Source organism: Acinetobacter dispersus (genome assembly GCF_009884975.1).
GTDB lineage: Bacteria > Pseudomonadota > Gammaproteobacteria > Pseudomonadales > Moraxellaceae > Acinetobacter > Acinetobacter dispersus.
Genome location: NZ_CP041970.1, coordinates 749,728 through 807,398, shown reverse-complemented (window position 1 = coordinate 807,398; position 57,671 = coordinate 749,728). Strand labels below are relative to the sequence as shown.

At 40.3% G+C, this 57,671-nt stretch carries 46 protein-coding genes, 1 tRNA gene, 2 pseudogenes and 1 riboswitch (2 of these 50 only partly in view); of the genes and pseudogenes, 22 read left to right on the top strand and 27 right to left on the bottom strand.

The features are described 5' to 3' along the window. The 3 genes in view from FPL17_RS03375 to FPL17_RS03365 are tightly spaced (at most 53 nt apart) and all read left to right on the top strand, a layout consistent with a single transcriptional unit that may run on beyond the window. Window positions 1–705: the 3' portion of an ABC transporter ATP-binding protein gene (locus FPL17_RS03375; protein WP_159883247.1), read on the top strand. 174 nt of this gene lie to the left of the window's left edge; the window shows 705 of its 879 coding nt (coding positions 175–879); its start codon lies off the left edge, out of view; its stop codon occupies window positions 703–705. A 53-nt stretch (window positions 706–758) separates the two neighbouring features. Beyond that, a complete protein-coding gene (locus tag FPL17_RS03370; RefSeq protein WP_159883245.1) occupies window positions 759–1,775 on the top strand; it encodes an isopenicillin N synthase family dioxygenase in 1,017 nt (338 codons plus the stop codon). Beyond that, window positions 1,772–2,647 carry a hypothetical protein gene (locus FPL17_RS03365; protein WP_159883243.1) on the top strand — a complete coding sequence of 292 codons (876 nt, stop codon included), beginning with the start codon at window positions 1,772–1,774 and terminating at the stop codon, window positions 2,645–2,647. The genes FPL17_RS03370 and FPL17_RS03365 overlap by 4 nt, the downstream gene beginning before the upstream one ends. Window positions 2,648–2,779: 132 nt before the next feature. On the opposite strand, the gene FPL17_RS03360 is transcribed toward FPL17_RS03365, so the two are convergent. The 7 genes and pseudogenes from FPL17_RS03360 to FPL17_RS03330 form a co-directional block, all read right to left on the bottom strand. Then, window positions 2,780–3,811 carry an ABC transporter substrate-binding protein gene (locus FPL17_RS03360; RefSeq protein ID WP_159883241.1) on the bottom strand — a complete coding sequence of 344 codons (1,032 nt, stop codon included), beginning with the start codon at window positions 3,809–3,811 and terminating at the stop codon, window positions 2,780–2,782. 72 nt (window positions 3,812–3,883) lie between these two features. Next, entirely contained in the window at window positions 3,884–4,321 is a 438-nt protein-coding gene (locus FPL17_RS03355; protein WP_005187690.1) for a CopG family ribbon-helix-helix protein, read from the bottom strand. Between the two features lie 301 nt (window positions 4,322–4,622). Further along, a pseudogene (gene uca / locus FPL17_RS03350) lies at window positions 4,623–8,227 on the bottom strand (urea carboxylase). Between the two features lie 9 nt (window positions 8,228–8,236). Next, window positions 8,237–8,881 carry an urea amidolyase associated protein UAAP2 gene (locus FPL17_RS03345; RefSeq protein ID WP_159883239.1) on the bottom strand — a complete coding sequence of 215 codons (645 nt, stop codon included), beginning with the start codon at window positions 8,879–8,881 and terminating at the stop codon, window positions 8,237–8,239. Window positions 8,882–8,897: 16 nt separating this feature from the next. Further along, complete coding sequence (locus FPL17_RS03340; RefSeq protein WP_159883237.1) at window positions 8,898–9,635, bottom strand: urea amidolyase associated protein UAAP1; 738 nt, start codon at window positions 9,633–9,635, stop codon at window positions 8,898–8,900. A 46-nt stretch (window positions 9,636–9,681) separates the two neighbouring features. Continuing rightward, window positions 9,682–9,783, bottom strand: a riboswitch (guanidine-I (ykkC/yxkD leader). Between the two features lie 207 nt (window positions 9,784–9,990). Then, window positions 9,991–11,244 carry a serine hydroxymethyltransferase gene (gene glyA, locus FPL17_RS03335; RefSeq protein WP_005187674.1) on the bottom strand — a complete coding sequence of 418 codons (1,254 nt, stop codon included), beginning with the start codon at window positions 11,242–11,244 and terminating at the stop codon, window positions 9,991–9,993. 240 nt (window positions 11,245–11,484) lie between these two features. Next, entirely contained in the window at window positions 11,485–12,738 is a 1,254-nt protein-coding gene (locus FPL17_RS03330) for an alpha/beta fold hydrolase (RefSeq protein ID WP_159883235.1), read from the bottom strand. Between the two features lie 243 nt (window positions 12,739–12,981). Here FPL17_RS03330 and FPL17_RS03325 point away from each other — a divergent pair, with 243 nt between their 5' ends. The 11 genes from FPL17_RS03325 (at window position 12,982) to FPL17_RS03275 (ending at window position 21,745) form a co-directional block, all read left to right on the top strand. Then, entirely contained in the window at window positions 12,982–13,680 is a 699-nt protein-coding gene (locus FPL17_RS03325; RefSeq protein WP_159883233.1) for a putative quorum-sensing-regulated virulence factor, read from the top strand. 132 nt (window positions 13,681–13,812) lie between these two features. Next, complete coding sequence (locus FPL17_RS03320) at window positions 13,813–14,400, top strand: hypothetical protein (protein WP_159883231.1); 588 nt, start codon at window positions 13,813–13,815, stop codon at window positions 14,398–14,400. Between the two features lie 121 nt (window positions 14,401–14,521). After that, a tRNA-Arg gene (locus FPL17_RS03315) sits at window positions 14,522–14,597 on the top strand. Window positions 14,598–14,727: 130 nt separating this feature from the next. Next, window positions 14,728–15,663, top strand: a complete 936-nt coding sequence (locus FPL17_RS03310; RefSeq protein WP_005187661.1) for an ABC transporter ATP-binding protein — start codon at window positions 14,728–14,730, stop codon at window positions 15,661–15,663. After that, window positions 15,660–16,433, top strand: coding sequence for an ABC transporter permease (locus FPL17_RS03305; RefSeq protein WP_005187658.1), 774 nt, complete (start codon window positions 15,660–15,662; stop codon window positions 16,431–16,433). Before FPL17_RS03310 ends, FPL17_RS03305 begins: the two co-directional genes overlap by 4 nt. Continuing rightward, a complete protein-coding gene (gene queF, locus FPL17_RS03300) occupies window positions 16,430–17,245 on the top strand; it encodes an NADPH-dependent 7-cyano-7-deazaguanine reductase QueF (RefSeq protein ID WP_151715303.1) in 816 nt (271 codons plus the stop codon). Before FPL17_RS03305 ends, queF begins: the two co-directional genes overlap by 4 nt. 33 nt (window positions 17,246–17,278) lie before the next feature. Next, window positions 17,279–17,938, top strand: a complete 660-nt coding sequence (locus FPL17_RS03295) for a hypothetical protein (RefSeq protein WP_005187652.1) — start codon at window positions 17,279–17,281, stop codon at window positions 17,936–17,938. 154 nt (window positions 17,939–18,092) lie between these two features. Further along, entirely contained in the window at window positions 18,093–19,235 is a 1,143-nt protein-coding gene (rodA, locus tag FPL17_RS03290) for a rod shape-determining protein RodA (protein WP_159883229.1), read from the top strand. 19 nt (window positions 19,236–19,254) lie between these two features. Continuing rightward, the gene (mltB, locus tag FPL17_RS03285) at window positions 19,255–20,256 is read left to right on the top strand and encodes a lytic murein transglycosylase B (RefSeq protein ID WP_005187650.1); all 1,002 of its coding nucleotides are present in this window, start codon (window positions 19,255–19,257) and stop codon (window positions 20,254–20,256) included. Window positions 20,257–20,545: 289 nt separating this feature from the next. Further along, window positions 20,546–21,157: a septal ring lytic transglycosylase RlpA family protein gene (locus tag FPL17_RS03280; RefSeq protein WP_005153835.1), complete on the top strand. Its 612-nt coding sequence runs from the start codon at window positions 20,546–20,548 to the stop codon at window positions 21,155–21,157. A 135-nt stretch (window positions 21,158–21,292) separates the two neighbouring features. Then, a complete protein-coding gene (locus FPL17_RS03275; protein WP_159883227.1) occupies window positions 21,293–21,745 on the top strand; it encodes an Mpo1 family 2-hydroxy fatty acid dioxygenase in 453 nt (150 codons plus the stop codon). A gap of 40 nt (window positions 21,746–21,785) precedes the next feature. On the opposite strand, the gene FPL17_RS03270 is transcribed toward FPL17_RS03275, so the two are convergent. Further along, the gene (locus tag FPL17_RS03270; RefSeq protein WP_159883225.1) at window positions 21,786–22,253 is read right to left on the bottom strand and encodes a DUF3465 domain-containing protein; all 468 of its coding nucleotides are present in this window, start codon (window positions 22,251–22,253) and stop codon (window positions 21,786–21,788) included. A 79-nt stretch (window positions 22,254–22,332) separates the two neighbouring features. Continuing rightward, window positions 22,333–23,748 carry a Si-specific NAD(P)(+) transhydrogenase gene (gene sthA / locus FPL17_RS03265; protein WP_159883223.1) on the bottom strand — a complete coding sequence of 472 codons (1,416 nt, stop codon included), beginning with the start codon at window positions 23,746–23,748 and terminating at the stop codon, window positions 22,333–22,335. Between the two features lie 189 nt (window positions 23,749–23,937). Between sthA and lipA the strand changes: the two genes are divergently transcribed. Next, window positions 23,938–24,951: a lipoyl synthase gene (gene lipA / locus FPL17_RS03260; protein ID WP_016539771.1), complete on the top strand. Its 1,014-nt coding sequence runs from the start codon at window positions 23,938–23,940 to the stop codon at window positions 24,949–24,951. 59 nt (window positions 24,952–25,010) lie between these two features. On the opposite strand, the gene FPL17_RS03255 is transcribed toward lipA, so the two are convergent. Together FPL17_RS03255 and hrpA are read right to left on the bottom strand one after the other, a co-directional pair. Beyond that, window positions 25,011–26,117, bottom strand: a complete 1,107-nt coding sequence (locus FPL17_RS03255; protein WP_159883220.1) for a beta-ketoacyl-ACP synthase III — start codon at window positions 26,115–26,117, stop codon at window positions 25,011–25,013. A 45-nt stretch (window positions 26,118–26,162) separates the two neighbouring features. Beyond that, window positions 26,163–30,017, bottom strand: coding sequence for an ATP-dependent RNA helicase HrpA (gene hrpA / locus FPL17_RS03250; RefSeq protein WP_159883217.1), 3,855 nt, complete (start codon window positions 30,015–30,017; stop codon window positions 26,163–26,165). A gap of 479 nt (window positions 30,018–30,496) precedes the next feature. Here hrpA and ahpC point away from each other — a divergent pair, with 479 nt between their 5' ends. Further along, window positions 30,497–31,060, top strand: coding sequence for an alkyl hydroperoxide reductase subunit C (gene ahpC / locus FPL17_RS03245; protein WP_004654049.1), 564 nt, complete (start codon window positions 30,497–30,499; stop codon window positions 31,058–31,060). A 253-nt stretch (window positions 31,061–31,313) separates the two neighbouring features. Further along, on the top strand, window positions 31,314–31,523 hold the full coding sequence (locus FPL17_RS03240; protein WP_005204416.1) for a KTSC domain-containing protein: 210 nt from the start codon (window positions 31,314–31,316) through the stop codon (window positions 31,521–31,523). 51 nt (window positions 31,524–31,574) lie between these two features. Here FPL17_RS03240 and FPL17_RS03235 read toward each other — a convergent pair whose 3' ends face one another. After that, a complete protein-coding gene (locus FPL17_RS03235) occupies window positions 31,575–32,768 on the bottom strand; it encodes an alkane 1-monooxygenase (protein ID WP_159883214.1) in 1,194 nt (397 codons plus the stop codon). Between the two features lie 122 nt (window positions 32,769–32,890). On the opposite strand from FPL17_RS03235, the gene FPL17_RS03230 reads away from it, so the two are divergent. After that, window positions 32,891–33,940 carry a helix-turn-helix domain-containing protein gene (locus tag FPL17_RS03230; RefSeq protein WP_159883211.1) on the top strand — a complete coding sequence of 350 codons (1,050 nt, stop codon included), beginning with the start codon at window positions 32,891–32,893 and terminating at the stop codon, window positions 33,938–33,940. On the opposite strand, the gene FPL17_RS03225 is transcribed toward FPL17_RS03230, so the two are convergent. Next, the gene (locus tag FPL17_RS03225) at window positions 33,917–34,504 is read right to left on the bottom strand and encodes an O-methyltransferase (RefSeq protein ID WP_159883208.1); all 588 of its coding nucleotides are present in this window, start codon (window positions 34,502–34,504) and stop codon (window positions 33,917–33,919) included. The genes FPL17_RS03230 and FPL17_RS03225 overlap by 24 nt on opposite strands. Window positions 34,505–34,544: 40 nt before the next feature. Continuing rightward, complete coding sequence (locus FPL17_RS03220; protein WP_159883205.1) at window positions 34,545–34,763, bottom strand: DUF1653 domain-containing protein; 219 nt, start codon at window positions 34,761–34,763, stop codon at window positions 34,545–34,547. 231 nt (window positions 34,764–34,994) lie between these two features. Here FPL17_RS03220 and ahpF point away from each other — a divergent pair, with 231 nt between their 5' ends. After that, window positions 34,995–36,560 carry an alkyl hydroperoxide reductase subunit F gene (ahpF, locus tag FPL17_RS03215; RefSeq protein WP_159883202.1) on the top strand — a complete coding sequence of 522 codons (1,566 nt, stop codon included), beginning with the start codon at window positions 34,995–34,997 and terminating at the stop codon, window positions 36,558–36,560. A 157-nt stretch (window positions 36,561–36,717) separates the two neighbouring features. Next, window positions 36,718–37,062: a hypothetical protein gene (locus FPL17_RS03210; RefSeq protein ID WP_005187627.1), complete on the top strand. Its 345-nt coding sequence runs from the start codon at window positions 36,718–36,720 to the stop codon at window positions 37,060–37,062. A gap of 55 nt (window positions 37,063–37,117) precedes the next feature. On the opposite strand, the gene FPL17_RS03205 is transcribed toward FPL17_RS03210, so the two are convergent. Next, a complete protein-coding gene (locus FPL17_RS03205) occupies window positions 37,118–37,729 on the bottom strand; it encodes a glutathione binding-like protein (RefSeq protein WP_005153867.1) in 612 nt (203 codons plus the stop codon). Between the two features lie 206 nt (window positions 37,730–37,935). After that, window positions 37,936–40,374, bottom strand: a complete 2,439-nt coding sequence (locus FPL17_RS03200; RefSeq protein WP_159883199.1) for an ExeM/NucH family extracellular endonuclease — start codon at window positions 40,372–40,374, stop codon at window positions 37,936–37,938. Window positions 40,375–40,556: 182 nt separating this feature from the next. Between FPL17_RS03200 and trmB the strand changes: the two genes are divergently transcribed. Beyond that, on the top strand, window positions 40,557–41,273 hold the full coding sequence (gene trmB / locus FPL17_RS03195; protein WP_159883196.1) for a tRNA (guanosine(46)-N7)-methyltransferase TrmB: 717 nt from the start codon (window positions 40,557–40,559) through the stop codon (window positions 41,271–41,273). 80 nt (window positions 41,274–41,353) lie between these two features. Here trmB and FPL17_RS03190 read toward each other — a convergent pair whose 3' ends face one another. The 11 genes and pseudogenes from FPL17_RS03190 to FPL17_RS03140 form a co-directional block, all read right to left on the bottom strand. Next, the gene (locus FPL17_RS03190; RefSeq protein ID WP_159883193.1) at window positions 41,354–42,085 is read right to left on the bottom strand and encodes a putative type VI secretion system effector; all 732 of its coding nucleotides are present in this window, start codon (window positions 42,083–42,085) and stop codon (window positions 41,354–41,356) included. Window positions 42,086–42,087: 2 nt separating this feature from the next. Then, window positions 42,088–44,880 (bottom strand): T6SS effector BTH_I2691 family protein, encoded by a 2,793-nt coding sequence (locus tag FPL17_RS03185; RefSeq protein ID WP_159883190.1) that lies wholly within the window; start codon window positions 44,878–44,880, stop codon window positions 42,088–42,090. Beyond that, window positions 44,873–45,799 (bottom strand): hypothetical protein, encoded by a 927-nt coding sequence (locus FPL17_RS03180; RefSeq protein ID WP_159883186.1) that lies wholly within the window; start codon window positions 45,797–45,799, stop codon window positions 44,873–44,875. Before FPL17_RS03180 ends, FPL17_RS03185 begins: the two co-directional genes overlap by 8 nt. Window position 45,800: 1 nt before the next feature. Beyond that, entirely contained in the window at window positions 45,801–48,407 is a 2,607-nt protein-coding gene (locus FPL17_RS03175; protein ID WP_159883183.1) for a type VI secretion system Vgr family protein, read from the bottom strand. An 87-nt stretch (window positions 48,408–48,494) separates the two neighbouring features. Further along, window positions 48,495–49,268: a Rossmann-like and DUF2520 domain-containing protein gene (locus FPL17_RS03170; RefSeq protein WP_159883180.1), complete on the bottom strand. Its 774-nt coding sequence runs from the start codon at window positions 49,266–49,268 to the stop codon at window positions 48,495–48,497. 82 nt (window positions 49,269–49,350) lie between these two features. Further along, window positions 49,351–50,403 carry a DUF1311 domain-containing protein gene (locus tag FPL17_RS03165; protein ID WP_159883177.1) on the bottom strand — a complete coding sequence of 351 codons (1,053 nt, stop codon included), beginning with the start codon at window positions 50,401–50,403 and terminating at the stop codon, window positions 49,351–49,353. Window positions 50,404–50,587: 184 nt separating this feature from the next. After that, window positions 50,588–51,994 carry an OmpA family protein gene (locus tag FPL17_RS03160; protein ID WP_159883174.1) on the bottom strand — a complete coding sequence of 469 codons (1,407 nt, stop codon included), beginning with the start codon at window positions 51,992–51,994 and terminating at the stop codon, window positions 50,588–50,590. A gap of 201 nt (window positions 51,995–52,195) precedes the next feature. Beyond that, window positions 52,196–52,767, bottom strand: a pseudogene (locus FPL17_RS03155) (hypothetical protein). A 198-nt stretch (window positions 52,768–52,965) separates the two neighbouring features. Beyond that, the gene (locus FPL17_RS03150) at window positions 52,966–54,198 is read right to left on the bottom strand and encodes a dihydroorotase (RefSeq protein ID WP_159883171.1); all 1,233 of its coding nucleotides are present in this window, start codon (window positions 54,196–54,198) and stop codon (window positions 52,966–52,968) included. A gap of 12 nt (window positions 54,199–54,210) precedes the next feature. Then, window positions 54,211–55,227, bottom strand: a complete 1,017-nt coding sequence (locus FPL17_RS03145; RefSeq protein WP_005187574.1) for an aspartate carbamoyltransferase catalytic subunit — start codon at window positions 55,225–55,227, stop codon at window positions 54,211–54,213. Window positions 55,228–55,367: 140 nt separating this feature from the next. Continuing rightward, window positions 55,368–55,739: a hypothetical protein gene (locus FPL17_RS03140; RefSeq protein WP_151715325.1), complete on the bottom strand. Its 372-nt coding sequence runs from the start codon at window positions 55,737–55,739 to the stop codon at window positions 55,368–55,370. Between the two features lie 286 nt (window positions 55,740–56,025). Here FPL17_RS03140 and rlmKL point away from each other — a divergent pair, with 286 nt between their 5' ends. Then, window positions 56,026–57,671, top strand: partial view of a bifunctional 23S rRNA (guanine(2069)-N(7))-methyltransferase RlmK/23S rRNA (guanine(2445)-N(2))-methyltransferase RlmL gene (gene rlmKL / locus FPL17_RS03135; protein WP_151715326.1) — the 5' portion only. It continues 559 nt past the right edge of the window; the window shows 1,646 of its 2,205 coding nt (coding positions 1–1,646); the start codon lies at window positions 56,026–56,028; the stop codon falls past the right edge of the window.

The window sequence follows — 57,671 nt, the reverse complement described above, 5'->3', positions numbered from 1 at the left end:
TCAGGATGTGGAAAATCAACCTTAAGCCGTGTGGTAGCAGGTCTAGATGACTACCATAGTGGTGAAGTTCTGGTTGAAGGGCAAAAGATTAAAGGCCCGAGTTCAGAACGTGGCATGGTGTTTCAAGGCTATACCTTATTTCCATGGAAAACCGTTAAAGAAAATGTGATGTTTGGCCCTTTGATGAAAGGCATCAGTCAAACCCGTGCCGAAGAAATGGCGCGTGAATGGATCAATATTATTGGCTTAGAAAAATATGAAAATCAGTTTCCACATGAACTTTCAGGGGGGATGAAACAGCGTGTCGCCATTGCCCGCGCCTTAGTCAATGAACCCAAGATTTTACTCATGGATGAACCTTTTGGGGCACTCGATCCCTACACCCGACAAAAAATGCAAAAGCATCTCATGGACTTATGGCAAAACATTGATATCACTATTTTATTTGTCACGCATGACATGGATGAAGCCATTTTACTGGCAGATCGTATTGTGGCTTTAAAAGCCAATCCGGGTGAAGTCAAAGAGATTATCGAAGTCGATTTACCACGTCCACGAAGCATGGAACTGATGCATTCACCTGAATTCAAACAGCTACGGCAGCGTGTTGATCTATTGGTGCATCACCAAGAGGAAGCCCTAGATCCCGCGTTGCAGGATTTACCTAAAATTCCACGTATGACCCAAATGAGTACACAGAAATAAAATAGCGTTTGGGACGACCCAATCTGCTTCATTTATTGCTGGACGACCAGCCAATGGTGAATCTCATGAACCATGATTATGTGTTGCCCTTAATTGATATTTCACTCCTCAACAGCGCGAGTTTAGAAGATCACAAACAAGTAGTGAAGCAACTTGATCAAGCCTGTAAAGACGTCGGCTTCTTATACATTCAGGGGGAGCAATTTCAACCTGAACTGTTCGATCAGTTAAAACAAACCGCGCAGCAATATTTTAACCAAGACCACACCACTAAAATGCAGCATTATATTGGCCTTTCAGAAAATCATAGTGGTTATGTGCCAATCGGTGAGGAACAATTTAAAGCCAATGTCTATGATCTAAAAGAGTCCTATGACATCAATTATGACTATCTCGGAGAGCTGCATCGTCGTCCTTTGCTTGGCCCAACGCTATGGCCTGAAGATGCCCACTTTAAACACACTGTCTTAAATTATTATCAACATATCAAAGCCATCGGCAATCAGCTATTTAAAGCTTTTGCTTTGGCACTTGATTTGAATGAGGACTTTTTTGAACCACATTCAAAGCATGCACCGAGCCAATTGAGGCTGATTCACTACCCTTACAATCCCGAGGCTGAAGATCAATCGGGTATTGGCGCACATACCGACTATGAATGTTTTACCCTTTTATTTCCAACGGCTGAAGGTTTACAAGTCCTTAACAAACAGGGTGAATGGATCGATATTCCCTTAATCGAAAACACCATGGTGATGAATATTGGTGACATGATGGAAATCTTATCCAATGGTCGTTATCTAGCCACCAAGCATCGTGTTCGACGAGTGCAGCAAGAACGTTTCTCTTTTCCGCTGTTCTTCTCCTGTGATTATGACTATATGATTCAACCACTGATTCAAAATGAAGCGCCGTTATATCCGCCAATGAAAGGTGGTGAGCATCTATTTAATCAAACCGCTCAAACTTTTATGTACCTCAAGCAACGCATTCAGTCGGGTGAGCTGGTACTTGAAAATGCCCGTCCGCTGTACTCTTTTGGTTTAAATGAGCAGGGAGCAAGCGAATGAATCTAATCAACTTATTAGCGCAACTTGAGCCAACAGTAATTGATGATCACTTCCCCTTACCACGCTATTTACTGGGATGCTTTAGACGTAAAAGTATCAGCTTCTTTAGTGGCATGACCGATGAAAAAACTATTGTGTATTGGTTTCAGTCCAAATCTTTTAGCATTGATCTACGACTGATCGATGCCAATCAAACTGCAGTGCATGAGCGACAAGGATGGATTGGCGATACTTTATGGGATTCAGAGCGCGAATTACTCTCTTGGCAGGTTCATCAGAACTATCAAAATCATATTCAATGGCCTGAACCCGCCAAGCTTTACCCGATCGGCAATAGCATTTTAGAGTTCTCACCTTCCCATGCCTACGTAGAGGATTGGCGACAACAGGCTCAGCATGGCTTATTGCTTGGTTTACGTCTATTTCAAATGCAACATGTGGCAACACAAAAGATTGTACCTATGGATGGGGGCTTGATGATCTGCGATCAACACATGGCTTATGCACAATCACGCCTTCCCCAACAACAAAATCAACTGAGGAATGGTCCAATTGATCATCCTGAAAATGATCTCAAAGCCATTGAAAGCTATGAAGTCTCGGTTGCATTAAATGGTTCTTCTATTGGTTTTAGTACAATCACCAGTCGTTTGCAGCAATCAATTTCACTGGATGATTTTGAAATAGAAGATGCCAAGACCCTGACTCAACTGAAACAGATTGAAAGTGAACTGTATCGGCTTTATTTTCATTTGGATATCTATCAGCCTAATTTTGTATTTCATACCACAACCGCAACCACCACGGATACACAACAATGGTTGGCTGCTGAACAAAAGCATTTATTAAAAAATGCCACACGGACTTACTAATCCTGTTTCTATCTGATTGATCTAGACAAGGACGATTGTGATAAAGGGTTCTATCACAATCGTCCTGTTGATTTAGAATCTGAGAATATAAAAAATCGCTCATTAAGAACGATTTTTTATACCAGAAAATATCTATTTCAACTCATCCACCAAAGCCGGATAGATCAAGCCATCTACATCCACTTCAGTTTTATAAATACCATTACTGACATTAAATTGATTGACGTGATAAGTCGAACCGTAAATTGAGTCAAAACCTGTTCCCTTCTGGAACACTTTCTTATTCGCAGCAATATTCAGTAAATGCGTCCCCTCAATAAATTGCTCATATTGTTGAGGATCAACACCAACACGATTGGCCATGATTTTTACGGCATCCGCGTGTGTGGCAGGGTCTTGGATATATTTCACCGTTTTATCCCACACCTGGATCAGCTTTTTCCAGTCTTCTCTATGCGCCGATAAATGAGTTGGATTTACCGCCAAGGTATCGTAAATCAAGCCTGGTTTATCTTTAGAACTATAAATAATCTTGGAACCTGCGACAGCTTTTAGAGCTTGATTGGCAACAGGTTGCCAAACTGCAATTGCAGCAACATCCTGACTGCCAAATACTTGAGGAAGTTCATTGGTCACCGAATTGACCAGTTTAATATCTGAAAAAGGAATCTTAGCGTCGGTTAAAGCCGTCGATAACAACAAGTGATCGACCAATCCTTTTTCTGTAGCAATGGATTTGCCTTTTAAATCCTGAAGACTATTGATGCCATTCTTGGCAATAATCACATCATTACCCGCAGAATAATCGGTCACCATAATGATCATACCCTTGCTTCCCCCGGAGGCATTGACCAAATTATCGCCATTGGTAATAAACACCGCATCCAGTTGATTGGCGGCAAAAGCAGAAATTGATGCTGAATAATCAAACCATTTAAATTCGACATTTAAGCCTGCGTCTTTTAACCAGCCTTTTTCAATCGCCACTTGCCAAGCCACCCAGCCCGGCCAATCACTATACCCAATCGTCATTGGAGTCGTTGATGTCGCATCTTTGGTGTCGGTTGCCTTCTCCGCCGTTGGTACCTTAGCCGAATTATCACACGCTGTAAGACCCAGTCCCAACAGTACAGAAACGGATAAAGTTACTATTGTTTGCTTCATAATCACCCCATATCTTTTTTGAAAATTTTGCCCACATCTAAATCATGTATTTAGCGACAATACTGACGCTTGCTAATCGTTTTGCTGTAAAGGTGGCATTACGGCATCCATGAGTTCCAGATGCCCTTTAATCACCCCTTTTAAGGCAGTAAATTGTTGGCTAATCTGTTTAAGGTCATTGCTACCACCTTGTAACAGCATGACTTCCAATATTTTTTGTTGATCCAGTTGAATATGTAATGAACTGATCACCTGTTCTAAAAACTTCTGCTGTAAGTCTAAGAGTTGCATACGCAGTGGCATACAACTGGCGTCATACAACAATGTTAGTGTGCCGACCATGACTGCATTTTGCTGTGCCTGTTCAGCAATGAGATGCTTGTTGATCATGTCGACAATAGCCTGAGAGCGACTTTCATAATGCTCTTCGACAATAGTTTGATCTAAGGCCTCAACCGTTTTTTCAGGGACGGTAATACTGATTCGAGTTAGTTTAGGACGAGCATTCATAATGATCAGACTACTGTTTAGGAAGCTGGGTTTGCTTTACATACAGACCTGCTCGGACGCTCAGTAAATTGGCAAAACAGCGCGCTGCAACTTTGAAATACTGAATTAGGATTGATTGCGTTTTCATAACCACCTCAGCCTTAGTAATACCAAATTTATAATTCGTAATATTTAATGCAGTATCTATGCCAGTTTTTTAGCCAATTAAAGTAGAAAAAACCGTGTGAATTGCTGAATAAATGCACATAAAAAAAGCCCTATGTTTCATCATAGGGCCTTTTCTGCATCATGAATTTAATCGTTATACAGCAGGTGCAAGCGTGAATAATGCCTGTCCTGTTTTTACCGTTTGCGCTTTATCAATCAAGATACTATCAACTTTCATTTTTGCAGGCGCAAGGATTGGGATTTCAATTTTCATTGCTTCAATCACTGCCAAAATTTCACCTTCTTCAATAATATCTCCCACGGTACATTCAATTTTCCAGACAGATCCTGGCATATGTGACTCCACGATCATGCCACCGTTTGGAACTGTGATCTCTGAATCATCTAGGACTGCATCTAGACTTTCAGAAACATATTCAGCTAAACCCGCTTCGTGCCATCGACGGCGTTCCTCTTCAAAATTGCTTTGCTGAACCTGTTTAAAAGCCTGAATACTACTCTCATTTTCTTTCAAAAAGGCATTATAATCCTTCAGATTAAGCACACCCTCTTCAATTCTTAATTGCAAACGACCTGCTTTAAAGTCTTCACGCATTTCCAATAATTCAGACTCAGATACTTCATAAAAACGGATTTGGTCAAAGAACCTAAGCAACCATGGCTTGTGCTGTTCAAAATTCGGATTTTGACGATAACGACTCCACACCTGTGTGGTACGTCCTACAAACTGATAGCCACCCGGCCCCTCCATACCATAAACACACATATAAGCCCCACCAATTCCGACCGCATTTTCAGGCGTCCATGTTCGTGCAGGATTATATTTAGTGGTGACTAAACGATGTCTTGGGTCAAGTGGTGTGGCAACAGGTGCACCCAGATAGACATCACCCAAACCCATCACCAAATAAGCGGTGTCATAAACCACATCTTTTACCGCTTGCTTCGATGCAAGACCATTGATACGGCGAATGAACTCGATGTTATCTGGACACCACGGTGCATCAGGACGAACCAATTGCGTATATTTTTCGGTTGCAAGCTGCGTTTGTGAATCTTCCCAAGCTAAGGGCAAATACACCGTTCTAGACGGTACCTGCATATTTTCAATATCAGGTAATTCACTTTCAGCCACCTGTAACAAGCGCAGTAAATCCAGTTGCTCTAGAATCATTGAATTATAATGAATCTGTAATGAACGAATACCTGGGGTTAGATCAATGATGCCCTGAATATTTTGTTGCTGTACCCATTGCATCAGGGCATGAATACGGAAACGTAAATTAAGATCCAGAACCAGTTCACCATATTCGACTAACAGATATTGGTTTCCAGCGGGGCGATAGCTCACTTTGGGTTTATCAGCACCCTGATCCAAAGTCGCCAACACCGCATTTTTTAAAGTAACAGGATCAGCTTTGAACACAGGTGAAAAATTAACCTTCGATATCGTTTCATCCTGTAAAGCCGATTGATAGCGTTGTTCTAACTGTTGCGCCTGCGCATAGCTAACAGGAATAAATCTGACTTTATCGCCTGCTTTCAGTTGCCCCAACTTCCACAACTCTGAGTTAATCACCACCGCAGGACAAACGAAGCCGCCTAAACTCGGGCCATCAGGTCCTAAAATAATCGGCATATCCCCAGTGAAATCAATTGCACCGATGGCATAGGCATTGTCATGGATATTCGATGGGTGTAAACCAGCCTCGCCTCCATCAATCCGCGCCCACTCAGGTTTAGGACCAATCAAACGAATGCCGGTACGACTCGAGTTAAAATGAATCTCCCAGTCTTGATCAAAAAACATGGCAACGTCATTCGGCGTAAAGAAATCTGGTGCACCATGCGGGCCATACATGACCGCGATTTCCCATTCGGTTTTAAAACGTGGGATTTGTTCAGGCTTTAATGCAACTGTTTGCTCGATTTTCGCTTCAGTGATTGGCAATATATCACCAATCAGTAAGTTACGCCCTGCATGACCACCAAATTTCCCCAAGGTAAAGGTGGCTAAACTGCCTAAATACGCAGGCAGATTAAATCCATGTTTAATCCCAATATAACTGCGACAACCTGTACTGATACGACCACATTTTAACACCTGCCCTTTACGCACATTGATCGTTGACCACATCGCGACAGGTTGACCATCTAGGCTAGCCTCCATCTCACCGCCAGTAATGGCAATTTGACTATCACAATGAAATTTTAAAGTTGGCCCGAGTAAAGTACATTCTAGCCCCGAACTATTAAACGTGTTGCCTAATAATTGATTGGCTACATTCAGGCTCAATGCATCCATCGCACCTGAAGGCGGAACACCAACATCCCAATAGCCCAAGCGACCTGTGACGTCTTGCACTGCAGTTTGAATCCCTGCCTGCAACACCTCTACTTTTTGAGTTTTCCATTCAAAATGATTCAAGAAACGCGTGGTCTGTGTGCCTTGCTGAAACACCTCACCCGCGATAATTTCCTGTAAATACTCGAGATTGGTTTCAATCCCTGCAATTTCGGTATTGCTTAGGCTATTTTGCATGGCAGCAATGGCCTGTTCACGATCTGCTGCTGTGACAATAATTTTTGCAATCATCGGGTCATAGAATGAAGAAACATTTGAGCCTGTTTCCACCCAAGTTTCCACCCGTGACTGAGGGTCAAATTTGACACTGGTCAATAAGCCTGCGCTGGGTTGAAAGTTTTTGATCGGATCTTCGGCATATAAACGCACTTGAATCGAATGAGCTTTGGGTGGCGCAATCTGTTGCGGTGCTTGCCAATCCCCACTGGCCAAATTCACCATCCATTCAACCAGATCAACGTCATAAACCTGTTCCGTCACCCCATGTTCCACTTGCAAGCGTGTATTCACTTCTAAAAAGTAGAACTGTTGTGTATCGGTATCCATCACAAATTCCACCGTACCCGCGGAACGATATTGCACCGACTGCATCAATTGAATCGCAACTTTTTGAATATAATTACGTTGCTCATCATTCAAATGCGGTGCAGGTGTTTCCTCAATCACCTTTTGATTACGGCGTTGCACTGAACAATCACGCTCACCAAGCGCAATGACATGGCCTTGACCATCACCGAAAATCTGTACCTCAATATGGCGCGCATTTTCGACAAACTTTTCCAGATACAGTCCTGCATCTTTAAAATTCGCTTGTGCCAGATAGGAAACGGTTTGATAGGCTTCTTTTAATTCCTGTTCATTCCAAACCAAACGCATACCAATCCCACCACCACCCGCGGTGCTTTTCAGCATCACTGGATAGCCAATCTGATCGGCCTGAAACAAGGCATCATCCAAGTCGATGAGCAACTGACTACCTGGAAGTAAAGGTACATTGTTTTGAATTGCCAATTCACGTGCGGTATGTTTTAGACCAAAATCACGCATTTGCTGTGAGGTTGGGCCAATGAAAGCTATACCGTGTTGCTCACAGAGATCACAAAATGCGGCATTTTCCGATAAAAAACCATAACCAGGATGAATCGCTTCAGCCCTGTGTGCTGTGCTGCAGCAAGGATTTTTTCAATATTTAAATAGCTTTGCTGTGCAGCTGAATCACCGATAAAAATCGCTTCATCTGCCAAACTGACATGTAAGGAATCTCGGTCTGCTTCGGAATAGACCGCAACCGATTGAATCCCAAGTTTCTTTAAACTACGAATGACGCGGCAGGCAATCGCCCCCCGATTAGCAATCAGTACTTTTTTAAACATTATGCCACCTCACGCGTCACGTATAACAAGCTGGATTTTGGTCGGATTGTAGGCATTGCACGGATTATTCAATTGCGGACAATTTGAAATCAGCACGATCAAATCCATTTCGGCTTTGATCTCGACATATTTACCCGGTGCAGACACCCCATCTTCAAACTTTAAATGGCCTTCAGCTGTCACGGGTACATTCATAAAAAAGTTAATATTGGGTCCAATATGACGGACATTGAGCTGATGCTTTTTGGCAATTGGGTGCTGTGCCAAGGCGTACATAAAATTATTGCGGCAACTGTGCATCGGATATTTATCGTGTGCATAACGTACCATATTGCTTTCACATGAACATGCGCCGCCTAAGGTGTCATGTCTGCCGCAATTGTCATCGATAATAGTGGCAATTGGACGGGCAAAATTACTAAATAAGGTCGTGCCTTTTTCCAGATAAAGCTGCTGATTTTGCGCCAAGGTATCGGTTGCGCTATAACGCTCTTCGACATTGTTGGCACTGATAAATAAGGTATCAACGGCTTGGTTGCCTTCCAGATCAATAATGCGGAAGTACTGACCTTGCTTCACCTCACCCATCCATGCTTCGCCTGCAAGGCAAATTTCGTCTAAAACAATCTGTTCAATCTTTGCTGATGCTGTCATTTTCTCGCTCCCCACCTTAATTCGACAATGCGTAATAGCGTGCGTTATTGGCAAAACCACGCTGATTTTGCGCGCATGAATCCCGACAAACGTCCTGTTCAGTTAAGGTATTGGCTTTGAATAGGCGAAGTTGGATATCGGCGGGTTGATAAGGTGTAGATGAGTCGAGTGGATGTGGTGCTGCAGATAGAAAAACCAGACAATCCATTTCAAAGCGCAGTTCAATCTTTTGCTGTTGATTATCGTCTGTTACGTAGCTTAATCGGCCATGATCATCAGGCTGGACTTTTGAAAATAAATTTACCGTCGCACTCAAATCCGCTTGGCCTAGACCAAATTTGGTCAATTCCACCAATAAACTATCTAGACCATTTTGATGCATGTCATTACGAGCATCCTGAAAGTTTTTCTGGCCAAAATGTTGTGCAATTTGCTGTGCGGTACTCGGACCACAAAACACATCATTCCAGCCATGTTGATCTTGAACAATGGAAGCCATTACACGGCCCAGATCAGAATACAGAACATGCCCTGTCGAGAGAAAAGCCGTGTGTTGGGCTTTCAGACTATCCGGCATATTAAAGCGCTCCAACTTGTCATCGGCATTGACACAGAACAAAGACACATTGGCACGATGTTCTAGTGCTTCCAGTTGTAAAACTGCACCACGTTGAATGCGACCAGACCAATGATGACCACCGGGTAATGTTTCTTGCCACAGTATTTTATTGTCGTGATAGAACGATTGATTCATAACAAACCCCTTGCGGATGCTTAACCTCGTTATGGCAATATGCCTGTCCTCCCGGGCTTTTATCCCTCCGTGTAGTTCTATCGAACCGTTATCTCTCGGACCAGTCATGTCTCCATACGGACACATCGGAACCCTAGACAACTTTATCTGTATTGTCATGAAGCAAAAGACATGCCAGTTTAGTAATACGATTTTTCATATTCGTAATACCAGAATGATCATTTTTAGAGTGTTCAGAGTGCACTTTTAAAAACAAAGCACCAATTTGATGCTGTGGGGATTAGAATAATTGATATTTTTAGATTTTCTTTATCCATAAAAAAAGCGCCTTACGGCGCTTTTTTAGATATACAAATTAGTTTGCATACACAGGGAATTTTGCACAAACAGCTTCAACTTTAGCTTTTACGTCAGCGATAACTTTCTCATCACCTTTGCTGTCGATCACGTCAGCGATCCAACCTGCAAGTTCACGTACTTCAGCTTCACCGAAACCACGAGTCGTCACTGCTGGCGTACCAATACGGATACCAGAAGTTACGAACGGAGAACGTGGGTCATTTGGAACCGCGTTTTTGTTTACTGTAATGTGAGCTGCACCTAACCAAGCATCAACTTCTTTACCCGTTACGTCTTGTTTAATCAAAGACAATAAGAATAAATGGTTTTCTGTACCACCAGAAACAACATCAAAACCACGTGAAATTAATACTTCAGCCATAGCTTGAGCATTTTTCACCACTTGTTGTTGGTAAGTTTTAAACTCATCAGACATTGCTTCTTTGAAACAGATTGCTTTAGCAGCAATTGCATGCATCAAAGGACCACCTTGATTGCCTGGGAATACAGCTGATTGAAGTTTCTTTTCGATTTCTTCGTTTGCTTTTGCAAGAATTAAACCAGAACGTGGACCACGAAGTGTTTTATGTGTCGTTGTTGTAGTAACGTCTGCAATTTGCACTGGGTTAGGATAAACACCCGCAGCAACTAAACCTGCAACATGCGCCATATCAACAAAAAGGTATGCACCTACTTTATCTGCGATGTCACGGAAACGCTGCCAATCAACGATTTGACTATATGCAGAAAAACCAGCAACGATCATGCGTGGCTTATGTTCCAACGCTAGACGTTCTACTTCTTCATAATCAATTTCGCCAGTTTCAGTATTTAAACCATACTGAACAGCGTTATACGTTTTACCAGAGAAGCTTACTTTAGCACCGTGAGTCAAGTGACCACCGTGAGCCAAACTCATACCAAGAACAGTATCACCTGGGTTAAGAAGCGCTAGATAAACCGCAGAGTTTGCTTGCGAACCCGCATGTGGTTGAACGTTTGCATAGTCAGCACCGAACAACTCTTTTGCACGATCAATTGCAAGTTGTTCAATCACATCCACATATTCACAACCGCCGTAGTAGCGTTTGCCAGGATAGCCTTCTGCATATTTATTCGTAAGTTTTGATCCCTGTGCTTCCATTACAGCTGGTGAGCAATAGTTTTCAGATGCGATTAACTCAATATGCGCTTCTTGGCGTACGCCTTCAGAAGCAATCGCTTGAGCTAATTCTGGATCAAATTCAGCAATAGAAATATTGGCAAACATTAGCGGAGGGTCCTATATATTAGGGCTTTTAAGCCGTGCTAAAGATTGGCACATATTGTAGCATGAAGTTTATGGTTTCAGAGATTGATATTTATTTAATTATTCGTGAATTTTATTCATCACTGCATTGGCTTTCATGGACTAAAATCAATAAGCTATTTTTTATACATTTTAATTTTACCCTACCACCGATGGAGTCTAATTCTTTATTAATAAGAGAATTAGACTCCATAAAATTTACTATTTCACTGGCATTAAAATATTCACATCTTGCACAATTTTTGCAAGATTTGTCGTATAAGCCGTTGTATGGTCCCAAGCACCAACACGATAGTTGGCATCAGGAATTAATGTTCCCACTGTTCTTGCCGATGACACAAGAATATCCGTTACCTGTTTAGGTACAGTTTCATCTCCTGTCCCTTGATAGATGATCACAGGCATAGTTACTTTTTTCTGTAAAGGCTGTGAGTCAGTTGTCAAGAAAGTATTTATACTTGGTGTTGCCATAAAGTTGGTTTTGGTTCTTGGGTATCCATTAAGCGTTTTATTATCACCTAGATATTTGAACATAGCTCCTCCTAAAGCCTGGCCCAAACCATCATAACAAACAGAATTTGGAGAGGAAGTTTCTGCTGTTGCTGCAATTAGATCTGTCGGTGAGTTAAACACATCACTAAATCTTAGATTTGGATACTGATTTCTTAGCCCTGCTGTAATTAATGCTGTAAACGTATCAAGAGGAGCTAAAATGCTTATTTTCTTATTTGGATCTGGTTCATTATTAGCTTTATTCTCTCCTCCAGCCAAAATTAACGCCAGATTAGATGCAGGCGCAATTGCAATAGTACCTTTATAATCCAACTTTGCTCGGCTTTGATATTGTGCAGCACCAAGAACAGCTTGTCCGCCTTGTGAATGACCGACTGCAAGCCATTGTCCATTGGTTTTCTTACCTAAACTTGTTAAATAAGCACGGGCTGCAACCACGGCATCGGTAATTGAGTATGCTTCACTTTTAACATTTAAAAACGGATGGGCTTCTTGACCACTTGGCTCACCCAATCCTTCATAATCTGGTGCCACAACGACATAGCCCGAAGCCAAAAGTGCTTTTAGGAGATATTCATTGCCTTTTAAACCCTGTTTACTTGGTGCACATTGATCTGCTACCCCTGTCGTACCATGGGCCCAAACAACAATTGGCCAACCATTTGCGGGTGCTGGTGATTGTGGCGTAAAGACAAGAGCTGTGGCCTGTACTTCTTTACCATTCACCCCGAGCATTTTATACGTCATGACAACACTATCTGCTGATACAGCAGCCATTCCGTCTAATGTATAATTAACCGGAATACCAACCACAGGATCTTTGATATTGTTCTCTGGAACCTCTGGTTTAAAGGTATAAGTTGTATCACCATCACCGCCGCCACAGGCAGTTAATAACAGGCTAGAGCCTAACATCGCAATTGTTAGTAATTTCATATTCATTTAGTTTTTCCTTAACTATATTTCTTGTCATTTTAATGCTTAGCATTTCTTTTACTAAGGCAATTACTTACATAAGAATGCGCTTAATATCAAATTGTTCAAGTATTTTTTTACTTTGCTGCTTATTTATTCAAAGTCCGTTCCAAATTTCTAAAAAATAAAATTGATACGACCTCATTCAACACAGCTTGCGATAAATTTCTTGTAAGATATTCAAACTCTCAACCAAGCTAGGCCAACTTTATGCAAGCAATCATCTTAGACACTGAAACACATACGCTGAATGGTTTGCCAATTGAAATTGCTTATGCTCCGATTGAAATTGAAAATGGAAAACTCAGTCTCGATAAAAAACAAATTTTTGATCAGCTTTATCAGGTTGGCCAGCCTATTTCCTTCGCCGCAATGGCGGTACATCATATTTTAGAATCAGATCTCATTGATCAACCTTTTTATAATGAGTTTAAGCTTCCTGCTCAGACCACTTATATCATTGGGCATAATGTTGATTATGATGTTGCCGCAATTGCACGTTGTGGTGTTGACACCTCAAAATTGAAACCAATTTGTACCTTAGCTTTAGCACGTCATGTTTGGGAGGATGCCGAAGCACATAACATTTCAGCCTTAATTTACTTGATCTCAAAAGGCAGTGACAAAGCACGCGAAATGTTAAAAGGTGCACATCGTGCCGATGCTGACATTATCTTAACCGCCAACATCTTGATGCATATTATTCATCAACTCAATATTCAAAATATCGAGCAACTTTATCTTGCCTCAGAAGAAGCGCGTATTCCCAAAACGATTACCTTTGGCAAGCACAAAGGTACAGCCATTCAAGACCTCCCTGCTGACTATATTCAATGGCTGATGCGTCAAGAAGATCTTGACCCGTATTTACGCAAAGCATTAGAAGCAAAATTAATTAAAAAAGGATAAAGTTCTCAGTTTGTAAGTTATTTGCCAGTTACTTTAAACAAGGCAATGATATTTAATAAATTGTTAACATTATTGTCATTTTTTAACCTTATCTTAATCTCCGTCTAGATCTTGATTGGGGGAGATTAAGAGATGTCACATTTTTTTAAAACACAGCTTGGGCAAACTGCCCTACAAGAACGTAGTATTGCATTAACTGCACGCCAACGTCGTCTATTGCTTTTAATTGATCATGAAGATTTCAAAGAATTAGATCAAGACTATAAGGAAAGAATTGCACCAACCGAACTTGTTCAACAACTGATTGATATGGGGCTACTGGCTGAACAAGCAACACCTATTATCCAAAAAGAAAATTTAGCGTCAGAATTAAAAGCTAATGATCTAAAAATGACATCAGAGCCCGTTACAGCACTAGAAGTAATAGCAGTTGTACAACAGCCTATTGAAGCTGAAGCAAAACTAGAAATAGAACCTGAAATTATTGAATTAGAAAAATTGCCTTTTGTTGAAATCCAACAAGTCATGATTCAGACACTAACCACTTATTGTGGTCTTATGGCTAGACCTTTGGTACAAAAAATTCAATCGATTAACTCGCTACAACAACTTAAAGCCTGCCAAATGCAATGGATTACCTCACTGCAAGAATCACGGATTCCACCTGCTCAACTGAATCAAACTTTAAAATTGATCAATTATTCAGTGCAGCATTTATAGTTAGATATGTAGCTTCGCGATAAGTCGAGAATAAAATTGATGTTTTAATAAACAAGAAGTAGCTTTATTGAGAGGTATATATTTACCTGCCTGTATTTTTTGCCTATGATGTGGCACGCATGCGCTCATAGCTCAACTGGATAGAGTACAGGTCTCCGAAGCCTGTGGCGTGGGTTCGAGTCCCGCTGAGCGCACCACTTTCCTTCTTGCAACACCTCTTACTCTATAATCGTTCTGTTTTTAACACGCCATAAACCTATTTTTCTACTTGGTTTATTTTTTCATATCGCTCAAAATACCCGTTCTATTTAACAACGTGAGACGTTTATGACTGATGCTTTGGTGTTGAGCGATTTGTCCAAAACCTATCGTAATGGTTTTCAAGCGTTAAAAGGGATTGACCTTACCGTTCCGGAAGGCGAATTTTATGCATTATTAGGACCTAATGGTGCAGGCAAATCAACCACAATCAGTATCATTAGCTCTTTAACCAAAAAAACATCTGGTTCAGTTGAAATTTTTGGGCATAACTTAGATACCCATCCTTCACATGCAAAACAATGTCTTGGCGTTGTTCCTCAAGAATTTAACTTTGGTCAATTCGAAAAAACTTTCGATATTTTAGTGACCCAAGCGGGTTATTACGGCATTCCGAAGAAATTGGCCGAACAACGTGCTGAACATTATTTAGAAAAGCTCGGTTTATGGGAAAAACGTAATATTCAATCGCGTATGCTCTCAGGTGGTATGAAACGCCGTTTAATGATTGCACGCGCAATGATGCATGAACCCAAACTACTGATCCTTGATGAACCGACTGCTGGCGTTGATATTGAGTTACGTCGTTCGATGTGGGACTTCCTCACCGAAATGAATGAAAATGGCACTTCAATTATTCTCACCACACACTATTTAGAAGAAGCAGAAATGTTGTGTCGTCGGATTGCGATTATCGACCGCGGTGTGATTAAAGAAGATACATCAATGAAAGGTTTCCTCAATCAACTGAATGAAGAATCATTCATTTGTGACTTAGCTGAGCCAATCGAATCTTTTGACCTAAATATTATTGGTTTTAAATTTAACCTGATTGATTCAGTGACCTTAGAAGTGACAATGGATAAGGCTCACAGCATGAATGACCTATTCTTGTTATTACAGTCGCAAAATATCCAAGTTAGCAGTATGCGTAACAAATCGAATCGCTTGGAAGAACTGTTCGTGAAAATGGTTGAGAAAAATCTTGCAGGAGCAGATCAATGAACTTTAATCAATTAAAAACTGCGCTGTGGACTTTAGTTGTTAAAGAAATTCGTCGTTTTATGCGTATTTGGCCACAAACCTTACTTCCACCAGCAATTACCATGAGTTTGTACTTCGTAATTTTTGGCAACTTGGTGGGTTCACGTATTGGTGAAATGGGTGGCTTTAGTTACATGCAGTTCATTGTGCCAGGCTTGATTATGATGGCCGTGATCACTAACAGTTACGCCAACGTTTCTTCAAGTTTTTTTAGTGCCAAATTCCAGAAAAGTATCGAAGAACTGATTATGAGTCCTGTGCCATTACACTTAATCCTGTGGGGTTATGTGATTGGTGGTGTCAGTCGTGGTGTATTGGTCGGCTTGATCGTAACCATAATGAGCTTATTCTTTACTCATCTAGAAATTTATAATGTGTTTGTGACTATATATACAGTCATTATTACTTCATTATTATTTTCATTGGGCGGTTTTATCAATGCGGTTTATGCCAAGTCGTTCGATGATATTTCAATTATCCCGACTTTCGTATTGACGCCACTCACCTATTTAGGTGGTGTGTTCTATGCCATTAGTGCACTCAGCCCATTTTGGCAAAATGTCTCTTTAGTCAATCCAATTGTATATATGGTCAATGCCTTCCGTTACGGTATCTTAGGCCATAGTGATGTCAATGTATCCTTCTCGTTAGGCATCGTGACGCTGTGTTGTGTTGTCCTCTATGCAATTGCATATCATTTATTAGCTCGTGGTTCAGGAATGCGTGAATGAGTGTTGAACATTCTTTATTGGGTAAAGACACCCAATACCCAACTCAATATCAGCCAGAGGTTTTATTTCCAATTGCCCGCGCTGAATCCCGTCAGCAGTATTTACATATTGAAGGGATTACACAAGGTAAAGACTGGTGGCATGTTTTTGAAATCTCATGGTTGAATCAACTTGGCTTACCTCAAGTTGCGATTGGTCGTTTGACATTACCAGCCAGTTCGCCCAATTTAATTGAATCAAAGTCACTTAAACTTTATTTCAATGGTATGAATTTCACCCAATTTGAGTCTCAGCAAGCTTTTGTTGAAACCGTTGAACGTGATTTATCTAATGCTGCTGGCTCAAAAGTTGAACTACAACTGTTCCAAGTCGATGATTTAGAGATTTCTAAACCTAAAGGGATTTGTATCGACGATCTAATTCCTGAGCGTTTATCAGAACATCCTGATTCTACTTTATTGCAGCTAGATACAATCTCAGAAGATGATGTTGAAATTGAGTTGTACTCGCATTTATTAAGAAGTAATTGCCCTGTGACGGGTCAACCAGACTGGGGTACTGTTTTTATTCGTTTGCAAGGTAAAAAACCTTGTTATCGCAGCGTTTTAGCTTATATTATCTCGTACCGTCAGCATAATGGTTTCCATGAACAATGTGTTGAGCAAATATTTGCAGATATTTGGCAACTTCTAAAACCAGAAAAACTGATGGTCTATGCAACTTATACTCGTCGTGGGGGCTTGGATATTAACCCGTGCCGAGTATCCGATTTGTCATGGATGCCCGAGCCAATTCGCTTGGCACGACAATAAAACGAATAAATTTGATATAGAGGACGTTCTTCAATGACCAGTTATTTCGGTATTCTTCCGTCAGCAAGTTTGAGTCAGGACATTCAACTTGCACAAGCCAATCGTGATAGTAAAGAGCCACAATACCCTTTACGTGACAAAATTTCTCTACAGCTTACCGATGAGTTAATTGACACCATGTTGGTTCACTTGGTTCAACAATTTCCACCAAGTGACAAACGAGATACTACCGAAGGACTTGCGATTAAAATTCGCGGCATTGTTGAAACCTTAATGAAACAGCTTCTTGGTAAGGCATCAAATGAACAAGTGCTTGAATCATTAGCATTCATGGAAAAGAGCTTGTTCATTGATAATGAAGGTAAACAACGTATCGGCACAGTATTACCAGATAGCCTTGTAACTGAAATGAAGAAAAGCTTTGCTGAAGTTGCAGCTGGAAATGGCAAAGAACAACGTGATGCTTTAACAAAACAGTTTAAAACTTTTGCTGATGCCCTAATCCATCACTTTATGACTGAATTCAACAAAACCCTTGGTCTAGGCATGGTAAAACGTGGTGTTGCCAGCGTTGCAACCAGTGGCGTTGAAACAGCAGTCCATATCGTGATTAAAAAGCTTATCCCAAGCTTGAGCCAAGTTGAACTCGAAGTATTTACCAAGCACTTCGATCAGTTATTGGTACAAAAATAAGTTCTAAATAATGAGAAAGCGACGATTGTAAAATCGTCGCTTTTTTTATGCCAAATTAATCCCTTATAAATGTCACAATTTCTAAATTTGCATTGTCTAAATCAGCGTTTATGTTAGCATTCGCGAAGCGTTGATTTACCTGATTTAGAATCGCATGTCTCCAAGCCCACAATACAAATTTTTACGTCAAGCACCTCGTGATGGCTTAAGCACAGCCAACCAGCCTTCTCGTTGGCAACAACTGCACATTGATCCATGGCTTTGCTTATTTTTAGTGCTCAATGCAGCACTTGGTTTAACTGTTTTATATAGTGCTTCAGCACAAGATGTCGGACTTGTCACCAAACAGGCAATGAGTTTCGGGATCGGCTTTGCAGTTATGTTTGGTTTGGCCCAGATTCCACCAAAAGTCTATCAGGCATTCTCTCCTTACTTTTATGTATTTGGAGTATTGTGCCTGATTGCTGTGATGGTATTTGGTGAAGTCCGTATGGGAGCACAACGCTGGATTGATATTCCTGGTTTCGGGAGTGTGCAGCCGAGTGAGTTTATGAAAATCGGCATGCCGATGATGGTGGCATGGTTCTTGTCACGCAAAGCCCTACCTCCAAGCTTCTCACAAGTGATTCTGTCTTTAATGCTGATTGTGGTGCCTTTTCTACTCATTGCAGAACAACCAGACTTAGGTACCTCCTTATTGGTACTTGCCAGCGGTATTTTTGTGCTATTCCTTAGTGGATTGTCTTGGAAGTTGATTGCGGGTGCTGCAGGTGTCGCAGGTATTATTATTCCAATTGCTTGGGAATTCTTGCTACATGATTATCAACGCCAACGCGTTTTAACTTTATTTAATCCAGAGGCCGATGCTCTAGGTACAGGTTGGAACATTATTCAATCTAAAACTGCAATCGGTTCTGGCGGCTTTTCAGGTAAAGGCTTTTTAGAGGGAACTCAATCCCACTTACACTTTTTACCCGAAGGTCATACTGACTTTATTATTGCAGCCTATTCGGAAGAATTTGGCTTGATTGGCGTTACCCTGCTGATCTTGCTTTATTGTGCAATTATTTTCAGAACATTCCAGATTGGCCTACAAAGCTTCCATAACTATGGTCGTTTGGTTGCAGGTGCATTTGGTTTGTCATTTTTTGTTTATGTATTTGTAAATGCAGGCATGGTCAGTGGTATTTTACCTGTGGTAGGTGTGCCTTTGCCGTTCATGAGTTATGGTGGAACTGCAATTATTACTCTTATGTCAACTTTTGGACTGGTTATGTCTATTCATACACATCGATAATGAGGAATTTTATAAACTTATGTTTCTTCCTACTTTGAATAAAACTTTTAAATTTTTAACTTTAAGCGCTGGTTTATTCTTGAGCAGTAATTGGGCACAAGCCAATGAATTTTATAACCATCCTAATTACTTTGCGTTTAAACAAAAAGCAATGACGACCTATGGCTTAAGCAGCGAACAAATCGATGCTGCCATGAGTGGTGCGCGCAATTTACCCAACATTTTAAACATCATGACCCGCCCTGGTGAAAGTAAACCTTGGTATCAATATCGCTCTATGTTTTTAGTCGAAGGTACCATTCAACGTGGTGCGCGTTTTAAAAGCCAATATGAAGACGTACTGAATCGTGCTGAACAGCAGTATGGTGTACCTAAATCAGTGATTCTCGGTATTTTAGGTGTAGAGACTGGCTACGGTGCCAATAAAGGCTCTTTCATCACCAGAGATGCCTTAGCAACGCTTGCCTTTGGTTATCCGCGTCGAGCTGAATACTTTAGTGATGAATTGGCTGCATTAATTTCATGGACATATAAAGAAGGCTATCCAACCAACAGTATCGTGGGTTCCTATGCAGGTGCGATTGGTTACCCGCAATTCATGCCAAGCAATATTCAAAAATTAGGTGTGGACTACGACGGTAATGGTCATATCGATTTAAGAAACTCTGCTGCGGATGCAATTGGGTCAATTGCTAACTATTTAGCTCAACATGGTTGGGAGCGAGACCGTCCAATTGGCTTCCCTGCTCGTTACCTTGGTAACAACCCTGATAGCGTGATCGCTAAAGATTTGACCCAGCCAGTTCCTTATGGTGAATTGAAAAAATTGGGGGTGGCGCCAATTGACCCATTGGTAAAAATTGATGATCTTGATTTAGTCAATGTTATTCAATTACAAGACCAATTTGGTCCGATTTACTATATCACTTATCCAAATTTCCAAGTCATTACGACTTACAACAAGAGCCGTATGTATGCGACAGCAGTATGGTTATTAGGTACGGAAGTAGCTAGCCGATAGGCTAGCTTTTTTTACAACATTATGAAAAGTCAATAAATTTTTTATTTAAAAAGTACATATATTCGGCAAAATTCATAAAATGTTACAATATTGATTATTTATTAACCAGAAACTGTAAGTTTTTGCCCTTTTTGTAACTATTTATCGTTAAAGACTAGACACACTTCGTAAGCGATGAATATTATCGCCCCAAGTTAAAAGTAATTGCAAAAGTGAATAATTAGACATGTGCACTATATTTCAAGGTTTTTATTGAAATAGAAAAGCATGTTCTCTAGGAGTTTATACAATGCAGTTTTCGCTAAAATATATTCTAGCGCTGACGGCAGGCTTAAGTTTAAGCCCGTTACATGCTGAAATGGTACAGTCTTCATCATTAACCAATGATGTGGAAGGTTCTAATTTGGCTGCCCGCGTACTAAGCAAAGATTCTCAAAATTTTAATTCTCGTTTTTCAAACGTTAATAGTCTTTCAATCACTGAGAGTTCTGGTGACAAAGTACGTCGCCAAACGATCGCTGCTAAGATCGATATCCCAGCAGAAGAGCCTTCAGTGATTGAAAAACTGAATACTGTTGCTTCGAACACCGTTCGTAAATTCAGCCAAAATGGCGTTGCATCATGGTATGGTCGTCAATTCCATGGTCGCAAAACAGCAAGCGGTGAAACATTCGATATGAATGCAATGACTGCTGCACATCGTAGCCTTCCTTTGAACTGTTATATTCGTGTGACAAACAAAGACAACGGCAAAAGTGTTGTTGTAAAAGTTAACGATCGTGGTCCTTTCCATGGTAACCGTGTATTAGACTTATCTTATGGTGCTGCAAAGCAACTTGGTATGTCTAGCTCAGGTACAGGTAATGTGAGCATTGAACGTGTTGATGGTCCTAATTCTTAATCATTAAGACCATCACTAAAAAGCCGCTTATTGCGGCTTTTTTATTTTTATCTATTACATTTGTTAATGCTTTACGCCTTATCCTATTCTTCGGTATATTGAATAAATAAAAATGAATACTGCAAGGAGAGCAATGTGAAATCGATAGACGAATGGTTTGATGAATATAGTGACAGCCACCAAAACCAAACCAACAAGAAAATTCACTGGGTCTGTGTCCCTGCCATTCTATTTTCTATTATTGGTATTCTGGCGCACTTTAGTACGCTGCTCACCGCGCTATTGCTGGTTTTAACTTTAGTCTTCTATGCACGCTTGGATATTGTTTTAGCAGTGGCGATGGCTGCTTTATTAGCCGTCATGGCGTGGCTAATCGTGATCTTACCTGTGGGTGTTGGGTTCTATATCGGTGTTTTTGTGATTGCTTGGATCGGACAATTTTACGGGCACAAAGTTGAAGGTAAGAAGCCTTCATTCTTTAAAGACTTACAATTCCTTCTGATTGGCCCTGTATGGTGCATGGACGCTTATTTAGCTAAAGTCCTACCTAAATGGAAAATTCGTCAAAAATCAGCGATTACAAGCTAATTTAGCGCACATCTTGCAAGCAACCAGCCAAGGGAAACTGTTATTGATAGATTTTCCCTTGGTATTTCAACCAACCATCGATGTGTTTTCCACGCGGATCATGATGGGTCCAGTGAATCACTCCACCTTTTTGGCTGTATTCATATTCACCATAAAACTCCACCGTAGCGCCCTTTTTCAGCCCTTCGATTCTTGGTGCTAAATCAATGTTGTGTGCGATCAATACGGTTAAACCATTCTCCAGTTTAAGAATTATTTTCTGATGTCTTGAACCTTCATTGTCATCCGGCAAAATCGCCTTTACAACACCTTGTGCTTGAACTTGCACATTACTTCGCTGCTGCTGATAGGCTTGCATGATCTTATGCTGATCATCCACAGACACATTGCTATTTGTAGTCGGTGATTGACTGCTTGTATTTTGTTTTTGCTTTAAGTCAAAGCCGAAATAAGCTGCAATCAACACAATGATCGCAATAATGATCAGATTATTTTTTTGAGTTTTCATACTTACCTTTTATCAGACACAAAATAGCAAAATGCCAATCGAATTGATTGGCATTTTGATCATACAACGTCTATCACATTTAGAATAGTCGATTCATACCATTCAAAGCCGCAACACGATAAGCTTCAGCCATGGTTGGATAGTTGAATGTCGTTTCTACGAAATACTTCAAGGTATTGTTTGGACTGTGCATCACCACCTGCCCAATGTGAATAATTTCTGCTGCATTGTTACCAAAACAGTGAATACCCAATACTTCTAAAGTATCACGATGGAACAGAATCTTTAATTCACCAACAGTATCACCGGTAATCTGTGCGCGCGCCAAATGACGGAAAGAAGCTTGCCCTACTTCATAAGGTACTTTCTCTTCAGTCAGTTCTTGCTCAGTCTTACCAATTGAAGAAATCTCTGGAATGGTATAAATGCCTGTTGGCACATCACGGATTGGCTTCACATTCTTCTCGCCTACCATGTTTGCGCCTGCGCAACGACCTTGGTCATACGCAGCAGAAGCAAGTGAAGGCCAACCAATCACATCACCTGCAGCATAAATATTTTCTGCTTCAGTTTGATATTGATCATTGACCATCAACTGGCCACGACCATTCGGTACTAGACCCACATTTTCCAAGCCTAAGCCATCAGTATTACCTGAACGGCCATTACACCATAAGATCGCATCTGCCTTGATCTTCTTACCACTGAGTAAATGTAAGACCACATGATCATCAAAAGTTTCTAAACGATCAATTTGCTCATTGTGACGAATCAATACACCTTGTTCACGTAAGTGATATGACAATGCATCGGCAATTTCATCATCAAGGTAGCTTAAAAGCTTTTGCTGGGTGTTGATCAAATCAACTTTATGATCAAGTCCGATGAAAATAGAAGCGTATTCACAACCAATTACGCCTGCACCATAAATGATGATTTTCTGGATTGAATAATCAAGATCAAGAATCTTGTCCGAATCAAATACGCGCGGATGATTGAAATCTAAACCTTTCGGTTGGTATGGACGGCTACCTGTTGCAATCACGATTTGCTTGCAAATAATGGTGTCTTTAATGCCATCCTGACCAAAAATCAGTACGGTGTTTTTATCTTGGATATATGCACGACCATGGAAAACTTCGATTTTATTGCGATCATAAAAACGTGTATGCGTATCAACTTGCTGTTGAATGACTTTATGCGCATTGCGGAGTACCTGTTTCATGGTGAATTGTTTCCACTCACCTACTTTTTGAAACATTGGATCACGTTGATAACGAATAATACTTGAAACTGTTTGACGTAAAGCTTTACTTGGAATTGTGCCTACGTGTGCGCAGTTACCACCGAGTTGATCACGAACATCAACGATTGCAACACGTTTACCTGCTTTTGCAAGCTTCATTGCCGCGCCTTCGCCAGCTGGGCCAGAACCGAGAATTACTGCATCATATTTAACAATATTCCCACCAACGACCTCTTTCTTACGTGGCATTCAAAGCTCCTTTGTCTCTTAACCGTTTTGCTATATATATGATAACCAATATGCAGCCAGATGATGTATTTCACAACTATATATTTTTATATATTTACATTTTCAAAATGAATACCACTTTTCATGCTTTATTACGGTAAATTTGACTATAATAACAGGATATCTCAAGTCAAAGGCTGTAGAAATTATATGTCTGAACACCGTAAACCTGAACAGGGTATAAAACTTCGTGGCGCGGAAAAAGTCGCGAGAATTCCTGTAAAAGTTATCCCTACGGTTGAAGTACCTCGCAAACCTGACTGGATTCGAGTCAAGATGACCGCTCCAGAAGAAGTTCAGCGTATCAAAACAACCTTGCGCTCGCAAAAGCTACATACCGTATGTGAAGAGGCGGCTTGCCCCAACCTACCAGAATGTTTCGGTGGTGGTACAGCAACTTTCATGATCATGGGTGATATCTGTACCCGTCGTTGTCCATTCTGTGACGTTGCACATGGTCGTCCAAATGCACTAGATCCAGATGAACCACGCCACATGGCAGAAACAATTTCCAATCTCGGCCTCAAATATGCCGTGATTACCTCGGTTGACCGTGACGACCTTTTGGATGGTGGTGCGCAACACTTCGTTGATTGTATCAAAGAAGCCCGTGCATTAAGCCCAAAAACCTTATTGGAAATTCTAGTACCTGACTTCCGTGGTCGTATGGATATTGCCTTACGCATCATGACAGAATGTCCACCAGACGTTTTCAACCACAACATTGAAACTGTGCCACGTTTATATAAAGCGATGCGTCCAGGTTCTGATTATCAGCACTCTTTAACGCTGTTAAAAATGTTTAAAGAATACTGCCCTGATGTCCCAACTAAATGTGGTTTGATGGTCGGTATCGGTGAAACTGAAGAAGAAGTGATTGCCCTACTCGATGATCTTAGAGCACATGATGTTGACTACATTACCATTGGTCAATATCTACAGCCATCTAAGCAACATGCACCAATTGACCGCTTTGTAACGCCAGAAGAGTTTGAGCGTTATGCTGAGCATGGTCGTAAACTTGGTTTTAGAAATATCTGGTCTGCGCCAATGGTTCGCTCAAGCTACTTTGCTGATCGCCAATACCATGGTGAACCTGTTCCAGCGGTACGCCGTAAAGTCGATCCTGCCAAGAAAATTGCAGTTCAGGCGATTGAAGCTTAGTCTTAATAAGCAATAAAAAACACCACAATTGTGGTGTTTTTTATTATAACTTTTAACGTTTAAGCAATATGCTTCTGCACTACAATCGAACCGACAGAATAACCAGCACCGAATGAAGAGATCACAGCATATTCACCGTCATTGACCTGCTCACCAGTACGGTGCATCGCAATAATCACACCTGCAGACGAGGTATTAGCAAACTCATCCAGAATGATCGGTGCACGCTCTAAATCAGCCTCTTTACCGACCACCAATTTCAAAATCAGTTCATTCATATTGGCATTGGCTTGATGTAACCAGAAACGTTTGATTTGTTCAGCGCTTAATTCAAGTTTTTCCAATTGTGCGGTAATGATTTTCGCAACCAGTGGACAAACTTCTTTAAAGACTTTACGACCGTCTTGACGGAATAGCTTGTCATCAACAACTGCATCTTCACTACGATTTAAGAAACCAAAATTGTTACGGATATTATTTGAGAACTGCGTAAACAAATGAATATCTAAGATTTCATAACCCGACTTAGTTTCAGTTTCTTCAATAATTGATGCCGTCGCAACATCACCAAAAATAAAGTGTGCATCACGAGTACGATAGTCTAAATGACCTGATGTAATTTCAACATTGAGCAATAACACACGACGTGCACCACATTTCACTGCATCGTAGGCTTGTTTCAAACCAAACGTTGCAGCAGAACATGCCACATTCATGTCATAGGCATAGCCTTGAATGCCCAATGTAGACTGGATTTCAATCGCAACTGCTGGGTAGGCACGTTGCATATTTGAACATGCCAAAATTACAACATCGATATCTTCTGCGGTAACACCTGCATTTTCCATTGCTTGCTTAGCAGCAATAACGCCCCACTCCGCTTGAAGTGACAGTTCATCATTACCTCGCTCTTGCAAACGTGGGCGCAAACGAGTTGGATCAAGAATACCTGATTTTTCGACCACATAGCGGCGTTGAATACCTGATGCTTTCTCGATAAATTCAGGGCTTGAACCACGAAGTGCTTCAATTTCGCCAGCTTCAATTTGCGCTGCGTTATCTTGGTTATACTGTTCTACATAAGCATTTAAACTTTCAACCAATTCTTCATTGGAAATAGATTCGGTTGGGTGGAATAAACCTGTACCTGTTATACGGATGCCCATGTAAAACTCCTGTAAAGAATGCTTCTAACTTTCATATTTCTCAGTTTAACCGATTGCTAATCGATCCCATAGTTTTTGTAATCTAGTTGGTGAAATAGGCAGCTTTGTTTTCATCGGCTGAGAAAACAAAGAAATTCTGAATTCTTCCAACATCAAATACAGTTCTTTGATTTTAGGATCATTTTTAAATTTAAATACTTTGTCCATCCATGGATCGACATCATCAATTGCAGCAAGGTCTCGTTGTAGATTATTGGGCAAACGATCTAAACGCAATAGCAGCGCTTTTAAATAACGCGGGTATTCCTGCCAAATTTCAGCAGGACGGCTATAAACAAAGTTTGCTAATGACATTAAATCAAGTTGATCTTCAATATCATCTACACTTCGACCAAAGATAGTCTGATCCAACACCAATAACTCACGGCGGATCTGCTGCCATTGAGTAAATATTTCAGTTAAATCATTTAATGTCTGTTGACCATTTGCTAAAAATTGCTTTTTAGTTTCGGTCAGTAACTGCTGAAACTCAGCCGCATTTTTTGGTAGATCTTGAATTGAAACCTGCAAGGTTGCATAGATCAGCATTTGTTCCAGTTTTGCTCGATCACCTAATGGTGAATAAGCCAAAGCCAAGGGCTTGGAAATCTGTTTTTTCAATTGACGGATTAAATCCCCCAACTGCATATGCACCAAGCGAATCACCCCTTCTCGATGTTGCTTAATCGCTTCATCTTGGTCATTAAAGGTTTGAATCACCACGCCAGATTCATCTTTGGCTTCAAGCTCAGCAAATAGTTTAGTTGGAACCAAAGCCTGATATTGCTTGATCACAACACCTGTTACTTTTTGCGATGCTTCGAATACAAAATTTTCAGGGAAGGTTTGGAACTCACCTTGTTGCTGTTTGACTGGACGATGGGTTTCAACATGGCAACGTGCTTTCAACTCATCCAGATCACGACCTTGTGCGATTAACTTACCTTTTTCATCTACCACCTTGATAAACGGAATCAGATACTGATCAATGCGCTCAAAAGAAAAATCTTTTTCCGTAATCTGCTCACCGCGTAAAGCAAACGCCAAGTAGCTAAATAAATGTTCACGCAGATGAACCGCATCAATCCCCTGCATGAGCTTTTTAGCAGTATCTGGGATCGGCACCAAATTGCGACGCTTGTCTTTTGGTAGTGCTTTTAATAAAGCTTCGATTAAATCCTGACGCCACCCTGGAATGCCCCATGACCACTGCTTTTCATCCACTTGCGGTAAAGCCTGCACAGGAATTTTAACTGTCGCACCATCTTCATCATGGCTAGGGTCAAAACGATAGCTGGCAGCAAGTCGCAGTTGTCCATTATGCAAATAATCTGGGAATTGATGCGTCGTTGGACGATCATTCATCCATAACGCATCATCATCTACAAATAAATAACGCGGATGCTCTGACTCAATGGTTGCACGCCAATCTTCAAAACTGCTGCGACTGGCAATTTCTTCTGGCACTTTCGCTGCATAGAACTGGTAAATAGTCTCTTCATCCACCACCAAATCACGGCGACGTAATTTATCTTCAACTCTTTCAACTTCTTCAAGTTTGAGTAAGTTATGTTTTAAGAATGGCGGCGTAATACCTAAATGACCTGTCGTTAAGGCATCACGTAAAAAGATTTCATGTGCCGCAGGTTGGTCCACTTTTTCAAAATTGATTAATCTTTTCGGTTCAATAATCAAACCAAACAGAGAAATCTGCGCATAAGCATTAACAATACCCGCTTTTTTCGACCAATGTGGTTCAAAATAGTGATATTTCAATAAATCACGCGCAGCCAATAGAATCCATTCAGGATCAATTTTTGCCAAAGCCCGTAAATACACCTGAGAGGTTTCCACCATCTCAAATGCCATGACCCAAGCGGTATTGGTCTTGTGTAAGGTACTCGCAGGAAAAACTTTAGCCTTCTGCTGGCGCACCGCCATAAAGGTATTTCGTTCGTCTGTTTTATTCGCAATAAATGAAAGCAAACCAGTTAACAGCGCACGGTGTAAGTTTTCATAATTGGCTGATTTTTCATTAAAACTGAGCTTTAAACCTTCTGCCAATTCAACCAATTGCTGATGGGTTTGTTTCCATTCACGAAGACGTAACCAACTTAAAAAGTGCTGACGTGCAAATTGACGGCGCTTATTTTCAGTTTGTGTTTCAGGACTGGTTTGCAGCGTATTCCAAAGTTTTAAATAGAATAAAAAGTCTGAGTCAGCTTCTTTAAACAGTGCATGCTTTTGATCTGCCTGCATTTGCTTGTCCGCAGGACGCTCACGTGGATCTTGAATGGCTAAGGCACTGACAATAATCAGAGTTTCTTTGAGCACACCAAAATGAGCCCCGCCAACCAACATACGTGCTAAACGTGGGTCAATTGGCATACGCGCCATCATTTGACCAACTTTGGTTAAATCATTCTTACGTTCGTTTAATGCACCTAACTCAACCAATAGCTTACGTCCGTCATTCACCAAACGGAAATCAGGTGGCTCAATAAAATCAAAATCTTCTAGATTACCTAAACCTAAGCTTTGCATTTGCAAAATAACAGAAGCCAAGTTTGTCCGTTTAATTTCAGGTTCAGTAAACTCAGGACGACTTAAAAAGTCTTCTTCACTGTATAGACGAATACATACACCCGCAGCTATACGACCACAGCGGCCTTTACGCTGGTTGGCTGCAGCTTGTGAAATCGCTTCAATCGGTAAGCGCTGTACCCGCGAACGGTAGTTATAACGCGAGATACGAGCAAAACCACTGTCAATCACATAGCGAATATTCGGAACCGTCAATGCAGTTTCAGCCACGTTGGTCGCAATAATAATGCGTCGACCTTTACCGCCTGGACTAAAAATCTTTTGCTGTTCTGCTAGAGCCAAACGCGCATATAAAGGCAATACCTCAGTATGGCGAGGGCCATATTTTTGCAGCGTTTCCTGCAATTCACGGATTTCCTGCTCTGTACTGGCAAAAATTAAAATATCCGCATATTCAGGATGACCTTTTGCTTCAGCATCGGCAAAACACTCTTCTACTGCTTGTACTACAGCGCGCGGTAAATTTTCTTCAAAATCATCAAACTCGTCGTCATCACTGCCGACAATACTCAGCTCAGAGATAGGACGATAACGCAGCTCGACAGGAAAACTACGGCCTTCTACTTCAAAAATTGGTGCGTCATAAAAATACTGGCTAAAACGGTTTACATCTAGCGTAGCCGAGGTCACGATGACTTTTAAATCAGGACGTTTTGGCAAAAGCTGCTTGAGATAGCCCATGATGAAGTCAATATTGAGTGAACGTTCATGCGCTTCATCAATAATGATCGTATCGTATTTTGATAAAAAACGGTCATTGGTCAATTCAGCCAACAAAATACCATCTGTCATCAAACGGACGATTGAATCTTGCGAGCCTTGTTCATTAAAACGAATCTTAAAGCCAATTGATTCGCCAAGCTTCTCGCCCACTTCTTCCGCAATACGTTGTGAGACACTTCGAGCCGCCAATCGACGTGGCTGAGTATGACCAATCATCCCAGTGAGTCCACGACCTGCCAGCATGGCAATTTGTGGAAGCTGTGTGGTTTTACCAGAACCCGTTTCACCAGCAACAATGATGACCTGATGCTTTTGAATCGCCTCAATTAAACGGTCTGCGTATTGGGTAACAGGCAGGTCTTGATTCAGCTTGATCTTTGGAACACGTGCTAGCCGTTGTTTTACCTTATGATTCGATTGCTGAATCAGTTTTTCAATTTCCGCTGTTTCTGTTTTTTTATCTTTGCGCAGTCGATTTAAACGGTGACGGTCACGAGCCATAACCAATTGATCTACATTTAAATGACTCTGCACTGAACAGCTTTCCTGAAAAATTAAATAATCGGCTATTTTACGCCTTAAGCCCTTGCTATGCAAAGAAACCTTTTCAAACTGTTTGAGATAAAATCTAAAACCACACTTATTCGCCCAATTATACTTTTTTATTCCCCGATCATTTTACATATTCATCTGATGTAGAATATTTAATCGTATATCTTGGTTTTTTATATATTTTTATCTTTTTTCAATTTTACCCTTGAATTTTGCTGGCGTAGACTTCATGTTGTTATGCACGTTAGTTTTCAGATATTTTGTCATTTTTACTTCATCTGCATGGAGTCAAATAGAGAAAATATCTTTGGGTGAAAGTCGTTTTTGATTGAGTTATTCAATTTTCCGATTTTAGTAATGTAAAAATACTATTTCCCCAATAACTAAAAATTATTTATTCTTTATCTCGTAAACAAGTAAGGCGTTAGCCTCTCAATAAAACCTCAATCATGGAGACAATGATGAGCTTAATTAATACTGAAGTTAAACCATTTAAAGCAACTGCGTACCACAACGGTCAATTTGTTGACGTATCTGAAGCTGATCTTAAAGGCAAATGGTCTGTTGTATTCTTCTACCCAGCTGACTTCACTTTCGTATGTCCAACTGAGTTAGGCGACCTTGCTGACAACTATGCTGAATTCCAAAAATTAGGCGTTGAAATCTATGGCGTGTCTACTGACACTCACTTCACGCACAAAGCTTGGCACGACACTTCAGAAGTTATTGGTAAAATCCAATACCCATTGATCGGTGACCCAACTTGGACACTTTCAAAAAACTTCGACGTATTAATCGAAGCTGCTGGTCTTGCTGACCGTGGTACTTTCGTAATCGATCCAGAAGGCAAAATCCAAATCGTTGAAATCAACGCTGGTGGTATCGGCCGTGATGCATCTGAACTTCTTCGTAAAGTTAAAGCTGCTCAATATGTTCACGCTCACCCAGGTGAAGTATGCCCAGCTAAATGGAAAGAAGGCGAAGCTACGCTTGCTCCATCTATCGACTTAGTTGGTAAAATCTAATTATTTAGATTAGACCGATAGGTTTGAAACCACCCTTTTTAGGGTGGTTTTTTTATTGATTATTTTTATCAATCCAAGCCCTATTCCACACCGAAATTTTTTAGCTAATTTTTTACAATTCTTATACTTATAAGTTTATAGCAACATTCATTTATGAATTGTCAGACGGTTTCAGTTGGAGTACTGTCAAAGAATAGAACACCAGAGTTATTAACCATGTACTAAAAGATCAAATCAAAATGGGGACGAATATATGGAAAAACCAGTTGTTGTAACCTCTTGGAAATACGATGTTTCTTCACGCTATTTAAAAATTTTCTATAGCAATGGCTCAGGTGAGCTTTATCATCCCGTTCCAGAGTTTATCTACAATAATTTACTTCGCACCAATGATAAAACAGCCTTTGTGCATAAATATCTTGAGTTTGATCTACATTTTAAACGACTCTGTATTTCAGCCTAATTATAAAAAATCAGCCCGTTGGGGCTGATCTGTTTTATACCTTTCGCTTATTTAAGCCGCATCATTTTGCTCAATATATTTCTCGAGCATTTCTTCCTTCACATCAGCATGCATATTAATTCTACTGAGGTCACCTTTATAATGCGCTACAACACGGTCATCCATGATTTTTGACCACCAAGATGGAATAAACGCTGGCAGAATCATGGCGCCATAACCTGCGGGTAATTGCGGTGCATCTTGAAAATGACGTAAGGTTTGAAAGCTTCGGCTCGGATTGGCGTGATGATCTGAATGGCGTTGTAATTGATACAAGAACAAATTGGTCACGACATTATTATTGTTCCAGCTATGCTCTGGCAAAGTACGCTCATATTGGCCATTTTCTTTCTTTGCACGCTTTAAACCATAATGTTCAATATAATTCACAGACTCAAACAAGGTAATTGCATAAGCAGCTTGCGTGACTTGGAATGGTACTGAACGCATACCAAACTTGCTAAACATGGCAGCATGATATACAGCTGACATTGCCCAACCATGAATTAACTCATTTTCCTTACAGAAGAAAGGCAGTTTTTTACGTTCTAAACGGTTTTTCTCAATTTCGATCGCCGATTTGAAGCTACCAATCACAGTACGCGGTAAAAATTTCCAAAAGCTTTCGCCAAATTGGGACGATGCTGGATCTTCAGGTGTTGCAACGCGACGATGATGTCCATAAGGATGTTCAATTCGGAAATGGTTATAACCTGATGGTACTAAAGCCAAATGCGAAAGATAATGCTCTAAACGTCCACTTTTATGGCTCAGTTCATGTGCAGTATTAATGGCAATTCCATTGACCATGCCCACCAAAGTTCCCAATAAGACTTGATCTGCTACTGGCGTATCTTTACGACTGGCTAAATAGGTTCCATAAATATTGGTTGCATATTGTAATGGAATAAAAAGTTTAACAATTCGAGCGTAATACGGATCGGCTTCTAAATCAGCGATTGCATCTAATGGTGGGTTTTCGGTGTCTTCACCAATCAATTTATCCAATGTCGGAATAACGCCATGAATAAATAATGGCCCAAATGAAGCAAAGAACTTTTTCGTTTTTTTAGGGCCAAACTGATAGCCCGCCAAACCACCCATCGCAATGGTCGGTACAGCCAAACCCAATAGCCATAAATGACGTTTTTTATCCTTAAATGTTGTTGTCGCTTGCTCGACATCCAGTTGAGTATACATATTCATTAGAAACCCCTCAATCAAACACAAAATGTTTTGCTTGAGTTGATTGTGTCTCTTCACCGGCCCTCTATATTATCATTTTAAGACTTGCTATTATCATTTTAAGACTTTACTGAGTTTTTCTTGTGCAAAAGCAACAGATCCCTGTTATTCCATCACGTTATTATTTACGACTGATTGAAATTTTAATCGGTACGCATCAATACGATAATGATTTGTTGATGGCTGTGCAGCAAGAACTGGCAAAAACAGAATTATTATCGATTCAGCAAATTGAACAATTCATTGAGATTGGTTTAAGTCTGCCCAATACCCAAGACTTGGCCTTTGAACTGGGCAAAAATATCAAGCTCAGCTCACATAGTCTCGTTGGCTATGCACTCATGACCAGTCCGAATCTGGAACATGCACTTAGGCTGATTGCACAATATTTTAGACTGATTATGCCAAGTTTTAAGCTCAGCATTCAGTTTCCAACAGGCTCACAAAAAGTTGAACTGTTATTTGAACCAATTTTGCAGATGAATAAGCAATGTTTGGCCTTTCATATTGAAGCGATTGCGGTGGCGTTTTACTACAGCCTGTTAGAATTGGCAGGCCAGCAATTACAACGCTACCAAGTATATTTGAGTGTTCCAGAGCCAAGTTATCAAGAACGTTACTTAGCTTTAGTGAAAGCTAATTTCCACTTTAACTATACTTGGCTTTCAGGTATCCGCGTGGTGATTGATCAGCAGCAATTAGCACTACCCTTGCCTTTGGCAGATGCACACAGTTTAAAAATAGTTGAGCAACGCTGCCAGGAGCAAATCCAGAAGATTTATCATCAAGGTGAAATTGTTGAATGGGTTAGCATGATGTTGCGACAAGCCAATCAAGTCCCAACCCTCATGGAATGTGCCAAAGTTTTAAACATTTCGACAAAAACCTTGCAGCGCTATTTACAGCAACAAGGTGTTGAATTTCAAGCTTTAAAGCAGCAGATCAGTACTGAGCGAGCCATTGAGTTATTAGAAAATTCTAGCTTTACCATTACCCATATTGCCTATGAGCTGGGTTATTCTAATCCTGCCAATTTCACCCGTGCATTTAATAAAGTGATTGGCTGTAGCCCTCAAGCATATCGACTACACCATCAAAGTAAAATAAATTCACTTCAACACCACCATACATAAACCTGCACCAATCGGCAGAATGGTACTCATGTAATCTTCATCATCTTTAATCAGTTCGAGGAATTCCTTCACTTCTGCTGCATGAGAAATCACATTATCAACAATTAAGGTACTTCCCGAAGACTGCAATAAACGCTTTAAGTCTTGCCAGTAGCTCACATAACTACCACGCTCGGCGTCCAATAGAATCAGATCATAAGGTTTAGTCGCTTGGTCCAGATAATCAGCAGCATCCCCCACCCAAAAATCAATAAAAGATTCCAAGCCAAATTCTTCCGCATATTTTTTTGCTTGCGCACTGCGAAATGCATTGATTTCTAGAGTATGTACCTTCGCTCCCACGACTTTCGCAGCTTCCGCCAGCCAAAGCGTCGAATAGCCTGTAGAGGTACCTATTTCTAAAATCCGTTTTGATTGTTGAGTACGAACCAACATCGCAAGTAGCTTTGCGGATTCCGCTTCAATATTTCGGTAGCGCCTTAAGCGATCAGACTGTCGAGCATCATGTTGTTTAAACTCATCATATAAATCAGAGATACGTTGTAAAAATACTGTGCTGGTCATGTCTGATCCCTCAAGTGCTTAAATTAACAGCGCATTGAATTTAGGTCGTTTGTATCAGTTTAAAACGTGGCAAAATTTGACCATCGTCAAGTTGAACGGTTTCGATAAACATCGTCAATGGACGTAGCCACATCGAATAATCACCGTATAAACATTGATAGACCACCAGCTCTTCTTCAGTTTCACTATGTCTTGCAACATTAAACACTTGATATAGCTGTCCTTTATAGTGCTGATAGATACCACGTTGTAACGTCATATTACTTACCCTTTATTTATGCCACGAAATGATTGCAGTTATATAACAACTTTGATTGTACTCAAATTTTTTATGAAAGATATGTTTATAAAACTACCAACACAATTAAAAATTCAAAAAACCGATCAAACTCATAAAAACATACTGTTTTACCTATTCAGTACTTTTGCGTACTATAGCTTCATTGAATGAATTTAGCCGATTTGAACGTCTTAGAATTTGGAGTAATACATGTTAGATCAAAATATTAAAACTCAATTAAAAGCTTACTTAGAACGTTTAGAAAGTCCAATCGAGTTGGTTGCTGCTTTAGATGACTCCGACAAAGCTGCAAAAATCAAAGAACTCGTGACTGAAATTGCAGAACTTTCTGACCAAGTTACGGCGCGTTTTGACGGTTCAAACGCTCGCCGTCCTAGTTTTGGTGTGGCCAAAGCAGGTGAACAACCACGTGTGTTCTTTGCTGGCTTGCCGATGGGACATGAGTTTACTTCTTTGATCTTGGCATTATTACAAGTGTCGGGTTATGCCCCTAAAGTGTCTGATGAAGTACTCACTCAGATCAAAGGCCTCAATTTAACTGCAAACTTTGATGTATTTGTCTCATTGAGCTGCCATAACTGCCCAGATGTGGTTCAAGCTTTGAACTTGATTGCGATTAACAATCCAAATACCACGGCAACCATGATTGATGGTGCTTTCTTCCAAGACGAAGTTGAAGAACGCAAAATCTTAGCCGTGCCAATGGTGTTCCAAGACAACCAACACATTGGTCAAGGTCGTATGACTTTGGAAGAAATCGTAGCCAAGTTGGATAGCAACTCGGCTGAGAAAGATGCAGCAGCAATCAATGCCAAAGATGCATTTGATGTATTGGTGATTGGCGGTGGGCCTGCGGGTGGTACAGCAGCGATCTATGCGGCACGTAAAGGCATCAAAACGGGTATCGTGGCTGAACGCTTTGGTGGTCAGGTAATGGATACCATGGACATTGAGAACTTTACCACTGTTCAAAAAACTGTAGGTCCTCAGTTCGCTCAAGACATGGAAGCCCATGTCCGTGAATACGGTGTCGATATCATGAACTTGCAACGTGTCAGCAAGATCACTGGTGCAGATCAAACGGCCAATGGTCTAGTTGAGGTTGAACTAGAGAATGGTGCCAAGCTTGAATCGAAAACCATTATCCTGTCTACAGGTGCACGTTGGAGAGAAATGAATGTACCAGGTGAAGCTGAATACCGTACCCGTGGTGTAGCTTACTGCCCACACTGTGATGGTCCATTATTCAAAGGCAAACGTGTTGCGGTGATTGGTGGTGGTAACTCAGGTGTCGAAGCAGCGATTGACCTTGCAGGGATTGTAGAGCATGTGACTTTGGTTGAGTTTGATACCAAGCTTCGTGCAGACCAAGTGTTGCAGGACAAGTTAAACAGCTTGCCAAACACGACAGTGATTTTGAATGCACTCAGTACTGAAGTGGTGGGTGATGGCTCACAAGTAACGGCATTGAAATACAAAGATCGTGCTACTGATGTAGAGCATAGTGTTGAACTTGCAGGGATCTTCGTACAGATTGGTTTATTACCAAACACGGATTTCTTAAAGAACAGTGCGGTTGAATTGAGTAATCGTGGTGAGATCGTGATTAATGATCGCAACGAAACCAATGTCAAAGGTGTATTTGCTGCGGGTGACTGTACGACTGTGCCTTATAAGCAAATCATCATTGCCACAGGTGAAGGTGCCAAAGCATCGCTGTCTGCCTTTGATTATATGATCCGTTCTGGCGTTTAAACTGAGCTAAAACATGTGCACGCCCTTACATTTTCCGATGTAAGTGCGTGTTTTTACAAGTTATCAACAAATTTTCAACTTTATTATTCATCAAGTTTATGTTTATATTTTCGGTATCCATATCCTATTGGATGCCACAAAGAAAAGGAAATAAACAATGAATAAATTACTTGTTGCATTAGGTCTTGCTGCTACTGTTGCGCTTGTAGGCTGTAATAAAGATAAAGCACCTGAAACAGGCGCAACCACGGGTGAACATTTAGAACATGCTGCTAGCCAAGCTGGTGCTGATGTTCAAAATGCTGCTGATACTGCTGCGAACAATGTTGCAACTGCGGTAGATACAGCGGGTGATCAAATTGATGCTGCTGCTGATCACACTGCGACTGCAACTGCTGAAGCTGCTGCTAAAACTGAAGCTGCTGCACGTGATGCAACGGCTAAAGTTGCTGGTGCTGTAGAATCAACTGCTGCTGATGTGAAAGAAAAAGCGCAACAATAATTGAGTTGAAATAAAAAAAGCCTCTGTAAACAGAGGCTTTTTTTATTTGTCTGGATTAACTTAATAAACCTTCATCACGCATCGCAATTTGCACAGATTGACGTTCCGCCACTTTGTTACGTAACGCAATCACATTGATATAAGGTGTTAAGTCATGTTCGATATGGTTTGACCAGTTGGTGAGCACAAATAAGTACGCATCCGCAGGGCCAAAATTATCATCGACCAAATAATCACAATCTGATTCAGCTAAATAGTTGTCGATATATTTAAGCAAACGATCAACTTCTGCATAGGCCTTGGTTTTCTCATCATCAGTCAGCTTCCCGCCAAAGAATACTGAATAAGCATCATGCAATTCTGAATTCAAGTAGCCTAACCACTCTAGGACTTTAGCACGTCCCATGCCTGATGGTGGAATCAAATCCTGTTTAGGATCATGCTGTGCCAAAAACGGTAAAATTGCCACATTCTCAGTTAAAATCAAACCTGGATTAATTTCCAAAGCAGGGACATAGCCTTTTGGATTAATCTCGTAATAATCTGCACCTTTTGAAGTTTTATGTGTTTTTAGATCAACTCGTTCTAAATCAAAATCGACGTTTATTTCATTTAAAATAATATGGGCTGCCAATGAGCATGCACCAGGTGAATAATACAACTTCATAATTGATCCTTGTTATCTAACAACTTATGCCCTAGAACGTTCCTACGAAACTCGAGAACAGAAATAACCAAAATTTATAATAGCTTTCATGCTAAGAACATCTACACCACTACTATTAATGAATTTTTTTCTGCCTTGCAAGTTATATTCCGTGACGATTGATTAATTTATGAAAAAACAAACCAAACAATGTCACGGAAATCAGATTACGCTCGACCAAAAAGTTTGCCTAACCATTCAAATAATGAGTTTAAAAATTCAACAATGATATTCTTCGGATTATGTGGTTCAAGTTGAGAATCCGAGCTTTTCATATCCAAATCTACAATCACAGGATCATGATCTGAAGAACGATAAGCATCTGCCGAGAAGAATAGGGCTTTTTGCTCATCGGTTTTATATTCTTCGTTATAGTCCAATACCGTTGGCTCATCGGCATTGATATGCCATGCAAAAGTTTTGATCACACGCTTATATAGGTTGGCATCGGCAATGGCATGATCAAGGTTACCTGCACCGCCATAACCATCTGCATCGCTGGCGACACCAAACACATAGCTATAAGCCTGATTGCCCTCACCCACTTTGCTATCATTCAGCAATACTTTGTAGTTAGCTTTCTCAAAGCTGAGGATTGGATCTTCTTTGGCATAACTATTCATATCGCCTAACAGCAAGATATTCGGATTCTTCACTTGGGTTGGATTCTTGGCAATCCATTGGGTAAGTTGCTCAACCGCCTTAACTCGGGTTGGGTTCCAACAGCCCTGCCCATCACGTTGATCTGCATCGAGAGAGTTTTCATCGACACCGCGACAGCTCTTCGATTTAAGATGATTTGGAATCACTGTAAAGATTTGTCCGCCCTGTACAGGCTTGAAGGATTGCGCAATAGTAGAACGGCTTTTATCCCCCAAATCCAACACCGCAGGTTTATTCACTGGCTGAACACGTTTGCTATTATAGATAATCGCAACTGCAATCACATCTGTACCGAGCTGATTCAGCCCTTCAGGAATCACATATTTCCAGTCTGGTCCTAAAGCCTTAGTCAAGTTAGCAACTGCACTATCACTGCCATAACCATTATTGGCAATCTCCATCAAACCATACACATCTGCATCGATTGATTTTAATGCATTGACGATTTTGGCATGTTGCTTATCAAATTCAGCCTGACTGTTGGCACCACGTTCGGTTGGGAAGCCATTCTTGCCATTGTCATAGTTCAGCACGTTAAATGCCGCAGCACGAATATGTTTGCTTTGTTTAGTCGTAATCGTTGTACGCGGATTGGTGGTGCTCACTACTTCTGGCAAGTTTGCACCTGCAATAGGTTGTACACGCCAAGCATTAAAGCGGTATTCCAAAATACCTTGTGCATTTTTTAATTGGTAGCCCGAACGCAGTGTATTTAAAGCACTAAAGTTTTGTGGCAACCACGGTGCACGGTTTTGATTGTTATAACCATCATCAAAGATAATCTTAGAAAGTAAATTTTGTTGCGCTAAAGCCTTGGCTTCATTTGAAAGTGCAGGATAAAGATTGGTTGGAATGAATAAGCGACCAAGGCTTAGAGAAAGTTCACCATAACGACCAAAATTATAGTTTTCGCTCACCGTCAATGTTTGCGGTAATTTTACCAACATCCCTTGATAACGCTTCGGTGAGTTACCTGCTGTATCGGTCAAACTGCTAAATGGCAAGTTTAAGTCCAGTGGTTGAATCAGCGATGCCATATTCTGGTTACAGGTCTTAATATCCTGCTGTAACTGATCCAATTGAAGTTGGTTTTGATAACTGGTTAAACGACCACGTAGGATGACTTCATCACCAACTTGTCCACCTTTGACTGCACTACTTGCAGGAATATAAACAAAAATTGCATTGCTGACATTTTGCGTGGCTTTGCTATCAGGCGTTTGTACATAGAAACCTGAGAAGCCATTGCTATAGCGATAATCCGCTGTGATCACACCACGAATGGTATAGTTTTGATTCTGAGCTGACTCGGCTAAACTGGCAATTGGTGTATCACTACTGCTACAGCTGACGGCATCTACAGGTGGTGTGGTGGTTGAACCGGTTAAATTCGAAAAATCATTTCGATCTGTCCATGCCTGCCAAGATTGGTCGAGGTCAAATGGACTGGTCGGGTCAACACTCACTACAGGATTATCTGTTTGAATGCGTTTAAAGCTGTTCGCAGTACTAAATACCGTTGTGCCCCAACCTGCCGTTGGACGCTCACCGATTCGACCAAAACGATCTACGGGTGTACCACGATAAAGCAACACAATGGCATCGTCGCCATTAAAAGATAATCCCGCAACTTGATTAACCTTATCTCCCAATTGCGCCTGTAATTCTGAACGACCAATCAGAAATTTTTGTTTACTGGCTAAGCTACCTTGTAATGGGAAAGCTACAGTTTTGACTGTACCACCATTATTGTATTGCTGGATTTCATAATCGGCTAAATTCACCGTTGTGGCATCGGGGTTATAAATTTCCAGTCCTTTTTTATTGCTGCTGCCATCGACATACTGGCTAAACATGAGTTGTGCATGTGCAGCAGAAAAGAGTGAAGATACACCTAACAGGCCTAAACAAATAGCGATCGAATGGTATTTAAAATTGTTCATGGTTTTTTACTTAGTGTTAAAATTGTAATTAGGCTATGCAATTTCTGTGACAGCTACATGAAGATTTTTTGACAAATTTTAAGCAATTTCATAAATGATCGGCTAAATAAAATCACTTAAAGTTTGACTTGACCACCTGAACACTTAAAATACGGCATTTCTATATTTATATCTCCAGAATCATGTCAAACGATCAGTTAGAAACGCAAATTACGGAACTCGACAATTTGCCTGAGCACCGTGAAATTGTGACGTTTATGCGTCGTTCAGCTCCGCTCAATACTTCACAACGTACTGCTTTAGAAAATTATCGTGATTTAATTTTGGAATACCCTGTTGGTGATTTACGTCAGCATTTTGAACATCCTGAACGCCCATTAACTGTTGAAATCGGTTTTGGTATGGGTCGTTCATTGGTATTAATGGCAAAAGCCAACCCTGAACGTAACTTTGTTGGAATCGAAGTGCATGTGCCTGGTATCGCACAGTGTGTTTATGAAGCCGGTATGGCGGGCTTAAAGAACCTGTTTGTACTGGATGCCGATGCAATCCAAGTGTTACGTGAAATGCCAGATAACAGCATTAACTGTGTACAGCTGTATTTCCCAGATCCGTGGCAGAAGAAACGTCACTTTAAACGCCGCTTTGTGATTCATGAGCGTATGCAACTGGTTGAACAGAAGTTAGAGCTTGGTGGTACCTTCCACTCAGCAACTGACTGGGAACCGTATGCAGAATGGATGCTTGACATCCTAGATAACCGTCCAGATATGGAAAACTTGGCAGGTAAAGGTAATAGCTACCCACGTCCAGAATGGCGTCCAGTGACTAAATTTGAGCGTCGTGGTCTAGAATCAGGTCACAAGATCAATGATTTTATCTTTAAGAAAATTAAATAAGCTGATTTAGTTTTTTAAAGAAGCCACTAATTATTTAGTGGCTTTTACTTCTTCTCATTTATTTATAGATTTTATATGACTCAATCAGTTCTTAAATCTACTAGTGGCTGAGGATCATAGTTTAAAAATTCAGTATAATTATGAACATCATCATAGATACGATTAGTTTCTTTATCTTCGTATGGCTTCAGATGATTCTTATTAATTTCTGCATTTAAAGCATCAATATCATTAATACCTAATATTTTATAAATTCGTTCTGATTCCTCTGCATACCCTCTAAATTGTTTCTTAACGCTATAACCTATAGAAAAAACTATTATAAATGACCCTATCAAGCCAGAAAGAAATAAAAACATTTTAAATTCAAAAAAGAATAAAACCAAAGTTGTAAAAATATTAATTCCTAAAAACAGATATAATGCATTACGATTGTGAGTCTTGTCAGATATTTCTACTGTATGCCCAAAAGGTGCTACCATTCCTAATAGTTTAGTGTTTTTATTCATAACTGCTAAAACATTAAAGTTTTGTTTTATTTCTTCATCATAAACCACAAAGATATCTTCTCCTTCTTTGAAAAATAGACCTGTAAAGGCTGCATAAAACTCAACATCATCAATATAGAAATGAATATAGTAACCTGGAAACCCATTTACCCCAGCTAAAGTTGCTGCTGCCCCCATCCCTCCAGATTCTGCAAACATCGATACTAAAGCCGTCGCTGCTGCTTGAGATCTCAGCTTTGGTAACTCACCAACAATTGCATCAACAAATTGGAGTTTTTTAATTGTCCCATATTTTACTTTCATATTTACACTCCAACGACCTCTACAAATGCTTGATTAAAAACCTCAAGCTCTTTTGCTTCATTCTCAAAATTCACTACATTAATACCAAAGGCTGATTTTTTACACCAATCTTCAAGTGCATTATCTGCAAAATAAACTTTATAAATAATTTCAACTGCTGTTAGCCCTAGAATAATGATATTAAATCTAGCCAACCAAACAACAGAACCTATACGTGTAATCATTAGGTAAAAATTTGATTTAACTAATAATTTAGAAAAACTAATCAGAGCTGGTCTTTTTAACGCATTCCCTGCACTTTGTAGAAAATCAATGGAGATTTTCGTATAGCTTAAAGCTAAACCAAAATACACACCACCACGAACAAAATAAACAACCGCGAGGAAACTATCATTACTGCTCATTGCTGCTCTAAGATCGTATAATGAAAAGAATGCACTACCAGCTATTGCAAAACTATTTGCGGCGAATTTAATTAAGTTATGTGTAGCAGTTTTGGTTGTTACTGTAATAACGCCAACCAATTCCAAACTGGCGGTGATTAAGCCACATGCTCCTCCTAAAATTTGCAACTGCTGCTGAGAATCTATAGTTTTATTTAATTGGAACATTAAATTAATTGCTTCTAACACCATGACAAAAGATGCAACCCGTGCAGTTCCTTTGTTTTTGCTGTCATTTAAAATTGAATCTAAAGTTGCATTGCTGACCTTTGGATCTCGCCGCTGCGGATCTAGTCCCGGAGTTGCAAACAACATCAGTGAATGCAAATTTACACCTTTACTAAATACACCCGTACGAGCATATAAAAAGCAGCAAATTTGTGTGGCAATTAAACGGTCGAGACTGGTACTTCTGGCTTTTTGTGCTGCTACACGAATAAACTCTGCGCTCCAACGCCCTACACGACCCACAAAAGTCTTATCAAAATCGGGCATATAATGCTTGTTGGCATTATTAGATGCCCATTCATCCCATGCCGCATCTAAAGCAGCAATAGTAACAATCAACTGCTTATAGGTACTCTGTCCTGTTGTCCAATCGGTATAATTTACAACGGATGCAAAGAAGCTTTGCGTACCATCATTATAATAATCAATAGCAGATTTCTGGTTATAAAGAACCGCTCGCATAAACACATTATCAGGCTCGACTTTACGCTTGGTAATCCAACCATCCATCTGAGTCGCGCCTGCCTTTGTTACGCCTGTACCAGCAACGGCCTGCATCATGTATTCATAAAAAACAAAGCCACTTATTTTATCTTCTGGATCAAAGGCGTGTAACTCTTGTACTAATTGAGACGATTTCAGCCAAATCAAATGATCAGCACCCACCACATTTGCGTTGTCCATTCCACTTTTAGTCTTTGTAGCAACATTCGATTTAAATGTCTGCATCTCATCATATTTGACTAAAGGCTTATATTTATTCTCCCACTGATTCATTGCAAAAGCGGTATTGCTTTCAATCTTTGCCTTTTCCAGTGCTTTTGCCTTCTGTTGAGCGATTTCCTTTTGCTGTTCATAAGCCTGTTTGGCAGAGTTTGGTGGGGTCATACCATATTGTGCAAAATAATCCTTACGCGCTTTTTCGGTAAACTTGTACTGCTCAGGATTTTTTCTTTTCATCTGCTCAAGGTTCTGTTGATGCATTTGAAAATTACGTTCGCTATAAGGTTGGTTCAATTGGGCATCGATTGATTTCATATCAACATTTTTAGTGTGTTCTGCCCAATTTTTTGCACTTTGTAAGGCTTTTCTTTTTAAGCCTTCTTCAATCGATTCAATTAAAGGAATGCTATTAAAGCGCTGCTGATTACTAATACCATCTTTATAGGTATTCATGAATTTTGTTAATTCAATAAATTGATCATTTCTTCTTTCATTTAAATCAATGGCAATTCCTAAAGCATCATAAATAGCAACGCCACATACCGCTTTTGGAAACTGGGCAAATTTACCTGAAATTTTTTGCTTTCTGGTTTGATTGGCCTTACCAAATTTTGCAAAATTAGGTGTAGGAACATGACGATCAAAAATTTGCTGGTTATAACAAAAGTTTGATTTTTGCCCTCCTCGCCAAGTATTTAAATCAATCTTCTGCCATTTCTTTTCATTGGCATAACTAACACGATTTGCTTGGTAGAGTTTTAATCTTGCTTGTGTAAGAAATCCCTTTGAAAATAGAAGATAGGCAGTTTTTGCCTTTGACTTCTGAAAAGGCGCAAGACAAATCATTGAGCTATTTGCAAAGTGTTTTTCATTGGTACAACCATAAGGCGTCGGTGCACAATTCGGGTCAAAAATATTCTTGAGCTTTGCTAGAAATCCTTCTTCATTGACACGATACCCCAACCATCGGGTTGCTCCATTCTCATACTCAACAAAGGCATATAAATAACCTGTATTTAAATATTTTAATGTGTACTTCGAATAAGCAATGGTCTTCTCACCTACATAACTATTCAAATGCACAGGTAGAGAAACCGCTTGGGTATCCGCTTTCTTAGCGATAGCATAGCGTGTCGGAAATAGAAAAAAACTATCATCTTCTGCATGACAGAATGGGCAATCCTTTTTTTGCTCATTTACCCCTTCTGAAGAAAGCTGTTTTACTGCAATTGCTTTGGGTGCGCCTTTAGATTGATTGGCAGGTAATTCAACTTTCTTTTGTTCAATCTTGGCTAAATCGTATTTTTTAAGATTCTGTCCCCAAGAAACAGTTTTATTTGCTTGATTGTTTTGTGCATTCTGTAAATAAGGGGGAAGTTTTTTAGTTGAATTATTATCCATTTACACGATCTCTTTCTAAAACATTGGCTTGCAAAGTTGAATCTGTATTGAGCTTTTCAAGCATTTGCTCATAATCTTCTCTATGCCATAAAGTTTTAATGTCTTCATGCTCAGTCAAAGTTGAACCGACTTTATAGAACCAATATACAAGCTCACTCATCACATTAAACTCAACATTGGCTGAATTACCTTTAATCAAAATCAGGTGTTCATAGGTCAACATAGGCTCGATTTGATTTGACGGAATATTTTTATTAACTAGATATTTATTAATGCTGTTCACGTCTTCACACATCATTAAAAAATCAATTACCTGTTTTGGAAAAATATTATTAAATTTAAACGTATAGGCTACAGGTGCTTTGGTGAAAATTCCCTTAGGGTGGAGGTACTCCCAAATTTTATAATCCGCCAAATAATGATGATAAAGAACCTCTGGCGCCATATTTTGAAAAACATACTGAACCCGAGGATCATACCAACGTAGAACAAAGGCTTGGGCAGAGCCTTCTGACTTAGCAATTAAATTTTTTTGAAATTTGATTTTTAAACCATCTAATGAATGTTCACTATATCCCCAACCGCAAATAATCTGACGTGTGGATGTATAAGCCAGTTGTTCTAACAATATTTCGACAATCTTACGCGCATATTCATAGAATTTAATATCATTTTTAAGCCTTAGCAGAGCAAGAGGCTGTTTTGTCCCCCGTGTAATCGGCTTAGCGATAAAAACTTTTTCTACCGAAATGAGAGGATCAAAATCATCAATAATTTCACTAAACAAATCAGGTTCAACAGTCCGATCTATAATGAAATCAATAACTCGATTCTCTTTATAAATATGTTCAAATCTAGATAGCAGTAAATCTTCATCAACTACTTCAATCGGTGTATCTAAGTTAAATAAATCTGACATTTTATATCTCAACCAATGCAGCACCATTGGTCGCAGCTGTGTGCTGTTTCGCAGAACAATCTGGTAAATCAATTGCAGGGACATTCACCGATGCCCCACCCATAAACAAATGCTGCCCCGCCTTCACCTCAAATTTGCCACTTGTGATAGGGAAAATACCTGAACCATTCAGCTTGATCTGAGAGCCGCCCGCAGTAATCACAATCTCTTTAGGACTGGTGATCTCAATACGATCTTCAGTCGAAATAATCTGGATGCCTTGTTTTGCTAATAAGTCCATTCCATCGGCCTGTGCCAACATCTCAAACTTACCCTTTGCCGCAACTTGTTTAATACCATTTTGCGCGGCAAATAAACTCGCTTTACCACTGACATGGGCAATCAAATTCTTTTGCGTACTCAGATTTATGCTATCACCCGCAAACTGGTTGATCTGTCCATCCGCGGATAAATGAATATCTTCATTAGTGCTTAGACCGATCCCCACAGGTGAACTTAATAACAGCATTGCCTTGTTAAACTTAGCAATATCAGACTCAATTTCATTAGCAAATGCTTTAAGTTGCTCAACGGATTCAATTTCATCGGTCTGCTGATTCTTGGCAACTTCACTGAGTGCCTTGGCATTGCTTTGGTTGCCTTCAAGCTGTTGCTTGGCGGGTTGCGCATCGAGGAGTTCACCTTGCGCTTGATCCTGCTTATGCGTGGAAATAAGTAACCCTTCTCCAGCTCGAACTGCACCCCATTGGTCAGTACGTAGTTCAAAACCTTCACCACGGTCTTCACTTTCTGCTTTGTCTTTCGGATGACTGAGTTTACCTAAGTTAAGTTGGCTGGCAGCATGACTGCTTTGGAGCTGGGCGCTGATCTGTCCAGTGGTGTCATCAAAGCGCAGTTGGTTAAAGCCTTCACCCTGATATTCCTTGGACTTGATCCCTGCCAGTTTCTTGGTGTCTGGCAGCTTACCTGCATTGTCGAACTTGGTTGGACTACGATGTGCTTCATGGATACGTCCCACTACAAATGGACGGTCAATGTTGCCATCAAAGAAGTCGATAACTACGATTTCATCGATACGTGGCAGGAAGCGCGCCCCATAGCCTTCACCAGCCCAAGGCGTCAGTACATCGACCCAAGCTGAATCGGTGTCGTTGTCATTAGCGCCTGCACCACCATCATGGCTATGATCATCATTTCGGGTAAACAGGAAACGAACTTTAATACGGCCCCATTCATCTACATGGATTTCTTCACCACTTGGTCCGACCACTTTGGCACGTTGCGGTGAAGCGGCTGGACGGTGTTGCAATGGGTTAAATTCGGGTACAGTTTTGATGTTGCGGCGTTGCAGGATTAACTGGTTAGCTTGGCGTTCTTCTGTGTTGCTTTGTTGGGTTGGCTGCCAATTGCTTTGTGCTAATAGTTGATTGATCTGTTGATGTAGATCTTTAGGCAAGTTATTTTGGTTATAGAAGTTTTTGCCTGTAATCAGGAATTCTTTGTCTGCACCATCGTGTTGATCAATTTCAGGATGTTCGGCTAATTCAAACCAGTAACCCACATGGGTGTCTCGCACCGTAGTATTCGCAACGAACTGCTTTGATTGTAAGTCATAGTATTGACCCAAGTTTTGATTGAGCTTTTCAATCTGCGCATTGCCCGATTGGGTTGCTCCATCTTCACCATTGAGGTCTTGCATCCATGCAGGAGAGAAATGCCATGCCTGTTCTAGTCCTAGACTGGCATTGTCATGTTGATCACTGTGTTTGTGCGTGCTTTGCACACTACCTGCACCATCTTCTTGTTCTAAGGCATCGGCTTGCCAAAGTTGTACATGGACACTACTCGGTTGCAATGAACGTTGTCCTACCAGACTGGTCATACTGTCGTACTGTTCAGTGGCACTGCTGCGGTGGTAACGAATCTGTCGACGATCGAGCGCTTGGTATTGGCTATTATCATCAATCAAACGCATTTTTTGTGCTTGGATAGCGGCACTGCTGAGAGGAACTGTGCGCTCCGCTTCATCGATGAGCCAGTTAATCCCTTCACTTCTCATCAAGCGGGTGAGAAAGTCATAATCACTTTCATTGGACTGCATAATGAAAGGTCGGACATCATAGTCTTGCCCGAGTCCACTTAAGTCAAGCGTTAGGCTCGATGCAAATAAAGGGCTTTTGCTCTGCCATTCTTTAAAGACAACTTCCACCACATCGCGCACGCTCTTGTTCATAAACACGCGGCTGTTACGGCGTTGTTTCCATAGTGCGGTTGGGTCTTCGAGTGTTAGCTTATATAAGGTTAAGCTACCGTCAGACTGGCCTTGTAAGGCTTGGGTGATAATGCCTGTGACACGGGTCAATTGACCTTGATCGGTCACGCTATCTATCGCAGCTTGGCTACCAATAAATTGTTTCAGTGGAATGGTGGCATTGGTCGATAGGCAGATCAGTTCTGCCTTAAATCCATCATTGAGTTGATGCTGGCCATCAATACGTTGCAGAAAAACCTGCGAATTTAAATTTTGATTAGAAAATTGAATATGAATCGCACGTTTTTGTGCTGTAAGACCGAGACTGTCTAAAGCTTGAAATATATTAGCCAACATCTTTTTATAAAATATTAAATAAAATTTTAGGCATGTTATACAAAATAGACTAATTTGTCTATTTTGTATCATTATTGTTAAGCCTGTTTAATGATGTCGTTTTAAAATGGATTCACTCATTAAACGATATATATCCTGTAGGTCAGTTCGATTCGAATCTACTAATAATTGGCGATGCATATTTAATATATTTTGGTCACCTCGCATCGCAGGACCTGTTTGCATATCCTTGGGATTATTGGTCGTCGCTTTATTTGCAGTCTCTAGAATCAAAGGATATAACAAACTAAAATCAACCTGCTCGGCATCGACCACTTGCTTAGCCATGTCATAACAATAATTACTAAAATTGCAAGCAAACACTGCCGCCAAATGTAAAGTTAAACGCTGTGTTGAACTATATTGATAAACACGTTGGCTTAAACTGTTTGCCAAATCAGTTAATAATGTTAAGTCTTGTGCTTGAACTGCTTCGACAAACAAAGGGGTTTCAGACCAGTTCACTGCTCTTTCAAAACTAAAGGTCTGCAGTGGATATAAAACCCCAGCTCGCGGATGTTTCTGTTCAAGTATCGCTAAGTCTGTACTACCTGAAGTATGAACGATGAGATTGTCTGGCAAATATTGTGTAATCGCTTGAATGACACTCGAAATTGCTTGATCACTCACCGCAATAATCACTAAATCGGTTTGCGGATCAAGCTGTTGAAGCTCAGTAATTGCTTGCGCATTAACCTGATCTGCAAGTGTTTCTGCGCGTTGTAAATCTCGGCTGAAGATCTGAACAATTTGATGCTGTAACTGCAACACCTTGGCTAAATGTGTCGCCACACGGCCTGCACCAATCAATGTAATACGCATAATTTCTATCTATTCATCATGACGGCTTAAGCATGCCAATAAAAAAAGGACGAATCAATTCGTCCTTTTCTTTACTGCTCACTTAATTGACATTATTCAGATAGACAATGCGCTCGATAGTACGTTGCGTAAAGCATTTAGTGTACTGCATCTCTTGGTCTTGCTTACGCATTGCATCATTCCAATAGCTGGATTGTTTCTGGTAAGTCTCACGATCTTTTTCAGGAATGTCATATACATTTTTCTGTGACAATACCTTACAGTCAACATCACGCTTTTCAAACCAATCTGCTTGATCTTGCTGCAATTGTGCCTTTTGCTCGGGACTAAATTTATCCCATGTTTGGTTTAAGCGCTCAACCTGTTTCAATTTTTCAGCATCTAGCTCTTTCTTGCGAATATCCATCGCTTTTTGCGCCAACTCCATTTGAGCAGAAGACTCTGCATCATATTCTTTTTGTGCCTGTTCGCTGCTCTGTTCCATTAAACGATTTTGTTTTAAGTAAGCGACATATTGCACGGCTTTGGTCGCCATAAAGACCACGCCATCGATCACAGAATTTTGATCTGGAATATTGAATACCAAGCCATCTTTATCAGTCTTAGTCAAATTATAAGAAAACTCACCACGTAACTGATCATTTTCGAGCGTTAATGGATAATCCCCATCTGAGAAGTAATCACTTAAGGTATACGTTCTTGGGTCTTCATCCTCACCATCGTGTTGATATTTTTGTTCCTCTAGGTAGGCATTCTCAGCACGTTTCTGTAAGCCTTGAGGAAAAGAAACCACCAACTGACTTTCACAACTTAATAACGTCTTAGATGTCTGTTCAGTTTCACTGGCATCTAATGTACGCACATTTTTAATTTCGAACTTTAAACCTTTATTAATGGTATCTAAAATTGTATAGTCCGCCTGATATTCACTGTCACGCAAACTACGCTCGATTTGTTTTAAATATGCTTTCTTTAACGCAGCCTGAATATTATTAAGGTTGTCCTGATTGGTACAACTCCACTCCGCAACCACTGCTGCATCAGTTTCTTCAACTTTATCTTTCGGTTTGAACTTATCACAACCTGTTAATAAAACAGCGGCTGTTAAAGTAGTGAATATAAAAAGCTTATTCATATTAATACCCTATTATCTTGTTTTTTTCGGGCGTATTCTACTCAATTTAAATCTATACTTTCGAGTCTTTTCTTGGATTTTATTCACTCAAACGGATCTAGAATCTTATTAACCCGAATAAATAGTTAAAATAAAAGGAGTTATTACAAAATAACTCCTTTTTAAATCATATCTGAATCATGAATTATGGTGTCACTGAAAACTCAATACGGCGGTTTTTAAAACGGCCTTCTTCGGTTGCATTATCTGCAACTGGGTTATCTGCACCATGCCCTACAGCAGTCAATTGAGCTGCATCAACGCCTTGACTCACAATATAATCAACCACGGCTTGAGCGCGTTTTTGTGATAAGGCTTTATTACTATCAGCATTACCTGTCGAATCAGTATAACCAGCAACGGTTAGTTTTGCGTCTTTGGCTGTTTTCAGTAAAGTCGCAGCTTTATCTAAAATTGCTTTATTTTCATCAGGAATCTGATTTGATCCTGTGGCGAAATTAATAATTTGTAAATTAAGTGCTTTAATCACCTCATTAATATCAACTTTATTGGTATCAATATTGGCCAATGCATCTTGAGCGGCATTTAAACTATTACTGACTGAATCGGCTGCGCTCACTGGTGCTTCTACAATCACCTCTGTGTTTGGCACAAGCCCCTTGATTTTGCCAAGCAACTCATTCAGTTTGGCTGTATCGGCACCTTTCAAGGTGATTTTATCGCCAACCCAATCCAGTGAAACATTGGGAACACCTTTCAGCAAACCCAAAACACCAGCCAGACCTGCTTGATCAGTAAATGTTGCCGCATGCGTTGATGCCGTATCTACACTACAGTCTTGATTGGAAGAGAAAATCTCTTTGACTTTGGACTGAATACTTGCCAAAAATCCTTGATCGCCAACACCCACCTGACATTGTGCAACCTTACCATTGGCATCAGTACTTAAGGATAAGCTTGCAGGCGCCACATCAGCACTTACTTGTGATGCAGAAGAATCCTCATTATTGACTGGAACAGCCATTTGTTTATGTTGACATGACTTCCATAACCACGCGACCAACAACGCTAGAATAATCACAGCCACAATAGGTAACCATTTAGTCCCTGTCGTGGTGGCGGTATTTGCCAAATTAGAAACTGATGCCGAGCTACTAGAGACCAGCCCCAAAGGTGCAAGTAAACCAACAGCCCAAGCTGGTAAAAGTGAGCGAATTGAATCGGCATGCTGTTTTAAATAATTCACAATACTTTGTGTATCATTTCCAGCCTCATTGGTTAAAGCAACTAGGCTCTTTGGGATTGCTTGATTTAAAGTATGCTCTACCTCAGCAGGTGGAATCTGCCCCCCTGCTAGATTAGACAAGAGTGCATTTTTAACTTGATCATTGTGACCAAATAAATCGAGTAAAGAAGGTGAGATTGATTCTTTGAGTTTCTGAATAAGTTCAGGTTTTGCTGCTAATACGGAAAGAAAAATCGGATAGAACCTAGATAACAGCGCACTTTTTTCGTTCGCCAAACTGTCCTGACCACTGACAACAACAGAGGTCACTTGTTGCTTTAACAATTCCATTGGGTTTATTGACATTGTTATTCACTCCAACTCATTAAATTTATAATATTCAGATCGCTTAAGAAAAATGCGAACTACACGCAAACTAATGCTGTTTCATTCTAATCACTTGTGTGTTTTTTATTCGTTTTTATATAATTTAAATACAATACTTACATCACACTTTACAAAGTGGAGCACATGATAGAAGCTGCTTATCTACAATGATCCATTCTTTCACTTGCTGAGTTGATATAAACAAATCAATGAAAAGCTTGCAAAAATCAGCGTTAGAAATGGAAAAAAACGATAGGGTTTCTTCGCAGGAGGCAGATCAAGTTCTATTGGCTCCTCCTGAATAGACTGTACTGGAACAGCTACTTCATTTAGAAGCGAAAGTACTTCATCAGACCACGTTGGCAATAATGCATAGATTGATTGTTTATGTTCTCTCAGATAATAAATAATACTGATTGCATCATTTCCAACCTCATTCGAAAGCACAGCCAAACTTTTTGGGATTGCTCGATTTAACGTAAGTTCAACCTCTGCAACCGAAACTTTTCCTGCCGCCAACCTCAAAAGCAATGCATTTTTTACCCGTTCATTTCCTTCCAACAAGTCAAAGATAGATGGGGTAAGCTTTTCTTTTAATTGATCGACCAATTCAGGCTTTTCTAAAAAGCGATGCAAAAAACAGGATAAAACCTTGATAGGACATCATTTTTTTCATTTACCAAACAAGTTTGGTCGTTCACAATCACAGATGAAACTTTTTGTTTAAGTAACTCCATTGGATTTATAGACATGTTATTAAGCTCCAATTATTTAAATAATTTATTTCTCGTTTTTATAATTTTATGTAAGGTATATCTCATTTATTTTATTACTTTAATCTAATTCTTTTATTTTTATCTACATTTGTAAAATTTAAATACAATATCTACATCACACTTTACAAAGCAGAATAAGACTTTTGTGTCTTATTCTGCTTATTTCACATTCGTTTATGCAAAAGTCGCCAATACTTTACCTGTCAACTGCTGACCAAGTAAGGGTGTATTTTTGCCTTGAGAAACAATGGTTTCTTTAGAAACAGTCCATTTGAGTTCTGGATCAACCAAGACCCAGCCCGCTTCTTGCTGCCAGCGTTCCGTCATATTGGCAACTTGTGCTGGAATTGACGTGACTTTTTCAACCCATTCTAATGGCTCAAATACACCTTCTTGAATCAGCTGTACACCGAGACCGACATAAGTATCAAATGCAGTAATACCCGGTTGCGTTTCAGCGAAAGGAGCCATTTTAGCAGAGCTACTCAATGGTTCGTGATGAGTACAAATCGCATCAATCACACCGTCTTTAACACCTTGGCGCAATAAAGCTTTATCTTGTTCAGATCGCAACGGCGGGCGCACATGTGCAAGTGAATTAAAACCGTCAGTCAATTGCTCTGTTAAATGCAGTTGATGCATCGCAACATCGGCAGTCACAGGCAAACCTTTGGCTTTGGCGATACGAATCAGTTCAACAGATGCGCCACAAGATAGGAGACCAAAGTGTGCTTTTACACCTGTCACTTCAATCATCAACAAATATTTTGCGATTGCGACGGTTTCAGCAATCGCAGGAATCATTGGCAAGCCTTGGCGAGACGCAATAAAACCTTCATGTGCGCAGCCATCTTTGGCAATTTGTGGTTCTTCCGCATAGAAGATCACCGTCAAACCTAACCCAGCAGCATATTCAAGTGTACGAATCACCACATCATCATTTTCAAAAGCAGCATTGGCATTTGAAACCGAAGTACAGCCGCCCTTCTTTAATCCCGCCATGTTGGCAGGTTGTTTACCATTCAAACCTTGGGTTTGCGCGCCAATAATCTGTAGATAAATTCCACCATCTAATTGTGCTTTTTCAATTAGACCATGAATTAAAGCACCGTTGTCTTGAACAATCGGCTTAGAATCAGGTGGTGTAATCACATGCAAAATACCATTGGCACGTGCCGCTTTACCTTCTGATTTTAAAGTCCCATGTTGTTGCTGGCCAGGTTCACGCAATCGCGCGCACAAGTCCACCATGGTTGGCATTAACCATTTACCTTGCCCATCAATACTTTCATCGACTTGATCTACTGCATCAATCAATTTACCGTTTTCAAGATAAACCGTTTTGACTTGATCAGTTTTTTGAATTGGATCGAGCACACGGACATTTTCAATTTTTACAATACTCATGTGTTCTATCCCTTACAGTGCAATCGCTTCAATTAAACCTTGTTCTTGTAACTGGCCTTGCATCGCAAGTGCAAGTACTGCCATACGAACTGCAATACCATTGGTGACCTGTTTCAAAATCACCGATTGATCACCATCCGCAACACTTGAATCAATTTCAACGCCTCGGTTCATCGGCCCTGGATGCATCACGATACAATCAGGTTTAGCCAATGCAAGGCGCTCTTTATTTAGGCCATACATTTTGTAAAACTCAGCCTGTGAAGATAAAGCTGGTGAATCAATACGCTCATTTTGAATACGCAATGCAATGATCACATCACAGTCTTTCACACCATCATCCATTTTGTTAAACAGACGCACGTGCTCACCATATTCATTAAAGCCCACTGGCAAAAGTGTATTCGGTGCAATCACACGAATATCTTTACAACCCAATGTTTGTAATGCTGCAACATTTGAACGAGCCACGCGTGAATGTTTAATGTCACCGATAATCGCAACGGTTAATTCTTCAAAAGGCTTTTTAGTTTCACGACGAATGGTCAACATATCCAACATTGCTTGGGTTGGATGCGCATGACGACCATCACCCGCGTTAATAATCGCAACTTTCGGACACACATCTTTAGCAATAAAGTGTGCTGCACCAGATGATGAATGGCGAACCACAAAAATATCCGCGGCCATTGCTTCCAAGTTCCACAGTGTGTCACGCAGAGTTTCACCCTTAGAGGTACTTGAACGTGCAATATCTATATTCAAGACATTGGCAGACAAACGTTTTGCAGCTGCCTCAAAGGTGGTACGAGTACGAGTGGAGTTTTCAAAGAATAGATTCATGACCGTCAGCCCTTCAAGTAACGGACGGTTGATCAAATTATTATTTTCATCTAAAAAGCTTTGCGCTGTATCTAAAATCTTAGTTAAAGTTTCTTTGGAAAGACCTTCAATTGTTAAAAAGTGTTTTAGATTTCCTTGTTGATTGAGCTGGATCTGACTCAAAGTATGCAATGCCGCCAAGTGCATAAGAGATTCCTAACACGTTAAGTTAACGCATTATACAGACTTTAGATTTCATTCGTAGTTGAAGTTTTCAGCACTTAAGTAAAAAGGATGTAATTCCCCTCTTACATCCTTTATTTTCTATTCTTTAAAAGACTTAGCGCTTAGCGTAACGCGCCAATATAATGATGATGAACCTGCGCCTGATATATTTCCTCTTCAGTGACTTCTACTGAATAAGTTTCTAAAACCTCAGCTTTTACTTTTTTAGCTTCGGCTTTTACTTCTAGTGCGGCAAAACTTGGCTCGGCATATAGATCAATCAATGGACTTAAACGAGCTACAAATCGTGCCAATTCTTGATCCTCAGTTGCTAGGGCAACTTCAAGCACATGTTTAGCATAATCTTGATTATTGACTAAATACATTACATCAATCACACGACCACAAACTCGTCTTAAACGGACATACATTTGAGTTGCAATCGTAAAAGCTTCAGCATTGACCGATACTTCGCTATTCATGCTTTCTTTCATAACATCCTCACAGCCATCAAATTAAAATTCTTAAATTTCATCAGTTTTAAGTAAAATCGTTCACTGATGTGCTGCAAATTTAAAAGCAAAAGATGTACCAACTATTTAATAAAATAGTTGATAAAAATGAAATACATCGCACTTGTAATACCGTGTTATCTAAGCCCAATAGCTAAAAAAGTGTAATTATTAGGTGATAAACCTGACAATCAAACAAATATGCACCGACAGAACCAATAAAAATCAGTTAAAATAGCCGATTGCTAAAAATGTTTTGGAAATTTGAATGAACGCTAAACCACGTCTAACAGACTATTGGGTCACCTGTGCGGACGGGCTTGAAACCTTACTACAACAAGAGCTTGAAGATTTAGGCATTCAAAATATCCAGCGTTTTGCAGGGCGTTTAGTATTTAAAGGTACATTGGAAAATGCATACCGCATTTGTATGTGGTCTCGTTTAGCCTCTCGAGTGCTCTTACCGATTCATACACATGAATTGGAACACACGCACGATGCTCGTGATGTAGCCGAAGAACTCTATGAAGGTGCAATCAGTTTTGACTGGTCACTCATTTTTGCACCACAAAGTACCTTTGCAGTTCGCTTGCATATAGAACGTGACATTAAGGTAAATTCACAATTTGCGACCTTGCGTGTAAAAGACGGTGTTGTAGATTCCTTTATGGAAGCAGTCGGTAAGCGTCCAAGTATTGATATTAAGCAACCAGAAATTACACTGTACGCATTGGCAGGTAAAACCGAACACACCTATTGCCTAGATCTCTCAGGTGATTCTTTACATAAACGTGGCTATCGCCGTTTTATGACTGAAGCACCAATCAAAGAAAATTTGGCGGCTGCGATTCTACAAAAAGCACAACTCGCGCAATATCAGCCTGACATTATCCTTGACCCAATGTGTGGTTCAGGTACATTTATTATTGAATCCTTATTAATTTTGACTGATCGTGCACCCGGTTTAGTTCGCCGTTTTGGTTTTAATGGTTGGCATGGACACGACAATGAATTGTGGATGACACTCAAAGCTGAAGCTGCTGAACGCCATGAAAAAGCATTACAGCAGCCACTACCACAGTTCTATGCTTATGATGCAGACTGGGAAGCAGTAAAAGCTACACGTCAAAACATCATTGCCGCAGGCTTTGAAAATTTACTGGATAAGATCCAAATTGAAGAACGCACTTTAGCAGACTGGGATGACTTCCATGCTGAAGGTAAAAAAGCCTTTATCGTGACCAACCCACCGTATGGTGAACGTTTAGGTGACAAAGCGTCTAACCGCTCACTCTACTTAGGCTTATCTGCCCTATTACAAAAGAATTTCCCAAATCAACGCGCAGCCATTATTGCTGCTCAAGTTGAACAAGCTGATGTTCTTGCTTTTAACGATCCACAAATTTTACGTTTGATGAATGGTAAATTACCAATTTACGTTCGTTTTGGTACAGTGAAGCCTGCAACAGTTACCCAACCATTTTTAGCTTCTTGGCAACCACAACAATTTGAAAAAATTGAAGGTGCTGAAGACTTTACCAATCGTTTGCAGAAAAATATGCAGGCATTGAAAAAATGGGCGGTGAAAGAGAACGTCTACTGTTTACGTCTTTATGATGCAGATTTGCCTGATTTCAATATAGCAGTCGATTTATATGGCGATCGTTTGCATGTGCAAGAATACGCACCACCGAAAACCATTGATCCAGAAAAAGCTAAAAAGCGTTTTAACCTTGGTCTTGCTGCAATCCGTGCTGTAACAGGCTTAAACCGTGATGCTATTTTTATCAAAACACGTGCAAGGCAGGCAGGTACGACGCAATATACCAAGCAAAGTACAGCTTCTAAGCGCTTTATTGTTCAAGAAGGTGACGCACGAATTTTAGTGAACCTGACCGACTACTTAGATACGGG

Coding starts and splice junctions, on each gene's coding strand:
- FPL17_RS03370 (WP_159883245.1), top strand. CDS start 759: ATGGTGAATCTCATGAACCATGATTATGTGTTGCCCTTAATTGATATT.
- FPL17_RS03365 (WP_159883243.1), top strand. CDS start 1,772: ATGAATCTAATCAACTTATTAGCGCAACTTGAGCCAACAGTAATTGAT.
- FPL17_RS03360 (WP_159883241.1), bottom strand. CDS start 3,811: ATGAAGCAAACAATAGTAACTTTATCCGTTTCTGTACTGTTGGGACTG.
- FPL17_RS03355 (WP_005187690.1), bottom strand. CDS start 4,321: ATGAATGCTCGTCCTAAACTAACTCGAATCAGTATTACCGTCCCTGAA.
- FPL17_RS03345 (WP_159883239.1), bottom strand. CDS start 8,881: ATGACAGCATCAGCAAAGATTGAACAGATTGTTTTAGACGAAATTTGC.
- FPL17_RS03340 (WP_159883237.1), bottom strand. CDS start 9,635: ATGAATCAATCGTTCTATCACGACAATAAAATACTGTGGCAAGAAACA.
- glyA (WP_005187674.1), bottom strand. CDS start 11,244: ATGTTTGCCAATATTTCTATTGCTGAATTTGATCCAGAATTAGCTCAA.
- FPL17_RS03330 (WP_159883235.1), bottom strand. CDS start 12,738: ATGAATATGAAATTACTAACAATTGCGATGTTAGGCTCTAGCCTGTTA.
- FPL17_RS03325 (WP_159883233.1), top strand. CDS start 12,982: ATGCAAGCAATCATCTTAGACACTGAAACACATACGCTGAATGGTTTG.
- FPL17_RS03320 (WP_159883231.1), top strand. CDS start 13,813: ATGTCACATTTTTTTAAAACACAGCTTGGGCAAACTGCCCTACAAGAA.
- FPL17_RS03310 (WP_005187661.1), top strand. CDS start 14,728: ATGACTGATGCTTTGGTGTTGAGCGATTTGTCCAAAACCTATCGTAAT.
- FPL17_RS03305 (WP_005187658.1), top strand. CDS start 15,660: ATGAACTTTAATCAATTAAAAACTGCGCTGTGGACTTTAGTTGTTAAA.
- queF (WP_151715303.1), top strand. CDS start 16,430: ATGAGTGTTGAACATTCTTTATTGGGTAAAGACACCCAATACCCAACT.
- FPL17_RS03295 (WP_005187652.1), top strand. CDS start 17,279: ATGACCAGTTATTTCGGTATTCTTCCGTCAGCAAGTTTGAGTCAGGAC.
- rodA (WP_159883229.1), top strand. CDS start 18,093: ATGTCTCCAAGCCCACAATACAAATTTTTACGTCAAGCACCTCGTGAT.
- mltB (WP_005187650.1), top strand. CDS start 19,255: ATGTTTCTTCCTACTTTGAATAAAACTTTTAAATTTTTAACTTTAAGC.
- FPL17_RS03280 (WP_005153835.1), top strand. CDS start 20,546: ATGCAGTTTTCGCTAAAATATATTCTAGCGCTGACGGCAGGCTTAAGT.
- FPL17_RS03270 (WP_159883225.1), bottom strand. CDS start 22,253: ATGAAAACTCAAAAAAATAATCTGATCATTATTGCGATCATTGTGTTG.
- sthA (WP_159883223.1), bottom strand. CDS start 23,748: ATGCCACGTAAGAAAGAGGTCGTTGGTGGGAATATTGTTAAATATGAT.
- lipA (WP_016539771.1), top strand. CDS start 23,938: ATGTCTGAACACCGTAAACCTGAACAGGGTATAAAACTTCGTGGCGCG.
- FPL17_RS03255 (WP_159883220.1), bottom strand. CDS start 26,117: ATGGGCATCCGTATAACAGGTACAGGTTTATTCCACCCAACCGAATCT.
- ahpC (WP_004654049.1), top strand. CDS start 30,497: ATGAGCTTAATTAATACTGAAGTTAAACCATTTAAAGCAACTGCGTAC.
- FPL17_RS03240 (WP_005204416.1), top strand. CDS start 31,314: ATGGAAAAACCAGTTGTTGTAACCTCTTGGAAATACGATGTTTCTTCA.
- FPL17_RS03235 (WP_159883214.1), bottom strand. CDS start 32,768: ATGAATATGTATACTCAACTGGATGTCGAGCAAGCGACAACAACATTT.
- FPL17_RS03225 (WP_159883208.1), bottom strand. CDS start 34,504: ATGACCAGCACAGTATTTTTACAACGTATCTCTGATTTATATGATGAG.
- FPL17_RS03220 (WP_159883205.1), bottom strand. CDS start 34,763: ATGACGTTACAACGTGGTATCTATCAGCACTATAAAGGACAGCTATAT.
- ahpF (WP_159883202.1), top strand. CDS start 34,995: ATGTTAGATCAAAATATTAAAACTCAATTAAAAGCTTACTTAGAACGT.
- FPL17_RS03210 (WP_005187627.1), top strand. CDS start 36,718: ATGAATAAATTACTTGTTGCATTAGGTCTTGCTGCTACTGTTGCGCTT.
- FPL17_RS03205 (WP_005153867.1), bottom strand. CDS start 37,729: ATGAAGTTGTATTATTCACCTGGTGCATGCTCATTGGCAGCCCATATT.
- FPL17_RS03200 (WP_159883199.1), bottom strand. CDS start 40,374: ATGAACAATTTTAAATACCATTCGATCGCTATTTGTTTAGGCCTGTTA.
- trmB (WP_159883196.1), top strand. CDS start 40,557: ATGTCAAACGATCAGTTAGAAACGCAAATTACGGAACTCGACAATTTG.
- FPL17_RS03190 (WP_159883193.1), bottom strand. CDS start 42,085: ATGAAAGTAAAATATGGGACAATTAAAAAACTCCAATTTGTTGATGCA.
- FPL17_RS03185 (WP_159883190.1), bottom strand. CDS start 44,880: ATGGATAATAATTCAACTAAAAAACTTCCCCCTTATTTACAGAATGCA.
- FPL17_RS03180 (WP_159883186.1), bottom strand. CDS start 45,799: ATGTCAGATTTATTTAACTTAGATACACCGATTGAAGTAGTTGATGAA.
- FPL17_RS03175 (WP_159883183.1), bottom strand. CDS start 48,407: ATGTTGGCTAATATATTTCAAGCTTTAGACAGTCTCGGTCTTACAGCA.
- FPL17_RS03170 (WP_159883180.1), bottom strand. CDS start 49,268: ATGCGTATTACATTGATTGGTGCAGGCCGTGTGGCGACACATTTAGCC.
- FPL17_RS03165 (WP_159883177.1), bottom strand. CDS start 50,403: ATGAATAAGCTTTTTATATTCACTACTTTAACAGCCGCTGTTTTATTA.
- FPL17_RS03160 (WP_159883174.1), bottom strand. CDS start 51,994: ATGTCAATAAACCCAATGGAATTGTTAAAGCAACAAGTGACCTCTGTT.
- FPL17_RS03150 (WP_159883171.1), bottom strand. CDS start 54,198: ATGAGTATTGTAAAAATTGAAAATGTCCGTGTGCTCGATCCAATTCAA.
- FPL17_RS03145 (WP_005187574.1), bottom strand. CDS start 55,227: ATGCACTTGGCGGCATTGCATACTTTGAGTCAGATCCAGCTCAATCAA.
- FPL17_RS03140 (WP_151715325.1), bottom strand. CDS start 55,739: ATGAAAGAAAGCATGAATAGCGAAGTATCGGTCAATGCTGAAGCTTTT.